The 54,519-nt window shown below is 72.1% G+C and carries 56 protein-coding genes and 1 riboswitch (1 of these 57 running past the window's edge); of the genes, 28 read left to right on the top strand and 28 right to left on the bottom strand.

All coding sequences use genetic code 11. The annotated features are described in order from the left end of the window. Positions 1 to 197: 197 nt before the first annotated feature. On the top strand, positions 198 to 1,028 hold the full coding sequence (locus L1280_RS11625) for an isoprenyl transferase (protein ID WP_253582460.1): 831 nt from the start codon (positions 198 to 200) through the stop codon (positions 1,026 to 1,028). Positions 1,029 to 1,058: 30 nt separating this feature from the next. Here L1280_RS11625 and L1280_RS11630 read toward each other — a convergent pair whose 3' ends face one another. Continuing rightward, the gene (locus tag L1280_RS11630; RefSeq protein ID WP_253582461.1) at positions 1,059 to 2,024 is read right to left on the bottom strand and encodes a hypothetical protein; all 966 of its coding nucleotides are present in this window, start codon (positions 2,022 to 2,024) and stop codon (positions 1,059 to 1,061) included. Between the two features lie 103 nt (positions 2,025 to 2,127). Between L1280_RS11630 and L1280_RS11635 the strand changes: the two genes are divergently transcribed. Then, a complete protein-coding gene (locus L1280_RS11635) occupies positions 2,128 to 3,762 on the top strand; it encodes an HRDC domain-containing protein (RefSeq protein ID WP_253582462.1) in 1,635 nt (544 codons plus the stop codon). A gap of 31 nt (positions 3,763 to 3,793) precedes the next feature. Beyond that, a complete protein-coding gene (locus tag L1280_RS11640) occupies positions 3,794 to 4,081 on the top strand; it encodes an antibiotic biosynthesis monooxygenase (protein WP_253582463.1) in 288 nt (95 codons plus the stop codon). A gap of 131 nt (positions 4,082 to 4,212) precedes the next feature. Here the strand turns inward: L1280_RS11640 and L1280_RS11645 are convergent, their stop codons facing one another. From L1280_RS11645 to xseB, 6 genes are all read right to left on the bottom strand, one after another. After that, positions 4,213 to 4,551: a ferredoxin gene (locus L1280_RS11645; protein WP_253582464.1), complete on the bottom strand. Its 339-nt coding sequence runs from the start codon at positions 4,549 to 4,551 to the stop codon at positions 4,213 to 4,215. Next, on the bottom strand, positions 4,551 to 5,351 hold the full coding sequence (locus tag L1280_RS11650) for an ABC transporter ATP-binding protein (protein WP_253582465.1): 801 nt from the start codon (positions 5,349 to 5,351) through the stop codon (positions 4,551 to 4,553). The genes L1280_RS11645 and L1280_RS11650 overlap by 1 nt, the downstream gene beginning before the upstream one ends. Continuing rightward, entirely contained in the window at positions 5,344 to 6,372 is a 1,029-nt protein-coding gene (locus L1280_RS11655) for an iron ABC transporter permease (RefSeq protein WP_253582466.1), read from the bottom strand. The genes L1280_RS11650 and L1280_RS11655 overlap by 8 nt, the downstream gene beginning before the upstream one ends. Before the next feature lie 18 nt (positions 6,373 to 6,390). Then, positions 6,391 to 7,254: an ABC transporter substrate-binding protein gene (locus L1280_RS11660; RefSeq protein WP_253582467.1), complete on the bottom strand. Its 864-nt coding sequence runs from the start codon at positions 7,252 to 7,254 to the stop codon at positions 6,391 to 6,393. Positions 7,255 to 7,450: 196 nt separating this feature from the next. After that, a riboswitch (cobalamin riboswitch) is annotated at positions 7,451 to 7,520 on the bottom strand. 52 nt (positions 7,521 to 7,572) lie between these two features. Then, entirely contained in the window at positions 7,573 to 8,208 is a 636-nt protein-coding gene (locus L1280_RS11665; RefSeq protein WP_253582468.1) for a 1-acyl-sn-glycerol-3-phosphate acyltransferase, read from the bottom strand. 36 nt (positions 8,209 to 8,244) lie between these two features. Next, positions 8,245 to 8,502 (bottom strand): exodeoxyribonuclease VII small subunit, encoded by a 258-nt coding sequence (gene xseB / locus L1280_RS11670; RefSeq protein WP_253582469.1) that lies wholly within the window; start codon positions 8,500 to 8,502, stop codon positions 8,245 to 8,247. Between the two features lie 31 nt (positions 8,503 to 8,533). Here xseB and L1280_RS11675 point away from each other — a divergent pair, with 31 nt between their 5' ends. Beyond that, positions 8,534 to 9,211, top strand: a complete 678-nt coding sequence (locus L1280_RS11675; RefSeq protein ID WP_253582470.1) for a flavin reductase family protein — start codon at positions 8,534 to 8,536, stop codon at positions 9,209 to 9,211. 163 nt (positions 9,212 to 9,374) lie between these two features. Here L1280_RS11675 and L1280_RS11680 read toward each other — a convergent pair whose 3' ends face one another. Next, on the bottom strand, positions 9,375 to 10,454 hold the full coding sequence (locus L1280_RS11680) for a diguanylate cyclase (RefSeq protein ID WP_253582471.1): 1,080 nt from the start codon (positions 10,452 to 10,454) through the stop codon (positions 9,375 to 9,377). Positions 10,455 to 10,536: 82 nt separating this feature from the next. Between L1280_RS11680 and L1280_RS11685 the strand changes: the two genes are divergently transcribed. Genes L1280_RS11685 through L1280_RS15845 form a run of 3 tightly spaced genes read left to right on the top strand, consistent with a single transcriptional unit; the run spans position 10,537 to position 11,788 of the window. Then, a complete protein-coding gene (locus tag L1280_RS11685) occupies positions 10,537 to 11,073 on the top strand; it encodes a GNAT family N-acetyltransferase (protein WP_253582472.1) in 537 nt (178 codons plus the stop codon). Positions 11,074 to 11,100: 27 nt separating this feature from the next. Then, positions 11,101 to 11,637: a Uma2 family endonuclease gene (locus L1280_RS11690; RefSeq protein ID WP_253582473.1), complete on the top strand. Its 537-nt coding sequence runs from the start codon at positions 11,101 to 11,103 to the stop codon at positions 11,635 to 11,637. Then, positions 11,537 to 11,788, top strand: coding sequence for a putative immunity protein (locus L1280_RS15845; RefSeq protein ID WP_371922912.1), 252 nt, complete (start codon positions 11,537 to 11,539; stop codon positions 11,786 to 11,788). Before L1280_RS11690 ends, L1280_RS15845 begins: the two co-directional genes overlap by 101 nt. Positions 11,789 to 11,942: 154 nt before the next feature. Here the strand turns inward: L1280_RS15845 and L1280_RS11695 are convergent, their stop codons facing one another. From L1280_RS11695 to L1280_RS11705, 3 genes are all read right to left on the bottom strand, one after another. Further along, the gene (locus L1280_RS11695; RefSeq protein WP_152871437.1) at positions 11,943 to 12,299 is read right to left on the bottom strand and encodes a DUF2089 domain-containing protein; all 357 of its coding nucleotides are present in this window, start codon (positions 12,297 to 12,299) and stop codon (positions 11,943 to 11,945) included. Positions 12,300 to 12,365: 66 nt separating this feature from the next. Beyond that, positions 12,366 to 13,025: a hypothetical protein gene (locus L1280_RS11700; RefSeq protein ID WP_253582474.1), complete on the bottom strand. Its 660-nt coding sequence runs from the start codon at positions 13,023 to 13,025 to the stop codon at positions 12,366 to 12,368. Further along, positions 13,022 to 13,897, bottom strand: coding sequence for a hypothetical protein (locus L1280_RS11705; RefSeq protein ID WP_253582475.1), 876 nt, complete (start codon positions 13,895 to 13,897; stop codon positions 13,022 to 13,024). Before L1280_RS11705 ends, L1280_RS11700 begins: the two co-directional genes overlap by 4 nt. 241 nt (positions 13,898 to 14,138) lie before the next feature. Between L1280_RS11705 and L1280_RS11710 the strand changes: the two genes are divergently transcribed. The 6 genes from L1280_RS11710 (at position 14,139) to L1280_RS11735 (ending at position 19,073) form a co-directional block, all read left to right on the top strand. Continuing rightward, positions 14,139 to 15,539 carry a ribonuclease R family protein gene (locus L1280_RS11710; RefSeq protein ID WP_253582476.1) on the top strand — a complete coding sequence of 467 codons (1,401 nt, stop codon included), beginning with the start codon at positions 14,139 to 14,141 and terminating at the stop codon, positions 15,537 to 15,539. Between the two features lie 124 nt (positions 15,540 to 15,663). Next, positions 15,664 to 15,924: a hypothetical protein gene (locus L1280_RS11715; protein ID WP_253582477.1), complete on the top strand. Its 261-nt coding sequence runs from the start codon at positions 15,664 to 15,666 to the stop codon at positions 15,922 to 15,924. A gap of 13 nt (positions 15,925 to 15,937) precedes the next feature. Continuing rightward, entirely contained in the window at positions 15,938 to 16,279 is a 342-nt protein-coding gene (locus L1280_RS11720; protein WP_253582478.1) for a hypothetical protein, read from the top strand. A 53-nt stretch (positions 16,280 to 16,332) separates the two neighbouring features. Then, positions 16,333 to 16,809 (top strand): hypothetical protein, encoded by a 477-nt coding sequence (locus L1280_RS11725; protein ID WP_253582479.1) that lies wholly within the window; start codon positions 16,333 to 16,335, stop codon positions 16,807 to 16,809. A gap of 63 nt (positions 16,810 to 16,872) precedes the next feature. Beyond that, the gene (locus L1280_RS11730; RefSeq protein ID WP_253582480.1) at positions 16,873 to 17,931 is read left to right on the top strand and encodes an agmatine/peptidylarginine deiminase; all 1,059 of its coding nucleotides are present in this window, start codon (positions 16,873 to 16,875) and stop codon (positions 17,929 to 17,931) included. Further along, a complete protein-coding gene (locus L1280_RS11735) occupies positions 17,916 to 19,073 on the top strand; it encodes a GNAT family N-acetyltransferase (protein ID WP_253582481.1) in 1,158 nt (385 codons plus the stop codon). Before L1280_RS11730 ends, L1280_RS11735 begins: the two co-directional genes overlap by 16 nt. Here the strand turns inward: L1280_RS11735 and L1280_RS11740 are convergent. Continuing rightward, on the bottom strand, positions 19,070 to 19,723 hold the full coding sequence (locus tag L1280_RS11740; protein WP_253582482.1) for a DsbA family protein: 654 nt from the start codon (positions 19,721 to 19,723) through the stop codon (positions 19,070 to 19,072). The two genes, L1280_RS11735 and L1280_RS11740, sit on opposite strands and share 4 nt — an antisense overlap. A 113-nt stretch (positions 19,724 to 19,836) precedes the next feature. Here L1280_RS11740 and aguB point away from each other — a divergent pair, with 113 nt between their 5' ends. Both aguB and L1280_RS11750 read left to right on the top strand, forming a co-directional pair. Beyond that, a complete protein-coding gene (aguB, locus tag L1280_RS11745) occupies positions 19,837 to 20,730 on the top strand; it encodes an N-carbamoylputrescine amidase (protein ID WP_253582483.1) in 894 nt (297 codons plus the stop codon). A 23-nt stretch (positions 20,731 to 20,753) separates the two neighbouring features. Next, on the top strand, positions 20,754 to 21,410 hold the full coding sequence (locus L1280_RS11750) for a trans-aconitate 2-methyltransferase (protein ID WP_253582484.1): 657 nt from the start codon (positions 20,754 to 20,756) through the stop codon (positions 21,408 to 21,410). Here L1280_RS11750 and truA read toward each other — a convergent pair. Next, positions 21,368 to 22,189 carry a tRNA pseudouridine(38-40) synthase TruA gene (gene truA, locus L1280_RS11755; protein ID WP_253582485.1) on the bottom strand — a complete coding sequence of 274 codons (822 nt, stop codon included), beginning with the start codon at positions 22,187 to 22,189 and terminating at the stop codon, positions 21,368 to 21,370. The two genes, L1280_RS11750 and truA, sit on opposite strands and share 43 nt — an antisense overlap. Before the next feature lie 68 nt (positions 22,190 to 22,257). Between truA and L1280_RS11760 the strand changes: the two genes are divergently transcribed. Both L1280_RS11760 and L1280_RS11765 read left to right on the top strand, forming a co-directional pair. Continuing rightward, positions 22,258 to 23,160 carry a peptidoglycan DD-metalloendopeptidase family protein gene (locus tag L1280_RS11760; RefSeq protein WP_253582486.1) on the top strand — a complete coding sequence of 301 codons (903 nt, stop codon included), beginning with the start codon at positions 22,258 to 22,260 and terminating at the stop codon, positions 23,158 to 23,160. Further along, entirely contained in the window at positions 23,157 to 23,420 is a 264-nt protein-coding gene (locus L1280_RS11765; protein WP_253582487.1) for a hypothetical protein, read from the top strand. The genes L1280_RS11760 and L1280_RS11765 overlap by 4 nt, the downstream gene beginning before the upstream one ends. Here the strand turns inward: L1280_RS11765 and surE are convergent. After that, the gene (surE, locus tag L1280_RS11770) at positions 23,402 to 24,187 is read right to left on the bottom strand and encodes a 5'/3'-nucleotidase SurE (RefSeq protein ID WP_253582488.1); all 786 of its coding nucleotides are present in this window, start codon (positions 24,185 to 24,187) and stop codon (positions 23,402 to 23,404) included. The two genes, L1280_RS11765 and surE, sit on opposite strands and share 19 nt — an antisense overlap. Positions 24,188 to 24,417: 230 nt before the next feature. On the opposite strand from surE, the gene L1280_RS11775 reads away from it, so the two are divergent. Next, positions 24,418 to 24,849: a response regulator gene (locus L1280_RS11775; RefSeq protein WP_253582489.1), complete on the top strand. Its 432-nt coding sequence runs from the start codon at positions 24,418 to 24,420 to the stop codon at positions 24,847 to 24,849. Positions 24,850 to 25,050: 201 nt separating this feature from the next. Continuing rightward, positions 25,051 to 25,581, top strand: a complete 531-nt coding sequence (locus L1280_RS11780) for a Na+/H+ antiporter subunit E (RefSeq protein WP_253582490.1) — start codon at positions 25,051 to 25,053, stop codon at positions 25,579 to 25,581. A 17-nt stretch (positions 25,582 to 25,598) separates the two neighbouring features. On the opposite strand, the gene L1280_RS11785 is transcribed toward L1280_RS11780, so the two are convergent. From L1280_RS11785 to L1280_RS11805, 5 genes are all read right to left on the bottom strand, one after another. Beyond that, positions 25,599 to 26,282 carry a YqhA family protein gene (locus L1280_RS11785; RefSeq protein WP_253582491.1) on the bottom strand — a complete coding sequence of 228 codons (684 nt, stop codon included), beginning with the start codon at positions 26,280 to 26,282 and terminating at the stop codon, positions 25,599 to 25,601. 132 nt (positions 26,283 to 26,414) lie between these two features. Beyond that, positions 26,415 to 28,235, bottom strand: a complete 1,821-nt coding sequence (gene glmS / locus L1280_RS11790; RefSeq protein WP_253582492.1) for a glutamine--fructose-6-phosphate transaminase (isomerizing) — start codon at positions 28,233 to 28,235, stop codon at positions 26,415 to 26,417. Positions 28,236 to 28,582: 347 nt separating this feature from the next. Further along, positions 28,583 to 29,923, bottom strand: a complete 1,341-nt coding sequence (locus L1280_RS11795) for a deoxyribodipyrimidine photo-lyase (RefSeq protein ID WP_253582493.1) — start codon at positions 29,921 to 29,923, stop codon at positions 28,583 to 28,585. Between the two features lie 68 nt (positions 29,924 to 29,991). Then, positions 29,992 to 31,194: a PLP-dependent aspartate aminotransferase family protein gene (locus tag L1280_RS11800; protein ID WP_253582494.1), complete on the bottom strand. Its 1,203-nt coding sequence runs from the start codon at positions 31,192 to 31,194 to the stop codon at positions 29,992 to 29,994. Between the two features lie 47 nt (positions 31,195 to 31,241). Next, positions 31,242 to 31,901, bottom strand: a complete 660-nt coding sequence (locus L1280_RS11805; protein ID WP_253582495.1) for a TRIC cation channel family protein — start codon at positions 31,899 to 31,901, stop codon at positions 31,242 to 31,244. Positions 31,902 to 31,937: 36 nt separating this feature from the next. On the opposite strand from L1280_RS11805, the gene L1280_RS11810 reads away from it, so the two are divergent. Both L1280_RS11810 and rpmF read left to right on the top strand, forming a co-directional pair. Next, positions 31,938 to 32,159 carry a hypothetical protein gene (locus tag L1280_RS11810; RefSeq protein WP_253582496.1) on the top strand — a complete coding sequence of 74 codons (222 nt, stop codon included), beginning with the start codon at positions 31,938 to 31,940 and terminating at the stop codon, positions 32,157 to 32,159. A gap of 135 nt (positions 32,160 to 32,294) precedes the next feature. Continuing rightward, positions 32,295 to 32,477: a 50S ribosomal protein L32 gene (rpmF, locus tag L1280_RS11815; protein ID WP_253582497.1), complete on the top strand. Its 183-nt coding sequence runs from the start codon at positions 32,295 to 32,297 to the stop codon at positions 32,475 to 32,477. A gap of 98 nt (positions 32,478 to 32,575) precedes the next feature. Here rpmF and ubiE read toward each other — a convergent pair whose 3' ends face one another. Next, positions 32,576 to 33,298, bottom strand: a complete 723-nt coding sequence (gene ubiE, locus L1280_RS11820; RefSeq protein WP_253582498.1) for a bifunctional demethylmenaquinone methyltransferase/2-methoxy-6-polyprenyl-1,4-benzoquinol methylase UbiE — start codon at positions 33,296 to 33,298, stop codon at positions 32,576 to 32,578. 50 nt (positions 33,299 to 33,348) lie between these two features. Further along, on the bottom strand, positions 33,349 to 34,536 hold the full coding sequence (locus L1280_RS11825) for a glycine C-acetyltransferase (protein ID WP_253582499.1): 1,188 nt from the start codon (positions 34,534 to 34,536) through the stop codon (positions 33,349 to 33,351). A 108-nt stretch (positions 34,537 to 34,644) separates the two neighbouring features. On the opposite strand from L1280_RS11825, the gene L1280_RS11830 reads away from it, so the two are divergent. The 6 genes from L1280_RS11830 to pta all read left to right on the top strand — a co-directional run bounded on the left by L1280_RS11830 (position 34,645) and on the right by pta (position 42,867). Continuing rightward, positions 34,645 to 35,388, top strand: a complete 744-nt coding sequence (locus tag L1280_RS11830; protein ID WP_253582500.1) for a roadblock/LC7 domain-containing protein — start codon at positions 34,645 to 34,647, stop codon at positions 35,386 to 35,388. After that, positions 35,385 to 36,959, top strand: coding sequence for a hypothetical protein (locus tag L1280_RS11835; RefSeq protein WP_253582501.1), 1,575 nt, complete (start codon positions 35,385 to 35,387; stop codon positions 36,957 to 36,959). The genes L1280_RS11830 and L1280_RS11835 overlap by 4 nt, the downstream gene beginning before the upstream one ends. Beyond that, the gene (locus L1280_RS11840; RefSeq protein WP_253582502.1) at positions 36,956 to 38,950 is read left to right on the top strand and encodes a hypothetical protein; all 1,995 of its coding nucleotides are present in this window, start codon (positions 36,956 to 36,958) and stop codon (positions 38,948 to 38,950) included. The genes L1280_RS11835 and L1280_RS11840 overlap by 4 nt, the downstream gene beginning before the upstream one ends. A 32-nt stretch (positions 38,951 to 38,982) precedes the next feature. Then, positions 38,983 to 39,426, top strand: a complete 444-nt coding sequence (tsaE, locus tag L1280_RS11845; protein ID WP_253582503.1) for a tRNA (adenosine(37)-N6)-threonylcarbamoyltransferase complex ATPase subunit type 1 TsaE — start codon at positions 38,983 to 38,985, stop codon at positions 39,424 to 39,426. Between the two features lie 78 nt (positions 39,427 to 39,504). Continuing rightward, positions 39,505 to 40,692 carry an acetate kinase gene (locus L1280_RS11850; RefSeq protein ID WP_253582504.1) on the top strand — a complete coding sequence of 396 codons (1,188 nt, stop codon included), beginning with the start codon at positions 39,505 to 39,507 and terminating at the stop codon, positions 40,690 to 40,692. A gap of 57 nt (positions 40,693 to 40,749) precedes the next feature. After that, positions 40,750 to 42,867, top strand: coding sequence for a phosphate acetyltransferase (gene pta / locus L1280_RS11855; RefSeq protein ID WP_253582505.1), 2,118 nt, complete (start codon positions 40,750 to 40,752; stop codon positions 42,865 to 42,867). Between the two features lie 46 nt (positions 42,868 to 42,913). On the opposite strand, the gene L1280_RS11860 is transcribed toward pta, so the two are convergent. From L1280_RS11860 to L1280_RS11890, 7 genes are all read right to left on the bottom strand, one after another. After that, positions 42,914 to 44,014, bottom strand: a complete 1,101-nt coding sequence (locus L1280_RS11860) for an LptF/LptG family permease (RefSeq protein ID WP_253582506.1) — start codon at positions 44,012 to 44,014, stop codon at positions 42,914 to 42,916. After that, entirely contained in the window at positions 44,011 to 45,114 is a 1,104-nt protein-coding gene (locus L1280_RS11865; RefSeq protein WP_253582507.1) for an LptF/LptG family permease, read from the bottom strand. Before L1280_RS11865 ends, L1280_RS11860 begins: the two co-directional genes overlap by 4 nt. 303 nt (positions 45,115 to 45,417) lie before the next feature. After that, a complete protein-coding gene (gene ddrC / locus L1280_RS11870; RefSeq protein ID WP_253582508.1) occupies positions 45,418 to 46,116 on the bottom strand; it encodes a DNA damage response protein DdrC in 699 nt (232 codons plus the stop codon). 50 nt (positions 46,117 to 46,166) lie between these two features. Further along, on the bottom strand, positions 46,167 to 49,208 hold the full coding sequence (locus tag L1280_RS11875; RefSeq protein WP_253582509.1) for a hypothetical protein: 3,042 nt from the start codon (positions 49,206 to 49,208) through the stop codon (positions 46,167 to 46,169). A 67-nt stretch (positions 49,209 to 49,275) separates the two neighbouring features. Next, positions 49,276 to 49,857 (bottom strand): hypothetical protein, encoded by a 582-nt coding sequence (locus tag L1280_RS11880; protein ID WP_253582510.1) that lies wholly within the window; start codon positions 49,855 to 49,857, stop codon positions 49,276 to 49,278. Next, entirely contained in the window at positions 49,854 to 50,741 is an 888-nt protein-coding gene (locus L1280_RS11885) for a hypothetical protein (RefSeq protein WP_253582511.1), read from the bottom strand. The genes L1280_RS11880 and L1280_RS11885 overlap by 4 nt, the downstream gene beginning before the upstream one ends. A gap of 113 nt (positions 50,742 to 50,854) precedes the next feature. Continuing rightward, positions 50,855 to 51,730 (bottom strand): hypothetical protein, encoded by an 876-nt coding sequence (locus L1280_RS11890; RefSeq protein WP_253582512.1) that lies wholly within the window; start codon positions 51,728 to 51,730, stop codon positions 50,855 to 50,857. Positions 51,731 to 52,349: 619 nt separating this feature from the next. On the opposite strand from L1280_RS11890, the gene L1280_RS11895 reads away from it, so the two are divergent. Next, on the top strand, positions 52,350 to 54,519 hold the 5' portion of the coding sequence (locus L1280_RS11895) for a hypothetical protein (RefSeq protein WP_253582513.1). 32 nt of this gene lie beyond the right edge of the window; the window shows 2,170 of its 2,202 coding nt (coding positions 1-2,170); it begins with the start codon at positions 52,350 to 52,352; the stop codon falls past the right edge of the window.

The raw sequence follows: 54,519 nt of genomic DNA on the forward strand, positions 1-54,519 counted from the left end.
GCGATGACTCCCAGGAATCATCCGAGCGGACTTGTCAAGCTGCCAAGCAGAGCGAGAAGCACAAAGTACGGGATGGGGCGGCGACGGAAGACCCTATGGCGCTTTCCCGGATGTTCTGGAATCAGAGCCGTCCCGTATGACCTCCCCCTTTGGAGGGACCCCGCCCCCGGACCCCAGGCGCTAGACTGCCCCCCGACATGAGCCGCCCTGCCCTGCACACCGCGCTGCGCACCGTCCAGAAGGTCAGGGACACCGGGCGGGGGGCGCTGCTGTGGGGCTACGAGCAGCGGCTGGCCCGCGAGGTCCGCCAACACGGCAAGCTGCCCCGGCACCTGGGCCTGATTCTGGACGGCAACCGCCGCTACGCCCGCGCCGCTGGGATGCAGCGCGAACTGGGGCACTCCTTCGGGGCGGACAAGGCGCACGAGGTCCTCCAGTGGTGCCTGGAACTGGGCATCCCGGCGGCGACGATCTGGGTGCTCTCCACCGACAACACCAGCCGTGACCCCGGCGAACTCGCGCACATCCTGGGGTTGCTGGAGCGCGAGGCCCGGAACCTCGCCACCGATCCCCGCATCCACGCCAACCGGGTGCGGGTGCGGGCCATCGGGCAGCACGACGCTTTTCCGCCGCACGTGCTGGACGCCCTGCGCGAACTGGAGGCCAAGACCGCCGGGTACGACGGCATGACCCTGAACATCGCCGTGGGCTACGGGGGCCGCGAGGAGATCGTGGACGCGGTCAAGTGCCACCTCTCGCGCCGGGCTGCGGAGGGGGCCACGCTGCCGGAGGTCATCGCGGAGTTGCAGCCCGACCACATCAGCGCCCACCTGTACACGGCGGGCACGCCCGACCCCGACTTCATCATCCGCACCAGCGGCGAGATTCGGCTCAGCGGGTTCATGCTGTGGCAAAGCGTCTACTCGGAGTTCTATTTCTGCGACGTGTATTGGCCGGGCTTCCGGCGGGTGGATTTCCTGCGGGCGCTGCGGGACTTCCAGGGGCGGGAGCGGCGCTTCGGGCGCTAGGGGACCGGACAGGAGGGGGAGCCTCGCCCCTCAGCGGGCACGCACCGTCGCCTCGGTGGTCACGCGGAAGGTGACCCGCATGGTCTCGCCGTCCGGGCCGGTCGTCGTGACGCGCATCCGCAGGGTCTGGCTCTGGGTGCCGCCCGCGGTCAGGCCGTCGGCGCGGAACAGGGTGCTCGTCGTGCTGCGACTGCCCTGGGACAGCAGTTCGGCGCGGAACTCCGGGCTGTCCGCCCCACCCCCGAACTGAACGCTCCAGGGGGCGAAAGTGCTGCTGGTCTCGAAGACGTGCTGGCGGGCCGCGTTCAAACCCCGGTAGGTCGTGGTGGTGCGGGCGGTCATCGGCGAGGCCTGCACCGCCGGGAAGTCGGCTGCCTCCGGGCCGAGCAGGCCCCCGAACAGGCCCGTCAGCAGCGCCTGCATATCCACCGTGGCTGTGGCCGTGCGGCTCTGGCCGGGCACGAGGGGAAAGCCGTAGAGGTTGTTGGCGGGGTCGTTGGTGGCGAACTGCCGCTGGAACTGCTCGCTGTTCAGTCCGGCGAACACCTGCTGGAGGGTCGGGTCATCCACCTCGAAGCGCACCCCCGTGCGGGTGCCGTTCGGACGCACGGTCTGGAAGACGCGCAGGGCCACCTCTCTCCCGTCGGGCAGGGGAATCAACGCGGTGTCCCGCAGGGTGACCGAGCCGTCCGCGCCGCGCGACTGCACGCGGGTGCTGGATTCCCCGGTCGTCCGCTGGGTCCCAGCCGCGCCGAGGCCCCCCCGCACCGCCGCCTCCAGCTCGGCGGCGTCCTCACCCTGGACTTCCACACTCTCGATCTCGGTGCGCGAGACGGTCTCGGTGATCAGGTAGACCGTGGTCCCCACCGGCGCTGTGAGTCGCAGGACCGGGGCGGTGGCCGCCGTGCGGGGCGCGGCGGGGGGCGGCCCCTCCTGACCCCCGGCGAGGGCGGGGGCGGGCAACAGCAGCAGGGCCGTCAGGAGCAGTCGTCGCATGCCCCACCGTACGGCACCCGGCGGCCGGACATCTCCCCACGGGCCTTGACCTCCCCTCCATCCGGGGGTCGCGCTTCCGGCGCGGTGCGGCACAATGGGCAGCATGACTGCTGATTTCCCCTCTCCTCCCGCCCGCCCCGACGCCCGGCTGGTGGCCCTGCACGCCGAGCGCGGCGACCCCCACGCGCGGCTGGCCGGGGCGCTGGCCGACCTGGAGGGCGCCGGGTGGGGCCTGACCCTGGCGGGCGAAGCGGCGCTGGCCCGGCAACTCGGGGCGCTGCTGGGGCCGGGCACCGTGCGGGTGGACGAGCGCCTGGGCGTGAGCCGCGCAGCGCTCGCCAACTTCGGCCTGGCCGCTGCCGGACTGGACGCCGACTGGAGCGGGGCGCGGGCCGTGTGGTTGGCCGAACCCGACGAACGGCTGCTGCGCCGCGCCGAGCGGGCAGGCGTGCCCGTGATCGTGGACGCGACCCTGGCCCCCGGCGGCGGCTGGTTCGCGCAGGGCGCGACCTATGTGGTCTACCGCCACGGGGTGACGCTGACCGGCTTCGGGGACACCGACCTCGCCCTGCTGTTCGGGCAGGGCGAGGCGCCCACGCCCGCCGCGCCCGCCCCCTCGGACACCGCCGTGGCCCTCGCGCTGCGCGACGTGGCGACCCTGCCGCTGCGCCTGGCGCGGGTGGCCCGCACAGTGGCGGCCCTGGCCGAGCGGCTGGGAGGCGGCGCCCTGCCCTTTGGCCCCACGGCGCTGCTGCTGCCGCCCGAGAGTGCTCCCGACACCCCCTGGCCCCCCGGCGGCGTGCTGGCCGCGACCCGCAGTGTGGACGGCGGGGTGGTCTTCACGCCGGGCCTTCAGGATGCCGAGACGGCCCTGATCCTGCTGCGCGGCGAGGCGCCCGTGGTGCGGGAGGAGGGACGGACCGAGGACCGCCGCCCCGAGCGCGAGGACGAGTCGCGCTTCCGCCGGAACCGTGACCGATTCGGCCGCGACCGGGGTGACCGTTCGGGCAGGCCGACCGACGGGACGGGGGCCGAGGCTTCGCGCCTGGGCCGCCTGCCCGCGCCCGACCGTCCCGAGCCGGACACGGCCCGCCCCGCTCAGCCACAGCCGGACAGCCCGCCCACCCGCGTGACCTTCGAGGCGCCCACCCCCGACGCTCCGGTGCCCCAGGCCCCCACGACCGCCGAACCCGAGGAAGAAGTCTGGACCCCCGAGATCGTCTTCAGTGGCAGCGATTACGCTGAGCCCGCTCCCCTGCCCATCCCGGTCAGTGACGGCCCCGACGAGCCCGAACTGGAGGTTCAGCCGCCCCTGGCCGCGCCGGAAGCCGAGCAGCCCTCCGAGGAGGCCGTGCCTGCCGAAGAGACTCCTGCCGACGAAGCGGCCGACGACGAATCCGCCAGTGCGCCGGAGCCCACGCCCCAGCCAGACCCCGTCCCTGCTACGCCCGACCTTGCCCCCGACCTGCCCGTCGCGGCTGAGGCAGGCGCGGCTCCCGACCCCGCCGCCGACCTCACCGACGAGCAGGCGGCCATCTACGCCCGGCTGCGTGAGTGGCGCAACGCGGAGGCCAAGCGTCAGGAGGTCAGCCGCTTCATCATCGCCAGCAACGCGACCCTGGCCGAGATCGCCCGCCGGGTGCCCTACACGATGGACGACCTGAAGGCCGTGCGCGGCATGGGACCGGAGCGCCTGCGCAAGTACGGCGAGAAGCTGCTGGAAGTGGTGCGGGGCTAAGCTTGCGGCTGTCTGAAGAAAGAGACACGTCATGATCCATATCTGGGCGACTGTCGAGATCAGCGACCTTGAGAAGTTCATCGGCGTGTTCGCCACGGCGGGGGCCAGGGCACGCCGGAAGCATGGCAGCCGCCGCAGCCGCGTCTTTACCGTGCCCGGCCACCCGAGTCAGGTCCGGGTCCTGTTCGAGTGGGAGAGCCGCGAAGCCTTCGAAGGCTTCCTGAACGACCCGGAGGTCCGCGCCACGATGCAGTCCAGCGGCACGGTGGGACGGCCGGACTTCCTGATCCTCGACGCGCTGGCCGACTTGCCGGGGTAACGGGAGAGACTCGGAGAACCGCACGCCGCCTGAACAGGGTCCAGCGTTCCATCCACATCAAGCATCGCCCCCGGCCTATGAAGCCGGGGGCGGTTGCTGGAAACGGGAAGCTCCTGGTCAGAGGCGGCGGCCTACTCCGGCCCGTATTTCCGCTCCGTCGGCAACGCCGCCCCGTCCTGCACGGCCTGGGCGATGCGCATGGCCAGCGGGAAATCCACCGCCGCGTACCAGCCTTCCTCCAGACGGCCCTCCGAAGCGCGGTAGACGCAGAGGGCAGGGCCGAACGAGCAGGCGCCCAGGCAGCCGCTCTCGGTGAGGCGCACGGTGCCGCCCGTCTTGTAATAGGCGAGCGCCTGCCGCTCCAGGTGGTTCCAGAGCGCCTTGTGCAGCAGCACGGAGCCTCTGGCCTGGCAGTTCTGGCCCTGACAGACCAGCAGGTGGCCGTTGGTCTTGAAGTACTTGGCGGGCATCAGTCCTCCGGAAGGATAAGGGGACGGTCCCCGTCGTGCAGCACGCGCACGCGCAGCCCGTAGGCGGCATGCAGGTGCGCGGGCGTGAGCACCTCGGCGGGGGTGCCCTGCGCGAGCACCCGGCCCTGGGCCAGCAGCACAAGGCGGTCGGCGCGGGCGGCGAGGTTGAGGTCGTGCAGCACGGCCACCACCCCCAGGCCCCCGGCGGCCTCGCAGCGGGCGTGCCGGATGATCTCCAGGCCGTAAGCGAGGTCGAGGTGGTTGGTCGGCTCGTCCAGCAGCAGGAAGCGGGGCTGCGCGGCCAGGGCACGGGCGAGGCTCACCCGCTGGCGTTCGCCGCCCGAGAGTTCGCCCACCCGCCGCTCGGTGAAGCGGGCCGTGTCGGTGCGGTCCAGGGCGCGGTCCACCGCCGCCTCGTCCTCGGCGGTCCAGGGACGGCGCGGCAGCAGGCCCCAGGTCCACTCCCCCGCGCCCCGCCCCAGCGCCACTACGTCGCGCACCCGCGCCGCTTCCGGAAGGCCCTCACCCTGGGCGAGATAGGCCAGCGTCCGTGCCCGCTCGGTTCGCGTCCACTGCGGGAGGGAGCGGCCCAGCAACCGCACCTCGCCCGCTTCCGGCGACGTGAGGCCCAGCAGCGCCCGCAGCAGCGTGCTTTTTCCGGCCCCGTTCGGCCCGATGACCGCGCTGAACTCCCCCTCCCGGAAGGCGACGGTGACGCCCTGCACGGCGGGAAAGCTCCCGGCGCGGACGTGGAGGTCGCGGGCCTCCAGCGTTCCTATGCCGACCACGGAACTAGTCATGGCCCCCCCGCCGCAGCAGCCACAGGAAGAACGGTCCCCCCAGCAGCGTCGTCACCACGCCCACCTGCGAGAGCGGCGTGGTGCGGGCCAGCAGGTCGGCCAGCACGAGCAGGGTCCCCCCCGCAAGCGCGGAGACGGGCAGCAGCACCCGGTGCCCCGCCCCCCACGCCAGCCGGACCACATGCGGCACGACCAACCCCACAAACCCGATGATGCCCACGTAGGCGACGGCGGCAGCGGTCGCCACGCTCGCGGCCAGCACGACAAGCAGCCGCAGCCGCTCGACCGGCACCCCCAGGCTGCGGGCCGTCAGGTCCCCGAGTTGCAGGGTGTCCAGCGCCCGGCCCAGCAGCATCAGCAGGCCGCCCCCCGCCAGCGCGTAGGGCAGCACGGTCAGCACGTCGCCCCAGCCGCTGAAGCCCAGGTCGCCCAGGGTATAGGCGAGCACCTGCCGTGCCCGGTCCTCGCCGCGCAGGATCAGGAAGGTGGACACTGCGCTCAGGATGCTGCCCACCACCACCCCGGCCAGAATCAGGCGGGTGGGGGGCAGTCGGCGGCCCTCACGGGCCAGGGTCAGGGTCAGGCTGACCGCCGCGAGGGCCGTCAGCAGCGCGGCCACCGGCACCAGCGGGCGCGGCCACCCCGCGACGATGGCGACCGTGGCCCCCAGCCCCGCCCCGCTCGCCACGCCCAGCAGGTAGGGGTCGGCCAGCGGGTTACGGAAGACGCCCTGAAAGGCCCCCCCGCACACCGCCAGACACGCGCCCACCAGCACGCCCATCGCCACGCGCGGCAGCCGCAGTTGCCACACGATCACGTCCTCCGGGGACAGTACCGCGCCGGTCCAGAGGCTCGCCACCCCGCGCCCCAGGGCACCCAGCACCTCGCCGGGGGGAATGGTCACGCTCCCCAGGCCCACCGCCAGCACGACGGCGGCGAGGAGGGCCGCTACCAGCGCGGCGGTGCGCCCCACCCGCCACAGGCGCGGCGTGGTCACGGCAGCCGCCCGCTCAAGGCTCATAGCTCATAGTCCACAGCCTCACCGGAACAGTTCCGGGTGCACCAGCCGCGCCAGCCCCCGCAGCGCCTGCCCCATGCGGGGACCGGGGCGGCTGAGGATGGTGTTCAGGTCCTTGGGGATGTCCAGCACTCGGCCCGCCTTGACCGCCTTCAGGCCGCTCCAGCCCGGCCGGGCCGCCGCCGCCTGCCGGGTCAGGCCCAGCATCAGCTCGGGGTTGGCCTTCACGATCAGCTCGGGGTCCACCTTGGGGAAGTCGCCCAGCGAGGCCGGGATGATGTTGCGGGCTCCCGCCTTGGTGAGCAGCACGCCCATAAAAGAGTTCGGCCCGATGGAGTACGGGGTGGGGTCAATCTCGAAGTAAGCCGTGGGCTTGCGCACCGCGTTCTTGGTCAGAATCTCGACCTTGGCGATGTCACGGCGAATGTTCAGCACCACGTTCTTGGCCTGCGCCTCGCGGTTCACGATCCGGCCGAGGGTCAACGTCTTGGAGAAGACCTCGTCGTACTTCTCCATGTCGAGCGCGATGGTGGGGATGCCCGCCTGGGTCAGCGGCCCGTCGAGCTTGCTGTATTTGCTCACCAGCACGAGGTCGGGCTTCAGGGCCACCATTGCCTCCACGTCGGGGGCGAAGAGGTCGCCCACCTTGGGCAGCCGCGCGACCTGCTGGGGGTAGTCGCTGTACTTGTCCACCCCGACGAGCTTGCCGCACGCGCCGATCGCGCACACGGTTTCGGAGTGACTCGGCACCATGCTGATGATGCGCTTGGGCTCCGAGCGAAGGGTCACCTTGCGCCCGAGGTCGTCGGTGAGGGTGAGGGGGTAGGTCGTCGCCGCTGCGGTGGGCAGCAGGGCGAGCAGGGACACGGTCAGGAGAGTCTTCATGGGTGGGGCTCCTTCTGGGCTCTCCTCCGCGTGTGGGGGCCGGAAACGACGAAACCGCCCCGGTGGGGGCGGAGTGGGGGTCTCGGCACGTCCAGGGGCAGCGACCCAGTGGGTCCGCAGCGCCAGGGCGGTTCCTCCAGTCCGCGAGAGGTCAGGCCAACCGGCTCGCCCGCTGGGGGCAGACCGGGACGGGGCCGGTGTTCGGACTTCCCCCCACGGCGGGGGGTTACCGTTGCGCGACAGTGCCGGACTTCCACCGGCTTTCCCTGCCTCCGTCGGGGGGCACTATAGGGCAAAGCGGGCGGGGGAAAAGGAACTTTAGAGCGCCCCCTCGTCCACCCGGCTGGGCAGCGGCTCCCCGGCGAGTTCCGCGAGGCGGTCGCCCACCTCGGCGGTCAGGGCCTTGATGCCCCCGGTGGGCGGCAGGGGGGGGCCGAAGCGCACGAGCCAGCGCTTGCCCTCGCGCCGCAGGCCGACGGGCAGGATCGGGGCCTTCCCCTTGAGGGCCAGCAGCGCGACCCCGCCGTGCAGTTCGCCGCCGCCGCGCGTGCCCTCCGGAAAGATGCCCAGGGTGCCGCCCGCTTGCAGGATGCGCAGGCTGGTCCGCACCGCCCCGAGGTCGTTCGTGCTGCGGTCCACTGGAAAAGACCCCCCGGCGCGGATGATGTGGCCGATGACCGGCACGAACAGCTCCTTTTTCGCCATGAATTGCAGGAAGCGGCCCGGCGGCAGGCTCGCCGCGATGATGAAGGGGTCGAGCGCCGTGCGGTGGTTTGCCGCCACGATCAGCGGGGTGCCGGGGGACGGTACGTGCCCCTGGCCCTGCACCTCCACCCGCTCGCCCCGCAGGCGCAGCGGCAGGCCCATCACGAAGACGACGGCCCGGTACACCAGGGGACTTACGCGGGGGGCCGCTCCGGCGGCGTCGGGGGGGGCGCGGCGGGCGTCACTCATGAGAGGAGGATACCCGGCTGGACCGGGGAAAGGACATCAAAAGGGGTCGTCGTCAGGCTCGGGGGTTGGCTCCGCCTCGTCCTCTTCGTCCGGCCCCGCCCCGTCCTCGCCCCAGTCGCCCGCGAGGGCCGCCTGCACCGCCGCGATGCGCTCGCGGCAGGCGGCGTAGGCGGCACGGGCCTCTTCGAGCAGCGGCAGCACCCGGTCGAGGTCGGCCTCGCCGGTTTCGAGTTCGGCGGCGATGCGCGAGAGCCGCGCGTAGGCCTCGCGGTAGGTGAGGGGGTCGCCTGGCACGCGGGCAGGATAGCGCCGCTAGGCTGGCCCCATGACCCCCGAGGCCCCAACGCCCGAGACCCGGCACTTCGACTTCGCCGCCCTGTCCGCCCCCGAGCGCTACAAGCTGCTCACCGCCGTCGTGGTGCCCCGGCCCATCGCCTGGGTGAGCACCCTGGGGCCGGGCGGCGAGGTCAATCTCGCACCCTATTCCTTTTTCGGCCTGATGGGGTCGGACCCCGGCGTGGTGGCCTTTGCCCCCGGCGACCGCCCGGACGGAACGCCCAAGGACACCGCGCTCAACATCGGCTCCGGCGGCGAGTTCACCGTGAATCTGGTGGGGGCGGTGCTGGCCGAAGTGATGAACGAGACGGCGACCGACTTTCCGCACGGAATGGGCGAGGCGCGGGCGGTGGGGCTGGACCTCGCACCCGGCGTGCGGGTGGCCGTGCCGCGCGTGGCCGCGAGTCCAGCCGCGCTGGAATGCCGCGAGGTCCAGACGGTGACGGTGGGCCGCACCCGCATCGTGCTGGGGGAGGTGCTGGGGCTGCACCTGCACGCGGACGCACTGGCCGACCCCGAGCGGCTGTACGTGGACACGGCGGCGCTGGACCTGATCGGGCGGATGGGCGGACGCGGTACCTACACCCGCACGCGCGACACCTTCCAGATCGACCGGATGACCTATGCCCAGTGGCGGGCGGGGCGGGGCAAGGGGGGGCAAGGCTGAGACGGATTCCGGCCCAGCCGTGACACACCCTGTTCACCCCGAGCGGACTGGCAAAGCTGCGGGGCGGAGCGAGCAGGAACACAACGGTGGCCGGACAAGGAGTTCTCCGGTCGGCGCTTTCCCGGTTCGAGAACCGATGGGACGGCAACCGTATGAGTCCGCATCATCCCGCCAGCCGCACCCGTGCCCGGCCCTCGTCCTTGGCGCGGTACATCGCCCCGTCGGCGCGGCGCAGCACGTCCCCGGCGACCTCGCTGGGCCAGGCCTGGGCGACGCCGCAGCTCACGGTGACCCGACCGACCTCCGGCACCTCCTGCCCCGCGACCGCCTCCGAGAGCCGCCGGGCCAGCTCCGCCGCCTGCGCCTGCGTCCGCCCCGGCAGCACCACGAGGAACTCCTCGCCGCCCCAGCGCCCCAGCCGGTCCCCCGCGCCGAGGGCCTTGCGGGCCGCCACCGCGACCGCTTGCAAGACCCGGTCGCCCATCACGTGGCCGTGGGCATCGTTGATCGCCTTGAAGTGGTCGAGGTCGAAGAGAATCACGCTCCAGGGGTCCTCGGCCCCGCCGCGTTCGGCCTCGGCGAGCCAGGCGTCGAGCTGGCGGCGGTTGGGCAGTCCGGTCAGGCCGTCTACATGCGCGAAACGGGCCTGCCGCTCGGCGTGGACGATGGCCCGCAGGTACCGCCGCAGCAGCCGCCCCTGCACGGTCAGGAAGGCGATCAGGGTCAGGTGCGACAGGTACAGTTGCAGCAGCGCATTGGCCCACAGGACGCGGCGCTCGGCGGGAATTCCCGGCGTCAGCCCGTACGCCACCCCGATCCCCAGCAGCGCCGCGAACCAGGCCAGCGAAACCGTGAGCGCCGCGCGGGGCCGCAGCACCAGCGCCGCCACGAAGTAATTCAGCGAGAGCCAGTACACGTACCCGCCCAGGCCGTAGGCCGTCTGCTCGACCAGCAGCGCACTCCACAGCTTGACCAGTCCGCCCAGGCCCTCGAGCACCAGCTCGATCAGGCCGATCCGGGTGAAGTGGTCCGGTCGCCGCCACAGCCACACGGTGAGGGCCACGTTCTTGAGGGCCAGCCCCCCCAGCCCCAGCCGGTCAGACACCGGGAAGTTCCAGCCCGGCGACAGCAGCAGCGTGACCACCGACGTGACCATCACCCCGACGAGCACGACCAGCAGCGAGCCGTACCGGAACCGGAATTCCGGACTGCTCGCCAGGGACCCCGGCGCCCTCCATGTCACGGCGGGCAGGCTACCCGCCCGGCGGGGGCCGCCGCCAGCCCCTGGGGGTACCCCCACCCGGCGGGGTCGTCTAGGCTGCGGCATGACCCCGCCCCTCTCCTACCGCCTGCGGACGGCCACCACCACTGACGCGCCCGCCCTGGCACGGGTCCACGTCACGAGCTGGCGCGAGACCTACGCTGGGCTGCTGCCGGACGACTTCCTGCCCCGGATGACCGATGAAGCCATGCGCGAGCGGCGGGAGGCGAACTGGCAGAGGACCATCGCGGAGGGGCAAGAACTCGTCCTCGTGGGGGAACGGGAGGGGGAGGTGCTCGCTTTCGCCTCGGCCGGGCCGCCGCGCGACCATCCGGGCGTGGACGCGGAGCTCTATACCCTCTACGCGCTGAAGGGCGTGCAGGGGTTGGGCCTGGGGCGGGCGCTGCTGGTGGAGGTGGCCCGGCAGCTCTGCGAACAGGGGCACCGCTCGCTGGCCCTGTGGGTGCTGGACGTGAACCCCACGCGGGCGTGGTACGCGCGGCAGGGCGGGCGCGAGGACGGCGTGAAAAGGGTTCCCCTCCCCGGCGGCGAACTGCGCGAGGTCCGGCTGGTGTGGGACGACCTCGCGGGACTGCGGTAGGCCCATGAGCGGCCCCGCCCCCAGGCCATGAGCGTGGAGGAATACCTGCGCCTGGAGGAAAAGAGCGCCCAGAGGCACGAGTACGTGGGCGGCTTCGTGTACCCGCTGCACGCGCACGCCGGGGCCAGCGAGGCCCATGTGCTGTTCTGGATGAACATCGCAGCGACTCTGTATCCCGGCGCCATGCGGGCCGGATGCCGCCTGTACCAGAGCGACATGAAGCTGCGGGTGGAGGACACCACTTCCTTCTTCTCCCCGGACGTCATGCTGGTGTGCGATCAGCACGACACGGACCGTCAAGCCAAGACCTCGCCCTGCCTGCTCGTGGAGGTCCTCTCCCCCAGCCCCGCCTCGCACGACCGCGTCGGGAAATACGGCATGTATACAGCCATTCCCAGCCTGAAGAGCCACCTGCTCGTGTCGCAGGAGGGGCGCTACGTCGTGGAGTATCAGCGTCGGGAGGGTGGCTGGCAGATGCGCGAACACCGGGAAGGGGGCGAGGTCGGCGTACCCTGCCTGGACTGCACGCTCACCCTGGACGAGATGTACCGGGCTGTGCTCTGAGCGGAATCCCCCCACCGACCCAGCCCACCGCGCCCCCGCCCTGGCTGCCACCGATGAGGCCGAGCGCGTCCTGCCGCTGTTCGAGGTCGCCTGCCCGGACGACTCCCGACCTCGTGAGGCAATTGAGGCGGCGCGGGCGTGGGCACGGTGAGCTCTCCCCGTGCCAGCGGCGCGGGAGCCGCCTTCGCCGCACACGCGGCGGCGCGAAAAGTGCACCGGGAGGCCGCGAAAGCCGCTCGCCGCCACCGCCCACGTGCCCACCCACGCCCCGCACGCGGCGTCCTACGCGCGAAGGGCGGTGGAGCTTAACGCCGCAGCTTCCGTGCCGCCTCGTCGGGGGTGATCTCACCGCGTTCCAGGCTCAGCAGCACCTCGCTCTGGGGGTCGGCGGGTTCGGGTTCGTAGCCGATGGCGCGGAGCAGGGTGTCGAAGCGGGCGCGAACGGTCGGGTAGCTCAGGCCCAAGACCCGCTCGACTTCCTTGAGGTTGCCGCGCACGCGGATATACAGCCGCAGGAACTCCAGATTTTCCGGGGACAGGGTGGCGAACTCGTTGAGGTCGAAGACGCCGCGCACGGTCACGCCGCTGGTGGGAAAACGCAGTTCGGTGACGAGTGGGGCTTCCGTCTCGTCGGGAAAGGGCAGGGGCAGGGGTCTGGACATGGGGTCAGGGTACGGGGCGCGGGCGGAGGCGGGGGCCAGTTCGGCTTCCCCGCCTCCCCCCCGGCCTCATTTCAGGGTGATGGTGACGCTGTTGCCCTCGCTGTCCTCGGCGCTGATCAGGTTGCCGGGCGGGGGGCCGGACTCCAGCAGGAGTTGCAGGGCTTCGAGCGTGAAGCCGGCCCGCTCCAGCGCCTCGATGCCGTGGCGGGGAATCAGTTTGCCCAGGTGGGGCGCGAGGCTGACCGGGAGGTTGGCGTTGTAGCTGTCGCCCTCGCTGGACTCCACCTCGATCCGCAGGATGCGCGGCGCGGCGGAAGGGGACTGGCGGTGCGCCGGGCCGTGACCGTGGGTCGCGTCCACGACCTCGCCCACCCGCTCCAGCACGGAACCCACGCTGTCCATGATGCCCTCCATGTTCACGGGAATGTTCACCGGGCCGGGACCGCGGCGTCCGCGCCCGTCCCACACCCAGTTGCCGGAAAACTGCGGCGGGCGGGGCGGCTGCGGCGGCTGCGGCAGGTCCTTGACCCCGCGCAGCAGCAGCAGGTGTTCGGCCACCTGCCCGCTGTCGAGTTCGCCGCGCGAGAGCAGCGAGGCGATCAGTTCGCGGTCGGCGTCGGTCATCGCCAGCCGGGGGCTGAGGGCGGCGAGCAGTGGGGCGGCGTCCTCCAGCGTGAGCTTGCCCGCCCGCACGAGGTCGAGAATCCGGCGGACTTTCTCTCTCATGCCGTCACCACCTTGACCTGCCCCGCCGTCGCCCGGCAGGAGAGGTGGGCCTCGCCCGCGCCGAGCCGCCCGGTGTGCTGCGTGGTCATGAAGCTGCCCCGGCGCTCAGTCGGGAAATCGGCCTTGAAGCTGCCCACGGTCACGTCGGCCTCCACGGTCACGCTGCTGCCCGGCAGCAGGCGCAGGGTGGCTCCTCCCCCGTTGACTTCCACCCGGTGCTCGCCCCCCGTCAGGCATCCGGCCCATTTCAGGTGGCCGCCGTTGACGGTGGCATTCAGGGTGCGAGCACCCTCCAGCGAGAGGTTGCCGCCGTTCACGCTGACCTGGGTGGGGCCGCTCAGTTCGGCCGCCGTGAGGTTGCCGCCGCTGACCTCCGCCCGCAGGCTGGCCGCGCGGCCCGCCCGGAGGTTCCCGCCGCTGACCTGCGCGACCAGTTCGCCGCCGAGGTCGGGCAGGGTCACATTGCCGCCGCTGACCCGCGCCCGCACATGCCGGGGGGAAAAGGGCAAACTCAGCACCGCGCTGACCGAACTCCAGCCCAGGTGCTCCTGCCCCGGCCGCCGCGCCACCCGCCAGCCGTCGGGCCGGGCTTCCAGCAGCAGCTTGCCGTCCTCGCTGGCGTGCAGTTGCGGACTGACCACCCCCGAGTCGAGCACGACCCGGAGCGTAAAGCCGCTCACGTCCAGTTGTAGGTCGGGCGGCGTGTCCTCGCCAGATGCCGTGTAATGCGCGGCCATGTCCTCCGGCACGTCCTCGACCGCCATGCCTTCCGGTTCCCCCAGCAGCTCCTGCCCTTCCTCGGGGGTGAGTTTGCCCTCGGCCACCAGACGCTCCACCTGTGCGCGAAACCCTTCGTTCGCCTGCTCATTCATGCGCTCCTCCTTTGACGAAATAGAAACATCTGTATCCATGATTGTCAAGACTGGATTTCTAGGTTAGGTATGGAGGCGAAGATGTTGATCCGGAAATGTCCCGATGGAGACAACCTTTTCGGGTCCAGTTCCTGTTCCCAGGCTCCATCTGTCTGCACTGAGTCCAAACCTCAACTTCAGGATTTAGAAATCTCGGCTTTTCAATCCGCTCCCAAGGCCGCCGCCCCGTATCCTCATCCCCATGACCAGCCCTTCGCCTGCCCTGCCGGATCTCACGCCTGCCCAGCGGACGGAGGTGGAGTTGCTCGCGCGGGGCAAGGCGGAAAAGAGCCGGACCCTGCGCGACCTCGGGCAGCCGGAGACGCCGGAAGCCGCCCACGCCCTGCTGCTGCGGCTGGGGCTGTGGGATGAGGCGCGGACGCCTTACGCCGACCGCCTGGGGGCCGCGCTGCAAGACGTGGCGCTGCCCGTGCCCGACTTCGCCCCGGAACCCCGGCTGGACCTGACGCACCTTCCCGCCTTCGCCATCGACGACGAGGGCAACCGCGACCCCGACGACGCGGTGGGCCTCGAAGCCCTCGGCGGGGGCCTGACCCGGCTGTGGGTCCACGTGGCGGACGTGGCTGCGCTGGTCCCGCCAGACAGCCCGCTCGACCAGGAAGCGCGGGCGCGGGGCGCGACCCTCTACCTCCCCGACCGCACAGTGGGGATGCTGCCGGACGGGATGGTCGAACGGGCGGGGCTGGGGTTGCACGAAACCTCGCCCGCCCTGTCCATCGCGCTGGATCTGGACGCGGACGGGAATGCCGACGCGGTGGACGTGCACCTGACCACCGTGCGGGTCACCCGGCTGACCTACACCCAGGCCCAGGAACGGCTGGAAGCGGGCGAGGAACCCTTCGTCTCGCTGGCCCGCCTCGCCCGCGCGAGCCGCGAGCTGCGTGAGGGGGAGGGGGCACTCTCCATCGACCTGCCGGAGGTGCGGGTCAAGGCCGACGAACACGGCGCGGCCGTCCTGCCCCTGCCCAAGCCGGAGATGCGCTTCGTGGTGCAGGAGTGCATGACGCTGGCGGGGTGGGGGGCGGCCATTTATGCCGACGACCACGGTATCCCGCTGCCTTTCGCCACCCAGGACGCCCCCACGCGGGAGGTGCGCGGCGACACCCTGCCCGCCCAGTGGGCGCGGCGCAAGACGCTGGCCCGCACCCGCTTTCAGCCCGCGCCGGGGCCGCACCACGGGATGGGCCTCGACCTCTACGCGCAGGCGACCAGCCCGATGCGGCGCTACCTCGACCTGGTGGTGCACCAGCAACTGCGGGCGCACCTTAACGGGGGCGAGGCCCTGGGCGGCAAGGCGGTCGCGGAGCGGGTCGCGCAGGCGGGCATGAACGCCGACGCCACCCGGCAGGCCGAGCGCCTCAGCCGCAGGCACCACACCCTGCGCTTTGTCGCCGCGCAGCCGGAGCGCGAGTGGGACGCCGTGGTGGTCGACCGCCGGGGACCGCAGGCCACCCTGCTGATTCCGGAGCTGGCCTTCGACGTGCCCGTCAGCACGCCCGCCGCCCCCGGCACGGCTCTGAAAGTGCGGCTGGGGGACGTGAATTTGCCCACGCTGAGCGTGCGGGCGCGGATCGTTGGGTAGGCCCCGGACGCGCCCGATCCCCGCTCCTGGTGGGATTTGACCCAGTTCAGAGAACAGCGTCTGCACGGCCGAATCCGCTTCATCTTTCATTCATCTGCCCGGCAGGGTGTCTACACTCAGGCCCATGAACGGCGTTCGCACCGACATCGTGTCCCTCCGGATGAGCCACTGCCGAGCCGAACACGCTGCCGCTGGAGCCCAGTACCACCTCGCGGTGCTGCACTACCGCGAGTGTCTGGAGGCCGCCGAGCGCCGGGAAGACTGCCGCGCGGTGGAGTTTTTCGCCCTCAAGCTCGCCGAGTGCTACGACGCGATGGGCCTGCCCGACAAGGCCCGGCACTTCCGGGCGCTCGCCTGCACGGACGGCGGGCCGCTGCTGGGCTGAGGCTGAGCGAGTCGTGCGCCGCCTCCTGTCTGCCCTCCTCCTGACCCTCGTGGGAACGGCGAGTGCTGCCACCCTCCAACTTCAGCCGGGGCAAACCGGACGGCTGGGCGAGTTCACCCTGACTGTGCTGCGGGTGCAGGACAGCCGTTGCCGCCCGGACGTGCAGTGCATCCAGGCGGGCGAACTGAGGGCGTCGGTGCTGGTGCGCCGGGGGGGCCGCCTCGCCCTGCTGCACATGACGCTGCCGGAGCCGCGGGTCACGTCGGCCATTGACGGCTGGTATCTGCCCGTGCGGCTGCAAGAGGCGACGTTCGAGCGGCTGCCGCGCCTGACCTTCACCGATAGTCAGCCCTGACACGCCGCTGATGTGCGCCTCACTAACGCCTGTCCCCGCCCTATCCTGAGCATGTGAACAAACTCCTGATATGCGGCGGCCTGCTGGCCCTGGCTTGCGGCGTGGCGCAGGCGGCGCCGAGCACCTATTACGGCGTGCGGCTCTCGGTGGATACGCCGCTGGACTTCGGCGTGGGCGTGCAGGCCACCTACGACGCCGAGCGGTACGCGCTGCGGGCGGGCGTGGATGTCCGCAGCCTGGTGGGCTACACCCTGGGCTTCGGGGCAGACGCGAGTGTGCTCTTTCCGCTGGTGGGCACGCCGAACACCGCGAGCCGGGTGCAGGCCGGGGCTGGACTGGGCCTCGAGCGGCACAATGGCATCCTGACGGTGGTGCGGCCCCATCTGCTCATCAACGGAGAAGTGCGCGTGGCCCGCTCGGTCACGGCCTTCGCGGAGGGCAGCCTGGGGTACACCTTCCTGCTGCCCGGCGAGGGCGAGGGCCTGAACCTCTTTTCGCCCGGCCTGCGGGTGGGGCTGAACTTCCGCTGAAGCCAGGGTCGCCCAGGCCCCCGTCACCCTGCGGCCCAGGCCGGGTCTGTTTTAATACCGGCCATGCAGCACTTCTCTCCCGCAGACCCCACCCCGCGCGAGCGGGGCTTTGTCATGCCCGCCGAGTGGGCCGAACACGCCGCGACGTGGATGAGCTGGCCCGCCGACGACGACCTCTGGTTCGGGCACCTCGCCGGGGTGCGGGGCGATTACGCCGAGTTGGTGCGGACGGTGGCCCGCTTCGAGCCTGTGCACCTGCTGGTCCGCGACGAGGAAAGCGAAACGGACGCGCGGGCGCGGCTGGTGGGAGCAGATGTCACCTACCACCGGGTGCCGCTGGACGACTCGTGGATTCGGGACAACGGCCCGATCTTCGTGCGCGACGGGCAGGGCCGCGTGTCGCTGGTAAACTGGCGTTTCAACGCCTGGGGCGGCAAGTTCGAGTGGGAAAACGACGACCGCATCCCCGAGCACGTGGCCGCGCACCTGAACCTCCCCCACTGGGACCGCCCGGAGGTGCTGGAAGGCGGCGGCATCGAGGTCAACGGCGCGGGCGTGGGCCTGACCACCCGCTCCTGCCTGCTCACCGACACGCGCAATCCCGACCTGACGGAAGCCGAGTACGCGGCGCTCCTGCGCGAGACGCTGGGCATCGAGAAGCTGCTGTGGCTCGACGGGGGCCTCGAAAACGACCACACCGACGGCCACATCGACACCATCACCCGCTTCGTGGACGAGCGGACCATCGTCACGAGCGTGGCAGAGGACGAGACGGATCCCAACCACGCGGTGATGGCGAAGAATCTGGCCGAGTTGCGGGGGATGACCGACCTCAGCGGCGAACCCTTCCGCATCGTGGAACTGCCCCTGCCCGCCACCCGGCTGGAGGGGGCCGAGGGGAGGCTGCCGCCCACCTACGCGAACTTCTACATCGGCAACGGCTTCGTGGCCGTGCCGCTGTACGGCGACCCCAACGACGAGCGGGCGCTGGAGGTGCTGCGGCCCCTCTTTCCGGACCGGGAGGTGATCGGGTTGATGAGCCGCGCGATTATTGAGGGCGGCGGCTCCTTCCACTGCCTGACCCAGCAGCAGCCCGCCGGAACGCTGTGGAACGGGGAGTGATCGTGCTGGGGGATGGGTACGAGGCCCGCCCCGTCTCCTACGAGATTTACCGCGACGCCTGCGCCCGGCTGGAAGGCCGCATCTTCGGCGGCGGCTGGGGGTACACTTTCGGGCCGTCCGTCAAGGCCCCCGTGCCGCTGGGCGAGACGTTCCAGTGGGGCCTTTACCACGGGGACGAGCTGATCGGCTGGCATCACGCGCACCAGCGCGACGAGCGCACCATCTACATGGCCGATACGGGGCTGCTGCCCGAGCATCAGGGGCGCGGCCTCTACACTCGGCTGCTGCCGCATGTGCTGGACGTGTACCGGGACGCCGGCTACACCCTCGTCACCAGCCACCACCGGGCGACCAACAACCGCGTGCTCGTGCCCAAGCTGCGGGCCGGGTTCTTCGTGCAGGGCCTGAATCTGTACGAGGGCGGGCTGAACGTGGCCCTCACGCTGAGTCTGGACGAGGCCTACCGGGACGCGATGCACGTTCGCAGCGGCCTCCGGCAGGCGAGCGGGGAGGCGGCGCGGCGGCTGGGCCTGGGGGAGCTGCCGGAGCAAGATTCGCCCACGCCCCCCCACCTCCCCCTCCCCGCCCAGGCGGGCGACGGGGTGAACCTGGGGGGCGGCTACACCCTCCACCCCGTGCCGGAGACGGTCTTCCGCGCGGTCTACGCCGAGCTGGAGGCCGCCGCCTACGCGACCGTCAGCTTCGACTGGCAAAGCCCCGCGCCCCTGCCGCCGCTGGCCGTGCCCCGTTATGCCTGGCTGGTCGGCTATGCAGGCGAGGTCGTGGGCTGGCAGATGTCACGGCAGTGGGACACCCGCACCGCCTACATGGTGAACACGGCGCTGTTGCCAGGGCACCGGGGCCGGGGCGTGTACTCGCGGCTTCTGCCCACCGTGCTGGAGTTCCTGCGGGGAGAGGGCTACGCCCTCGTCCGCAGCCACCACCACGCCACCAACAATGCCGTGCTCATTCCCAAGCTGCGGGCGGGCTTCTGTCTTCAGGGAATGCAGGTGGATGAACACGGGGTCACCGCCGTGCTCGTCCACCCGTTCGACCCCGCGTACCGCGCCTATATGGATGTCCGCAGCGGGCTGGCCCGGCCGCAGGGCGAGGTCGCGCGGCGGCTGGGCCTGGGCGATTAGGCCTTGTTCGCCGGACGGTTCTTTGCCCGCTTGATGGTGGCGATTCCGGCGCCCGCATTCAGCACCTCGCCGTAGAGCGCCCACCACTGGCGGGCCGTGTCCGGGTCGCGGGTGAGGTTCTCGAAGCGGTAGTAGGCGGCGCTCCCGTCCGGCAGGACGAAGGTGGGCGTGCCGAACACGCCGATCTCCGCCGCGTCCGCGAGGTCCGCGCGGAGGCTGGCCCGCAGGCCCGCCTCGTCCTGACGGTCGGCCTCCCAGCGGTCCAGGTCCAGACCCGCGTCCCGCGCCGCCTGGACGAAGGTGGCCTCCTCCAGCGGCTGTTTCCCCTCGTGGTGGGCGCGGTACAGGGCGAGGGTGTAGGCCCACGCCTGCTCCTCGCCCTGGCGGGCGGCGGCCTGCGCGGACAGGAAGGCGGGGAGGCTGGCCTGCTGAAAGCGGTCACCCTCGCCCAGCGGCTGGTCGGTCAGCCACCACACGGGCGCGGCCTGACCGGCGTTCTCGGGGTGATTGCCCTGGGTCAGCGAGAAGTGGCGCAGCTTGAACGTCTCGCCCTCCCCGCGCAGCACGGCGGCCAGCTCCACGCCGCGCCAGGCGTACGGGCACAGGAAATCGAAGAAAACCTCGGTGGTGCCGGAGGGGGAAGCGGTCATGCGGGCACGCTAACACGCCTTTCCAGAGTCTCCGTGAAGCCGCCGAACCCGCTGTCCTTTAGCCTGCACTGCCCTTCACCCTGCCCCGCGCCCCGGCCGGGTACCCTGGGGCCATGACCCGCACCCCCGAGACCGTCAAGCTCGCCGTCGTGCAGATGCACATGACCAGCCAGCTTGAAGACAACCTCGCCCGCGCCGAGGCCCATGTGCGTGACGCCGCCCGGCAGGGGGCCAACGTCGTGCTGCTGCCCGAGCTGTTCGAGAACCTCTACTTCTGTCAGGTCGAACGCGAGGACTACTTCGGGCTGGCGCATCCGCTGGACGATCATCCTTTCGTGGGGCGCTTCCAGAATCTGGCGCAGGAACTCGGCGTGGTCCTGCCGCTCTCGTACTTCGAGCAGGCGGGGCAGGCGCACTACAACTCGCTGGTGTGCATCGACGCGGACGGGGCCATTCTCGGCAACTACCGCAAGACCCATATCCCCGACGGCCCCGGCTACGAGGAGAAGTACTACTTCGCCACCGGGGACACCGGCTTCCGGGTGTGGCCGACCAGGTTCGGGCGCGTGGGCGTGGGCATCTGCTGGGACCAGTGGTACCCCGAGACCGCCCGGGCGATGATGCTGATGGGCGCGGACTTCCTGCTCTACCCCACCGCCATCGGCAGTGAGCCCGCCGAGGTCGAGACGCCCAACAACTACCAGATGTGGCAGCGGGCGATGGTCGGGCACGCGGTGAGCAACTCGACCTACGTGGGGTCCTCCAACCGCATCGGCACCGAGCGGGTCGGGGACCTGGAACAGACCTACTACGGGCACTCCTTCATTTCCGACTACACCGGCGAGATCGTGGCCGAGTTCGGGGAGACGGAGGAAGGGCCGCTGCTGCACACCCTCGACCTCGTGGAAGCGAGGAAGTTCCGCGCCGGAATGGGCTTTTTCCGCGACCGCCGCCCGGAGCTGTACGGGGTGCTGATGACGACCGACGGGGTGACCAAGCGGGGCTGAGCGCCGCGCCCTACCCTGGGCAGATGCCCGACCGTCCCCATTCCCGCGAGTGGTATGCCCGCCTGGCCCGTGAGCTGGGCGGCTACCGCCATCCCTGGACCCGCGAGCTGGACGGTCCCGACCCCGAACTGACCTTCGACGCGCTGCTGCAAGGGCGGCTGGGGCCGGAGGTCCGGGTGCTGGAGGCGGGCTGCGGCCACGGCCCCGACGCGGCCCGCTTTGGGGGCGAGGTCGCCCGCTGGGTGGCCTACGACCGGGTGCCGGAGCTGCTCGCGCAGGCCCGCGTGCATGCTCCCCACGCCGACTTCCACCTCTGGGACGGCAAGGGCGCGGTGCCGGAGGCCCTGCGCGGCCCCTTCGACCTGATCGTGTCGCGCCGGGGGCCGACGGGCGTGATTCTGCGGCTGCCCGAACTCGCCGCGCCGGGTGCCCGGTTCCTGTACGTGGGGCCAAAGCTGGAGGTGCCCCAGGGGCCGGAGCGCCTGCGGGCGGTGGGCTGGAACCTGCTGGGCGAGTGGCGCGTGTCCGTGCAGGCCTGGGCACCGACCCCGGAGGACTGGGCGACCCGCTGCACGTGGATGCAGGAAGAAGCGCGGCTGGGGGAATGGAACCAGCGGGCCACCCCACGCGGCCTGAGCTACCGCGAGGAGCGGTATGTGGTGCTGACCGGGGTGCCGTAACTCGCCCCGGTGAAGGTCAGCCCCTGCGCGGGCACGTTCGCCCCTGCCCGCCTCCGCTCGCGCCCGGCGAGGATGGCGGGCACGTCCCCCGCCGCCAGCTTGCCCTGACCCACCAGGAGCAGCGTGCCCACCAGCCCCCGCACCATGTGCCGCAGGAAGCTCTCGCCCGCGACGTGGACCTCCCAGACCTGGCCGCCGTACACGGCCGGGCCGGGCCGCACCGCGAGCGCCCGCAACTCGCGCACCGTCTGACGGTCTTCCTGGGTGGCGAAGGCGGCGAAGTCGTGGGTGCCGATCAGGGGCCGGGCGGCGGCATTCATGGCGGGCACGTCCAGCGGCCCCGGCACGTGCAGGGCGCGTCCCGCCCACAGCGGATGGCGCTGGGGCGCGTGCAGCAGCCGGTAGGTGTAGCGCCGCTCGGTGCAGGAGAAGCGGGCGTGGAAGCCGGGCGGGGCCTCGCCCGCCTCCAGCACCGCCACGCTCTCCGGGAGGTGGGCGTTGAGGGCACGGGCCAGCCGCTCTGTGGGTATCCGGAAGGCTTCCGGCACGTCGATGTGCGCGGGCATCGCCTCCGCGTGGACTCCCGCATCGGTGCGGCCGGCAGCCACCGGGCGGGCGGCTTCCCCCGCTCCCAGTCGGGCGAAGGCGGCGTGGAGGGTGTCCTGCACGCTGGGGGCATGGGGCTGCGACTGCCACCCGGCGAAGCCCGAGCCGTTCCAGGCGAGCAGCAGGCGCAGCCGCCGGAAACCGGGGGGCGGGGCGTAGGGGGGGCCTGACATATTTGCAAGGTAACGCGCGACAGGTTGGTTCACATCCGCAGTTCAATCCCGCCATTACACTAAGTGACGTGAATCCCACTCTCATCCGGCGCTCCCGTCGTCCGGTGGTGCGGGGCCTGCTGGCCGCCGCTGCCCTCCTCTTGCCCGGCCTCCTTCCTGGGGGCACGGCGGAGGCGGCGGGGAGCTACCGGGTCAAGCCGGGAGACAACCTCACGGTGATCGCGGGGCGGGCGGGCGTGAGCATCGCCGCCCTGAAGTCGGCCAACCCGGCCCTCCGCAACGCCAACTACGTGCGGGCCGGGCAGGTGCTCAGGATTCCCGACCGGGTGCTGGCGGGGCGCACCCACCGGGTCAGGGGCGGCGAGAACCTCACCGTGATCGCGCGGCGCTACGGAGTCAGCCTCGCGCAGTTGCTGGGGGCCAATCCGGCCTACCGGGGGGGCAAGGTGCTGCGGGCGGGTGCCACCGTCCGGATTCCCCCCCGCACGGTGGCTTCGGGCCTGCGGGCGACTCCGGCCAGAACGGGCGGCGCGGTGGTGCGGGCAGCGTCAGTGCGGGTGAGCGCGGCGCCCGCCTCCTCGCGCGGGTGGCTGTGGCCGGTGGCGGGGTACGCGGGCATCAGCAGCGACTTCGGCCAGCGCATCATGGACGGCGAGCGCGAGATGCACTACGGGGTGGATATCCTCGCGCCGCACGGCTCGCCGGTCCGCGCCGCCCGCTCGGGCCGGGTGATCGAGTCGCGGGCCGACTTCAAGCGCGGCTGGGGCTGGACGGTGGTGCTGGAACATCCGGACGGCTGGATCACCCGCTACGCGCACCTCAGCGCCAACCTCGTGCGGGCGGGCGAGACGGTCGCGCAGGGGCAGGTGATCGGGCGGGTGGGCAACACCGGCCGCAGCACGGGCACGCACCTGCACTTCGGCACCTACCTGCGCTGGAATCCCAAGGACCCGCTGAGCCTGTACGAGTGAGCGCCCCGCACCGGGTCCACTACGCCGAGGCGAAGGGAGAGGCCGCCGGACGTGCCCTCGCCGCGTGGCTGGACACGCTGCCGGGACAGCCGGGCTTTCTCGGCGCGGAACTGCTCACCAGCCCGCAGCAGCCCGGCCTCGCCCTCGTCGCCAGCCGCTGGGCGGGCGAGGTGCCGCCGCTGGCGGTGCCGGACGGCGTGCGGGCCTGGGAGTTCGAGGTGCAGCGCAGTCTGGGACCGGATCACACCTCCGGCACGTAACCGCCCACCTCGTCCAGCAGGTCCCGCGCCGTCAGATCGAGCCGGACGGGCGTCACGCTGACGTATCCGGCCGCCACCGCCCCGTAGTCGGTCGCGGGGTCGTCGGCGTCGGGGGCCGTGCTCTGTCCCGCGACCCAGTGGTACTCGCGGCCCTCGGGGTCCTGCCGGGTCACGATGGAGTCCTCCCAGCGGTGTTCGCCCACGCGGGTGACCCGCACGCCGCGCGGGGTCCCCGCCGGAAAGTTGACGTTGAGCAGCACGCGCGGCGGCAGCCCCCTGGAGAGCACCTCGTGGGCCAGCCGCGCCGCGTAGGCCGCTCCCGCCGCGAAGCCGTACTCGCCGTCCGCATTCGCCCGCGCACTGAAGGCGATGGACGGCAGCCCCAGCGCCAGCCCCTCGATGGCCGCTGCGACCGTGCCCGAGTGGGTCAGGTCGTCTCCCAGGTTCGGCCCCACGTTGATCCCGCTGACCACCAGATCGGGCCTTCCGAGCAGGTGCACGCCCAGCACCACGCAGTCGGCGGGGGTGCCGTCCACCCGGTAGGCCGGAATCTCCCCGAAGCCCGCCGACGCCGTGTGCTTGAAGCGCAGCGGGCGCCGGATGGTGATGCCGTGCCCCACCGCCGACTGCTCCACGTCGGGCGCGACGACCACCACGTCGCCCACCTCGGCCAGTGCCAGGCCCAGCGCCTTGATGCCGGGCGAGAAGATGCCGTCGTCATTGGCAACGAGAATGCGGGGCCGGGAGGACGGGGACAGCTTGGTCATGGGCCGCAGGCTAGCGCGGGGTCGGGCGCAGGGGGCGGCGCCCCGCACCTGAAGCCGTCTTTAGCGCTTTCCCTGCCAGCCCTTGAGACCGTTCAAGCTTTTTTAGGAAGCAGGAGGCAGAGATCCGCCCACGTTCCCCCGTCTGGACCGTTAACATGAGTCTCAGCTATGCGTCTCCTAAAGCCCACCTCCCTGACCCGGCCCACCTGTGCTCAGGGGAGGCTGCGGCCGTGAGCCGTCCCCTGCGCCTGCTGCTCGTCGACGACAGCCTGATGGACCGCCACCTCGCCGAGGAGGTGTTCGCGGAATACGCCCACCTGTGCGAGGTCACGACGGTGGGGAGCGGGCAGGAGGCGCTGACCTACCTGCGCACTCCCGGCTCCACGCTGCCGGACGTGGTCCTGCTTGACGTGAACATGCCGGGCATGTCGGGCTTCGAGGTGCTGGAGGCCATGAAGGCCGACCCCCGGCTGGTGCAGATTCCGGTGGTGATGCTGACCACCTCCAACCACGACCACGACATCACCCGCGCGTACACCCTGCACGCGAGTTCCTACCTGATCAAGTCGCTGAGTTTTCAGGACTTCATGGCCCAGGTCGAGGGCTTTTTGGAGTTCTGGACCCGCGCCCGGCTGACAAGCTGGCCCGACGCGGTGTCCTGACAGCGGTGGCCGGACCAGTGGAGGGGATGGCCCTCCACTGGTCCGGCCCGAGTGAAGCGAGCATCCGTCATGGAGAGCGGTCGCAGAGGAGGTGAAGGGACGCTGGTCGCCCCTTCAACGCGACGGAGCACCGCGATCGGGCGCCCGGTGCGGAGCGGAGGCGGGACCGGGCACCCCGTATGCTGACCGCATGTCTGCCGCGTGTCCCCTCTGCCCGCCCGACCCGGCCGCCTCCTCCCCCGGCGGGAGCGGCGGGCCGTGAGGGGGGCGGGGTTCAACCTGCTGCTGGGGCTGGTCTGGGCGCTCTTTCTGGGCGAGGTCAGCCTGCGGTCGCTGGCGCTGGGGTGGGCCATCGGCTTCCTGGTCCTGTTGCTGTTTCGCCGGGCGCTGGGCACGACGGGCTACGTGCGCGGGGTCGAGGGCACGGTCGGGCTGATCCTGGCCTTTTTGGCCGAGCTGGTGCGGGCCAACCTCCACATGGCGCTGATGGCCCTGCACCCCCGCCCCCGCCTCAACCCGATGATCGTGGAGGTGCCCCTGCGCCTCACGGGCGACCTGCCGCTCACCCTGCTGGCGTCGCTGACGGGCCTGCTGCCCGGCACGGTCGCGCTGGCCTTCTCGCCCGACCGGGGCTCGCTGTACGTCCACGCGCTGGGCATGGACAGCGCCCAGGCCGCCCGCCAGAGCGTGAGGCAGATGGAGCGGCACCTGCTGCGGGTGGTGGGCGGCTAACCCTCCCCCGGTTTCCCCTACTCGCCGCCGCCCCCGGCGGGCACCTTGCCCTCGGCCTTGGCCTCGGTGGCCCGCTCGGCGATCGCCACGTCCTCCTCGTCGATGTGGCGCTGCTCGCTGTCGCGCTCGAACAGGTCGCGCCGGGCCTTGAGCTTGGAGCCGGGCTGCTGCAGGTCGCTGCCGCTGCCCTTGTGCACCCGCTGGAAAAAGACCAGCGCTCCGCCCGCCAGCGCGAGCGAGCCCGCGAAGTACAGCGTCTCCACCGGCTCCTCCCAGCGAATGAAGTGTTCGAGGAAGGTCACGCCCAGAATCACGATGACCACCGACACGACCTTCTGTTCAAGGTCACTGAGGCTCTCGACCCCCAGCGCCGAGGTCAGGTTGAGCGGCTTGATAAAGAGCGAGTACAGCCCCACCCCGATCAGGTAGAACACCACCGCCTTGAGCATGGTGCCCACAACCTCCAGAAACTCGACCGCCAGCGTACCCGACTGGCTGGCGACGCCGCGCGTGAACATCTCGCGCCAGGTCTCGTAGATCGTGTTCAGGGCCAGCAGGGTGCCCTGGAGAAAGAGGCTGAAGGCCACGAGCAGCACGGCGATCACGGCGATCAGCACCACGAAGCGGGTGCGGCCGATCAGTTCGCTGAACCACTCGCGCTTGGAAGGGTTCTCGGTAGGCAGGGGGCGGGTCCGGGTCACCCGTTCATCTTGCGGGGTCCGGGGGCGCCGTCCTGAAGCCGCGCCAGAAGACAGCCTTCATGGAGGCCCGGGACAGAACGGAAGGGGGGCAGAGCCGCGTGGACTCTGCCCCCCTGATTCCGACCGACGGCGTTACTCGACCGTCACACTCTTGGCGAGGTTGCGCGGCTTGTCCACGTCCTTGCCCAGGTAGCTGGCCGTGAAGTAGCTCAGCAGTTGCAGGGCGACCGCGTTCACCACCGGGCTGACCATCTCGTGGGCGCGGGGCACGTACAGCACATCGTCGGCGTGCTGGGCGTTCTCGGTGTCCCCGTCGCTCAGGAGCGCGATCACCTTGCCGGAGCGGGCGCGGACCTCCTGCACGTTGGAGATGGTCTTTTCGAGGAGGAAGCTCTCGGTCGCCACCACCACGACAGGCAGGTTCGCGTCGATCAGGGCGATGGGGCCGTGCTTCATCTCGCCCGCCGCGTAAGCCTCGGCGTGGATATAGCTGATCTCCTTGAGCTTCAGCGCCCCCTCGAAGGCGGTCGGCGCGTTCACGCCGCGTCCCAGGAACAGGTAGTCGCGGGCCTGCGCGTACTTCTCGGCCACCCGCTTGATCTCAGCGACGCGGGCGGGGTTCAGGGCTTCTTCCACCAGGCGCGGCAGTTCGCGGGTCGCGTGCAGCAGGTCCTGCGCCTGCGCATCGGTCAGGGTGCCGCGGGCGCGGCCCAGCCACAGCGCGAGCATCACGAACGCGCCCACCATGGAGGTGTAGGCCTTGGTGCTCGCCACCCCGATCTCCGGCCCGGCGTGGATATACAGCGTGTCGTCCAGTTCACGGGTCATGCTGCTGCCCTTGGCGTTGATCACGCCGAGGGTTTTGGCCCCGCCCTTCTTGGCCTCGCGCAGGGCTTCCAGCGTGTCGATGGTCTCGCCCGACTGGCTCACCACGATGGCGAGGGTGTTCTCGCTCACCAGCGGATTGCGGTAGCGGTACTCGGAAGCCACGTCCACCTCGACCGGAATGCGGGCGAGCTGCTCGATCAGGTACTCACCGACCAGCCCGGCGTAGTACGCGGTGCCGCAGGCGATGATCGAGATGCGCTTGAACGAGGACGGATCGAGGCCGATGTCGAGGTTCACCTCGCCCGTGTCGTCGTGCAGGCGGCCGATCAGGGTGTTCGTCAGTGCGGTGGGTTGCTCGTAGATCTCCTTGAGCATGTAGGTGTCGAAGCCGCCCTTCTCGGCCGCCTCGGCGTCCCAGTCGATGCGGTCGATGGGGCGCTCCTGGGGGTTCCCGGCCAGGTCGGTGACCCGGTAACCGTCGTCGTGCAGCACCACCATGTCGCCGTCGTGCAGGAAGACCATGTTGCGGGTGTAGGGCAGCAGCGCGGGCACGTCCGACGCGAGGAACATCTCGCCCTCGCCCACACCCATCACCAGCGGGCTCACAGTGCGGGCCGCGACGATCTCGCGGTGGTCCACGTGGGTGACCACGATGCCGTAGGCGCCGCGCACCTGCGAGAGCGCCGTCCGCACGGCCGCTTCGAGGTCGCCCGCGTAGGCTTCCTCGATCAGGTGGGCGAGCACCTCCGAATCCGTCTCCGACTTGAAGGTGTGGCCGCGCTCAATCAGCCCGGCCTTGAGGGAGAGGTAGTTCTCGATGATCCCGTTGTGGATGATCACGATGCGCCCGTCCTCGGTGGCGTGGGGGTGCGCGTTCGTGTCGTTGGGCAGGCCGTGGGTGGCCCAGCGGGTGTGCCCGATGCCCAGGGTGCCGGGCAGGGGCGAGTGCTCCAGCTCTCCGCTGAGGTTGGCGAGCTTCCCGGCCTTTTTCTTCACCTCAATCTGGCCGCCGTCCGCGACCGCCACGCCCGCGCTGTCGTAGCCGCGGTATTCCAGCTTGGCGAGGCCGGAGATGAGGACGTCCTGCGCCTGCCTGCTGCCGATGTATCCGACGATTCCGCACATGGGAACTCCTCGACCTGCGCCCGGCACTCAGGCCAGGGCAGGCGGTGTCTGGGTTGGATTGAATCGCACCGCGCGGCCTTATCCCTGCGTCGCCGCAGAAGCTTATCGCCGCGCTTCACCGCCTGAGCGGCCGGGTAGGCCCGTGCCGGGGCCTGGAGGCATCCGCAGAACGCTTCGCTGACCTCCACCTCGTCTTCTGCCCCCGGAAAAAGGAGCAGACCTTGCGCTGCCCTGTTGCTGTTTGCCCTCAGTCAGGGGAACCGGACACCAGCGGTTCGGGCCGAGCATAGCACCCGGCCCTGACGCGGGAGTGAAATGTGTACGAGCCTCACTGGAGGCTCCGCGTCTCAGCTCCAGCGCCGGGCGTAGGCCTCGGCGTCGAACTTGCGGTTCAGCCCACTTGCCGCGAGGTAGCGCACCGTGCCGAAGATCGGGCGGCGTGCCCAGGGGCGGTCATGCAGGCCGAAAATCCAGCCCACGCTGGCGTAGGAGTTCGCGTCGCGGCCGTCGAGCTGGTAGCGGTTGTTCAGCCACAGGGTCGTGGCATAGGCCTCCTGCGGGGTCGCGCTCCACTCCAGAATCTTCTTGCCCCAGTACATCCGCATGGCGTTGTGCATCCGGCCGGTGCGGACCATCTCGGTGTGGGCAGCGTTCCAGTAGCGGTCGTGGGTCTGCGCCGCGTCCAACTGCTCGCGGGTGTAGAGGTGCGGGCGGGGATCGGCAGCGTGGGCCTCCAGGTTCTCCCGCGCCCACCTCGGCAGCCCCTCGTAGCGGTCGTAGTCGGGATTGAACTCGCAGAAATTGAAGCTGAGTTCGCGCCGCACGATCATCTCTTCCAGAAAGGTGTCGAGGCCGGGGCCGCCGTCCGAATGTTCCCGCGCGGCAAGAGCCGCCGTCAGGGGCGAGAGGTGCCCGTAGTGCAGGTAGGCGCTCAGGCGGCTGCCCCCGTCCACGTTGGGGTCGCGCCGCCCGGAGTCGTAGCCCGGCAGCAACCGGGTGACGAAGTGTTCCAGCCGGGCGAGTGCCCTCACCTCGCCGCCCTCCTCCTCGCCGGGGGGCACGCTGTTGTCCACGCCGAGCGCCCGCACGGTCAGCGCGGGGTCGGACACGTCCAGACCGGGATCCCAATCGGGGTGACCCTGGGCGCCCTCCTGCACCTCCACCGGCACCAGAAAGCGCTCCAGCACGCGGTGCAGCTTGGGCCGCAGGGTCCGCGCCCCCACCTCCTGCCGGGAGGAGACGAGCCGAACGGGCACCACCGCGTCGGATTCAATCTGCACGAAGGGCATCTCCAGCCGCTCCGCCAGGCTCGCCCGCCACTGGCGGCCGGGGCGCAGGTACCCCCGGTCGGTCACGACGAGGCTGGCCCCCCGTGCGGCCTGCCAGACCTCCTGGGGTGGGTCACCGATTCGGATGGCGAGGGGAATCCCCCGTGCCGACAGCCCGGCCCGCAGGTTGCGCAGCCCCTCCAGCAGGTACTGGAAGTGGCGGGCGTTCGCCTCGGGGTAGGCGGGGTTCAGGGCGAAGACGGCGGCGAGGGGCACGCCGAGGCGCCGGGCTTCCAGGGCGGCGTATTCCAGGGCGTGGTTGCCCACCGTCCGCACGCTGGACTGCACCCACAGCAGCACGAAGCCGCCCCGCCCCGGCTCTCCCGGCCGCAACCACTCCACCCGCTCAGGCTGAATCATGGCCGGGTTCTACCCTGTCCCAAGCCGCCGGGACGGTAGGCGATGCTGCCGAGCGCCCCTCCCGGCCCTCAGTCCCCCGCGCCCACGGGCACGCGCTCCAGCGCTCCGAGCACGTCCGTGATCAGGTCGGCCTCGTCCTCGATGCCTACTGAGAGGCGCACCAGCCCCTTGGTCACGCCCTGGCGGGCCAGCGTTTCCTCGCCCAGAAGCTGGTGGGTGGTGCTCGCGGGATGGCACGAGAGGCTCTCCACATCCCCGAGGCTGACGGCCTGGGTAAAGAGGCGCAGGTTGTTCAGGAAGGCGAAGGCTGCCTCCTGCGTCCCGAGGTCCAGGCTGAGCAGGCCCCCGAAGGCCCGCATCTGCCGCGCCGCGACCGCGTGGCCGGGGTGGGTGGGGAGGCCGGGGTAGTGCAGGGCTTTCAAGGCGGGGTGGCCCTCCAGCGCCCGTGCGAGCGCCATCGCGCCCTGGCAGTGGGCTTCCATCCGCAGCGGCAGGGTCTTGAGGCCGCGCAGCAGCAGATACGCCTCGAAGGGACCGAGCACCGAGCCGACGTGCCGCAGCCCGTGCAGCCGCAGCTCGGTCACGAGGTCCGCCGACCCCACGACCACGCCCGCCACCACGTCCCCGTGCCCGCCGAGGTACTTGGTGGCCGAGTGCATCACGAGGTCGGCGCCGTGCTCCAGCGGGCGCGTCAGGTACGGCGTGGCGAAGGTGTTGTCCACCACGACGAGCGCCCCCGCCGCGTGCGCGACCGCCGAGGCCGCCGCGAGGTCCACGATTCCCACGGTGGGGTTGGAGGGCGTTTCCAGCCAGACCAGCCGGGTGCGCTCCGTCACCACACCGCGCAGCGCCTCCACGTCCGCCGCCTCGTGGACGGTCACCCCGAAGCGGCCCAGGATGTCGCGCAGCAGCCCTTCCGTGCCGCCGTACAGCGGGCCGACGAAAGCCACCTCGTCCACCGTGCGCAGCAGGGTCAGCGCGATGGCACTCGCCGCGCCCATGCCGCTGCCAAAGGCGACGGCGGCCTCCGCCCCTTCCAGACTGGCGACCTTCTCCTCGAAGGCCGTCACGGTGGGGTTGGAGAGCCGGGAGTAGAAGTAACCCGTTTCCTCGCCCGCGAAGAGCCGCCCCCCGCGCTCGGCCGTGCCGTAGCCGAAGGTGGAGGTCGCGTAGATGGGCACCGCGTGGGCGCCCGTCACCGGGTCGAGGCCGTGCCCCGCGTGGACGGCGCGGGTACGGAAGCCAGCGGGCCGGTCTGCTTGTGTAGACATGGTGGGGGACAGTGTAGGGCATGGGAAGGGGCAGTCAGCCGTCGGGCTCACCCCTCCGGCAGCCGCCGCACCGGCAGCCGCGCCCAGCCCCGGCGCGAGAGCCAGCGCAGCAGCAGCACGGTTCCAGCACCGCCGAGCTGGGCTTGAAAGGGCGTGAAGTGCGGGTACAACAGGTACACGGTGAGGGCTCCAGCGGCGGCGGCCGTGGCATAGAGCTGGTCGCGGCGGTACATCACCTCGGGGACCTCGTTGGCGATCAGGTCGCGGATGATCCCCCCGCCCACCCCGCTGAGCGCCCCCGCGAAAATCACGCCCAGTGGCCCCAGCCCGGCGGCGATGGCCCCCACCGCCCCCGACGCGGCGAAGAGGCTCAACCCCACCGAGTCGAACACGCTGAGGGCCTTTTCGAAGCGGGCCAGCCGTTCCCCGAACGCGAAGGCGATCACCGCCCCGGCAATCGCCACCCACAGGTAGGTCTCGTCGCGCAGAAAGAGGGGGAGGGCCTGCCCGGTCAGGGTGTCGCGAATCGCGCCGCCGCCCACCGCCGTCACGCAGCCCAGCACCAGCACCCCGAACAGGTCGAATCTCTTGCGGACCGCCAGCAGCGCTCCCGACAGGCTGAAGGCCAGAATGCCCGTCAGGTCAAGCACCCGCAGCCCCGTTTCCAGGGTGGCGGGGGAGATCGGGGGCAGGGCCAGCTCTTGCACGTCCCCACCGTACATGGCCCCGGTACACTGCGGCGCGTGAGCCGCGCCACTGCGTTCGGATCAGGCCTGGGCTTTCTGGCTCTGGCCTGGCTGTTCTGGCGGGAGTACCGGGAACCCGGCCTGCACGCCTTCTGGACCGAGGAAGACGAGCAGGCCTGGCCGGTGCTGGGGTGGCTGCGTTGGCTGGTCGGCCTGTTGTTGTGCGGCGGTGCGGGCCTCGCGGCAGCAGCCTTGTTCGTCATGAGCCTGTGGCCGTAGCCCTGGCCGCGCAGGGGGTGAGCAGGAGCCGCCCTATGCTATACTCTCCGCTGTTGTCTCGTCCCCGGCCCCAGCGGGCAGGCGGGAACCGAGCGCCCCGGCGGGAGACGCCGTGCGGCCCCAGGAGAAAAGAACATGGCGAAGCACCCCGTTCCCAAGAAGAAGACCAGCAAGAGCAAGCGCGACATGCGCCGCAGCCACCACGCCCTTGTCGCCCCCAACCTCGTCGAGTGCCCCCAGTGCCACGCCAAGAAGCTCCAGCACCACATCTGCCCGAGCTGCGGCACCTACGCGGGCCGTCAGGTGCTGGCGGTCTGAGGATCAGCAGGTGAAAGAGACTCCCCTTGCGGGAGTCTTTTTTCGTGGCGTGTAGGGGTAGATTTCTGCCTCTCTATATGCCACACGCCACGGGCCTTTTACCCCTTGTCCCCCACGTGAATCGCCGCAATGCCAAAGGTCAGCAGGCGAAAGCGGGTGCGGAAGCCCGTCGCGTGCATCAGCCCCGCGAGGCGCTCGGGGTCGGGAAAGGCGAGGACGCTCTCGGGGAGGTAGGTGTAGGCGCCCGCGTTGCCGCTCACCCAGGCCCCCACGCGCGGGAGAATCTGCCGGAAGTAGAAGCGGAACAGTGATCCGAAGAGGCCTGGACGCGGCGGCGGAAACTCCAGAATGACCAGCCGTCCGCCCGGCGTCAGCACCCGCCACAGCTCGGAGAGGCCCCGCGCATAGTCGGCGAAGTTCCGGAAGCCAAAGGCGCAGGTCACGGCGTCAAAGGCGCCGTCGGGGTAGGGCAGGTTCAGCGCGTCGCCCTCCTCCAGCCGCACCTCCAGGTGCCGTCCCCTCGCCTTCTCGCGGGCGATCTCCAGCATCTGGGGCACGAAGTCGCTGCCCACGACCTCGGCCTGCGGAGCACGGGCCTTCAGCTCCAGCGCGAAATCTCCGGTCCCGGTCGCCACGTCGAGAATCCGCCGGGGGTTCAGGGTCAGGGCTTCCCGCGCGGCCTCCCGCCGCCACGCGCGGTCCACGCCGAGGCTCAGCACCCGGTTGAGAAGGTCGTAGCGGGGCGCGATGGAGGCGAACATCGCCTGCACCTCGCGCCCCCGGTCCTGCTTGTCGCCCACGGGCGGGCGGGAACTCGTCATGGGGGGATGATAGGGGGAGCCAGGGCGGCGGGTGGCCCGGCCCCGCCCAGTCAGCCGATCACGCCCAGCGCCCGGCCCACCCGCTCATAGGCCGCGAGCGCGTGCTCCAGATCATCCCGCGTATGCTCGGCGGTCACGATGTTGCGGATGCGGGCCTGACCGCGCGGCACGGTCGGGAAGCCCAGGCCGACCGCGAAGACGCCCTCGTCCAGCAGCCGTCGGCTGGCCTCGAAGGCGGCCTCCGGCTCCCCGAACAGCACGGGCGTGATGGGGGTCTGGCTGCCCATCGTGTCGAAGCCCAGCCGGGCGAGTTCGGCCTTGAAGAAGCGGGTGTTGTCCCACAGCCGCTCCATGAAGGCAGGCTCGCGCTGCACGAGCTCCAGCGCCGCCGAGAGGGCGCCGACGACGGCGGGCGGATGCGCGGTCGAGAAGAGGTAGGGCCGCGCCCGGTTGATCAGCAGTTGCCGCAGGTCGGCGTGCCCCGCCGCGTAGCCGCCCACCACGCCCCAGGCCTTGCTCAGCGTGCCGACCTGAATCACGTCGTCCGCGTGCTCGTAGCCGAAGTGGTGAACGGTCCCGCGCCCAGCTTCCCCCAGTACGCCCGAGCCGTGCGCGTCGTCCACGTAGGTGACGGCCCCGTGTTTGCGGGCCACCTCGATCAGGCGGTCGAGGGGCGCGATATCGCCGTCCATGCTGAACACGCCGTCGGTCACGACCATCTTCAGGCCATCGGTCGGATTCTCCGCGAGCACCCGGTCAAGGTCGTCGGGGTCGCTGTGCCGGTAAATCTTCTTGGTGGCCTTGGTCAGCCGCAGGCCGTCGATGATGCTGGCGTGGTTCAGCTCGTCGCTGACGACGAGGTCGCCGGGTTGGAGCAGGGTGCCCAGCACGCCCTGGTTGGTGGTGAAGCCGCTCTGGAGCACCAGTGCACTCCCGGTGTGCTTGAACTCGGCCAGTTGGCGCTCGAAGTCCTCGTGGATGGTCAGCGTTCCGGCGATGGTCCGCACCGCTCCGGCCCCCGCGCCCCATTCGCGCAGGTACTGCTCCGCACGGGCCTTGATCTCGGGGTGATCGGCAAAGCCGAGGTAGTTGTTCGACGCCAGGTTGACCACATCCCGCCCGTCTACGCGGGTGCGGGCGCGGTTGGCGGTCTCGAGGACGCGCGGGGAGATCAGCAGGCCCTGCTCGCGCAGGCCCGCGAGTTCGCGGCTGAGGCGGTCCTGAAGGGTGAGGGTCATGGAGGGCAGTCTAGAGGGGCCTGGGCACGGGCGACCGTGAGCCGGGGGCGCGGGCACGAAGAAGAAAAGTGTAAGCCCCCCCCGCCTACACTCGCCGCAGGTTTATCCATGACGAATGCCGTGTACACCCTCATCGTGCGCGCCCTGTCCGGCATCGTGTCCGACCGGGCCGCCGACACCATGCTGCGGGCCTCCCTGCGCGAAAGCGGCCTCAGCCCCGACACCGTGACGGCGGCGCAGATGCAGGCCGTACTGCGTGGCCCCCTCCTCGCGCGGCTCTCCGGGCTGCTGCCCCCCGAACGCGCCCGCGCCGAGCTTCAGGCGCTCGCCGCCGAGGTGCAGGCCCGCTACCCCAAGGCCCCCACCCTCTTCCTGCCGCCCGCCGCCGCCTGGGACGAGAACAGCCCCGAGCAGGCCTGGACCGCGCCCGCCTGGGAGGATCCCGTGGACACCACCCTCAGCGCCGACGACTTCGAATTCGACGACCCCGAGTACGCCACGCCGGTGGGCGGGCGCACCTATGCGCTGGACACGCCGGGGGGGCAGGAGGCCCTGATTCAGGACCTCGGGCGGCTTCAGGGGGTGCAGGGGGTGCTGGTCTGCCGGGCCAACGGCGAGGTGCTGCGCGAGCGGGCGCTGCGCGGGGGCGGTGGGCTGGGCGGCGTGGTTGCCGCCACCGCGATGCTGTTTCAGGCCCGCTCACTGCGGCTGATGTCGGCCGACATGGGCGACCGCACCGTCTGCATGCGCCCGCTGGGGGGCTACTGCGTGGCGGTCGTCGCCGGGGCCGGGGTCAATATCGGGCGCCTGCTCGCCGAACTCGGTCAGGTCGAGGCCGGGGCCGCGGCATGAGGCGGGCCGTGCTGCTGACGGCCCTGCTGGGCGCGGCCCTGTCCAATGTGGGAGGGGCTGCCGCCCAGGACCTCGCCGCCTACCGCGAGCTGACCCGCAGCCTCGACGCGGCGGCTTCCGCCCGACCGCAAAGCGGGGAGCGTGCCCTGGCGCAGCTCGACCGCGCCGAGGCCGCCCTGGACCGCCTGGCCCCCACCCTGGGCAACCGCCCGCTGGTCGAGGGGCTGCAGGGGGCACTGGGGCAGGCCCGCGCCGCGCTGGCCCGCACCCCCGCCGACCTTCAGGCCCAGGTGCTGCTCGCACGGGGGCTGGCGCGGGGAGCGCTGTACACCCAGACGCTGAACGGCCTGGGGGCAGGCACGTCCCCCACCGCCAATCAGGTGCGGCTGCTCGCCCAGGAATTCGGCCTGAGCGCCGGGGCGACCCAGGCCCTGCGGACCGACGCCGCAGCGGGCCGGGCCGAGCGGGTCGCGTGGCGGCTGCAACGGGCGGCGGCCGCCAAGGTCCGCGCCGCCCTGGGCGAGGCCCAGCCCGAGCGCACCACTGCCTCCTACCTCGCGCTGGCGCAGGCGGCAGGCTGGTTCACTGCCGTGCAGGAGGCCGGGGCCGGAAGCCTGCGGGCCGAGCAGTTCACGGGGGCGCTGACCCAGCTCACCGCCGGGGACCGGGCGGGCCTGACGGCTTCGCTGGCGGCCCTCCGCCAGGGCAGCACCGAACTGACGCGGGCGCTGGCGACGGCCCCAGCGGTGACCGAATCTGCGACCACTCCAAGCACCGAGCCGGGCGACCCGGCCCCGACTCCGGCACCGGCCCCGGTGGAGCCCACCGCTCCGGCGCAGGCCCCCACGCCCGCGGCGCCTGCCTCCTCCAGCGTGGACGCCGTGGACCGCGCCTACGCCGCCCTAGGACGTGCCCTGAGCGCCAGCGGGCACGGCGACCCGGTCACGGCCCGCGAGGAACTCGCCCGCGCCCGCACGGCGCTGGAAGAGGCCCCCACGACCCTGCGCACCGCGCCTGACTTCGAGGCCTACCTCGGGGACCTCGGCGCGGCGCAGGAGCGGCGCGGACTGCGGCCCGACAGCGTGCAGGCCCTGATCTCGGGGCTGGCCGGGCTGGAACGCGGCTCGCTTCCGGCGGTGGACGCGGCCTCGCTCGCAGGGACGGGCACCTTCGGCGGGGGCCTGCGGGCGGGATTGCTGCTGCTGCTCGCGCTGCTGGCGCCCGTGCCGCTGTACCTGCTGAACCTCGCCTTCGGGGGGCGCAACCCCTTCTGGCGGGCGATCACGGCCGCGCTGGCACTGCTGCTGCTGCCCACCTTTGTGGAGGGGGTGCTGGGGGCCGTGGGCTGGCTGGGCGACCTGATCGGGGTGGCCGCGCTGCGGGCGGCTCCGGCGCTCTCGCCGTGGTCGTCGCCCTTCGGGCTGCCGCTGCGGGCGCTGCTCACGGCCGCCGCGCTGGGGCTGGCGATCTACGGCTTCCGGGGCCTGTGCGTGCAGTTCGGCCTGCTGGGCAACCGCCGTGAGGCCACGCTCGCGCCCGCGACCACCGTGGAATGGGAGGAAGCCCTGTGAGCCCCGACACCGCCGCCCGTCAGGAACCCCTGCACCGCCTTCCCGTGCGGCTGCTGGGCGACCTCGTCTCGCCCCGCGCCCTGGAACGCATCCTGGCCGACGGGGCGCAGGCGCGGGGCAAGACGCCGGAGACGCTGGTGCCGGGTGACCTCGAGGACATCCTCAAGCGCGAGGTCTTCAAGCGCCTGCAACTCTCGGTGCCCGCCGCCCTCGCCAAGCGCCGCGTTTCGGAGGTGATCGGGGCGCTGATGGAAGCCGCCCCCAGCGCCCCCGCCGCGACCTCGGGCGAGGACCTGGGCGCGCTGGAGGAAGGCGCCCGGCGCTTTACCCTCTACTTCGACTGGCCGGAAACCCAGCGCCTGCGCGGCATCCTGGGGGTGGCCCGGCAGCAGCAGGCGGCGGGGGCCGACCTCGGGCCGCTGGTGCGCGAGGGGCAGGACCTGATCGCGCTGATGGAGCGCCGCCTGGAAGAAGGGCTGGTCGCGCAGGCGCAAGACCTCGCCGAACTCAGGGCCGCCTTCGGCCGCGTGCAGGGCATGGGCGGCAAGGACGTGCGCCGCCTGGAGAGCCTGATCGCCCAGGTCGAGGAAGCCCAGAAGGGCGGCGTCCTCCAGCCCGCCGAGGTCGAGCGGGCGCGGTCGATCACCTTCAACCTGCGGCGCCTGCTCGAGTCGTCGGTGGTGCAGCCCCTGCCGTCCGGCGAGGTGCCTGCACCTGTGGACCCCGAGGCGCAGGCCCGCGTGCTCGCGCTGGAGCAGGAGCACGCCTCGCGGCAGCTCGCGGACCTCGCCCGCGACTCCGAGGCGCTGCGCCGCGCCCGCCCCGAGCTGGAGGCCCGCTTGCAGGCCCTGCGTGCCCAGGGGGCGGCGGGCACCCTCAGCGCGGAGGCACTGGACACCTGGCGGCGCGAGCTGGAGGAGGCCCGGGAGGCCGAACTCGCCCAGCAACGCTCGGACCTCGTGGCGCTGGAGGGGGGCCTCGCCGCCCTGCCCCCCAGCCCGGCGCGGGAAGAAGCGCGGGTAGCGCTGGGCGTGGCCCGCCTGACCCTGGACGGGGGCGGCCTCGCCACCGACGAACTGCGCGACCTCCACGCCACCCTCGACGCCCTCCAGGCGGCGCCTGAAGTGGCAGCCCGGCGGCTGGAACTCCAGCGCGACCTCGCGGAGCTGGAACGCGCCGCCCGCGACGTGCCCGGTGCCGCCGACGAACTGGCCCCCGGCCTGGCCGCGGCCCGCGACGCGCTGAAACGGGGCGAGACGCCCGACGTGGCCGCCCTCTGGAGCGCCCTGGAACGCCGCATGGCCCAGGCCGCCCAGCAGCGCGAGGACTTCGACGCCCGCGCCGACCACGTGATCCGCGAGTACGACACGGTGCGGCACCTGGCGGGCGAGACCACTCAGAAATTGGGCCGCCTGGCCGACACCCTGCGTGCCCAGCGCCGCCTGGGGCGGATGTCGGCCCTGGCCCGCGAGCGCTACGCCCAGACCCTGACAGATGCCGAGGCCCTGCTCGCCGAGGCCCACGCCGAGTACGAGGCCGCCCAGCAGGTCACCGCCAGTTTCGGCGCGGACGCCCTGAGCGGGCTGCTGGACGTGTTCGACTTCGGCGGCGGGGAGCCGGAAGCGCCCCTGGCCGCGCCGGACCCTGCCCCAGCCGCCCCCGCTGTTCCGGCCTTCACCCTCCCGGCGGGCCTGCTGGGGGGCACCCCGACCGCCGAGACGGCCGAGCCGACCGGGGCCGAGCTGCCCTACGACGCCTGGCGGGTGCGGGGCGGGCAGCTCGTAGAAGGCCCGGCCGACGCGGCCGCGCAGGGCGTCGCGGCCCTGCTCGCGCAGGCCGACGACCTTGGCGGGCTGACCCTGCGCCTGACCGACGACCGCGCGGCGTGGGCGGCCCGGCTGGAGGGCGCGGGCGTGTGGCGGCTGGCCCGTGGTCCCAACGCCGGGGCCATCGACGACCGGGTGGGCGGCTGGCTGGCCGGGTCGGACTGAGGGCAGGGGCCTCCCTCCCCTATCCTGCCCCCATGACCGACCTGCCCCTCTCCCCCGGCGAATCGCGGCTCCTGCGCGGCGCGGCCGAGCAGCAGGCGCTGGGAGCGGCCTTTGCTCACGCGCTGCCGCCCGGCTCGCTCCTCTTTCTGGAGGGCGAGTTGGGGGCAGGCAAGACCACGCTCACGCAGGGGCTGGTGGGGGCCTACGGCTTTTCTGAGGGCGTCACCAGCCCCACCTACGCGCTGATGCACGCCTATCCCACCCCCGCCGGGCGCGTCCTGCATGTGGACGCCTACCGGGTGCGGGACGTGGCCGAGCTGTACGAGATGGACCTCGAAGACCTGGTCGCGGGCAGCCGCCTCAGCGTGGTCGAGTGGGGCGAGAGGCTGTACGCGGACTACCCGGCAGTGCCCGTGCTGCGGCTGGAGCATGTGGAGGGGGAGGCGGAGGTTCGGCGGGTGACTCGGGTGCGGTGAGTGCCACTTGCGGGGGGTGCCCCACCCTCAAGGAAGTCGGGACGCCCTCCCCTGCCGGTCTGGGCCAGAATGCCCCCCATGTGGACCCTCGTCGTCAACTGCGGGTCGAGCAGCCTGAAGTTCGCGCTGCTTGATCCCAGCACCACAGACGTACCCCTCGCGGGCCTTGCCGAGCGGCTGGGCACCGACGCCGCCTCGGTGCGGGTGGACCGCGCCGGGGAGCGGGTCACGGTGCCCCTGCCCGGTGGAGGCTACCCGGAAGCTTTCGGGGTGGTGCTGGCCGAACTCGACGCGTTGGGCCTGCGTGAACAGGTCGGCGCGGTGGGGCACCGGGTCGTGCACGGGGGCGAGCGCTTCAGCGCTCCGGCCCTGATCACGCCGGAGGTGCTGGACGCGGTGCGGGCCTGCGTGCCCCTCGCGCCGCTGCACAACCCGGCCAACATCGCCGGGATCGAGGCGGCGCAGGCGGCCTTCGGGGACGTGCCGCACGTGGCAGTCTTCGACACCGCCTTTCACCAGACCATGCCGGAGGTCGCCTACCGCTACGCCGTGCCGGAAGCGTGGTACCGCCAGCACGGCGTGCGGCGCTACGGCTTCCACGGCACGAGTCACGCCTACGTCGCGGGCGAGGCCGCGCGGATGCTGGGGCGGCCCCTGGAAGACCTGAACCTCGTCACCGCGCACCTGGGCAACGGGGCGAGCGTGTGCGCGGTGGCGGGCGGGCGCAGCGCAGACTCCAGCATGGGCCTGACCCCGCTGGAGGGCCTCGTCATGGGCACCCGCAGCGGCGACGTGGACCCCGGCCTGCACGACTTCATCGCGCGGCAGGCGGGCCTGAGTCTCACCCAGGTCACGGCGGCGCTGAACAAGGAGAGCGGGTTGCTGGGCCTTTCGGGGCTGAGCAACGACATGCGCGAGCTGGAGGAAGCCGCCGGGCGGGGACACGCCGGGGCACGCCTCGCGGTGGAGGTCTTCGTGTACCGCCTCGCCAAGACGATTGCGGGGCTGGCCGTCGCGCTGGGGCGGCTCGACGGCCTGGTCTTCACGGGCGGTATCGGGGAGAACAGCGCCGCCGTGCGCTCGGCCACCCTGGAGCGGCTGGGGCTGCTGGGCTTCCGGCTGGACGCGGAGGCGAACGCGCGGAACGTGCGCGGGCAGGGCGGCCTCATCACCACGCCGGGGACCCTGCCCGCCCTCGTCGTGAACACGAACGAGGAACGGATGATCGCGCGGGAAACGGCGCAGCTCGTCGCGCGGGGCCTGTAGCGTAGAAGACGCGCTGCCCAAGCCTCCACCCTCCCCCACCCCTCCGAAGGAGCCCCCATGCACACCCTCTTCGTCGCCCCCACCCGCAACGGCGTGGGCCTGAGCAGCACCGCCCTGGGCCTCGCCCGCGCCCTGGAACGGCAGGGCCTGCGGGTCGCCTTTCTCAAGCCCATCGCGCAGACGCACGAGACGACCACCGACGACTCGGTGCACTTCGCCCACACGCTCGCGCACCTCCAGCCTCCCACCCCCATCGCGCTCGCGCACGCCGAGGAGCAGCTCAGCCAGGGGGCGGAAGAGGACCTGATGGAGGAGGTCGTCGCCCTCTCCCGGCAGGCCGCCGGGGGACCGGGGGGGGCCGACGTGCTGATCGCGGAGGGGCTGGCGCTGAACGAGCGCAACACCTACGCCGGGGCGCTCAACGCCAGCCTCGCCCGCAACCTGGAGGCCGACGTGGTGCTTGTCTCCAGCCTCGCCGGGGTCACGGCGGGAGCACTCGCGGACGAGCTGGAGATCGCGGCGCAGGCCTACCGCCGCTCGGACGGCTCGGGCCTCGCGGGGTACGTGCTGAACTTCGCGCCGGTGGGCCTGGACTTCGGCGGACTCCTGGCCGAGTTGCGGGCGCGGAGCCGGGTGCTGTCGGGCGGCGAACTGCCCCTCCTGGGCGTGATCGCGCAGTCCCCCGCCCTCAGCGCCCCGCGCACCCTGGACGTGGCCCGGCACCTCGGGGCCGAGGTTCTCAATGAGGGTGAGGCCGGGCAGCGCCGGGTCACGAGCACGGTGGTCACCGCCCGCACGGTGCCCAAGATGGCCGACGCGGGCCTGTTCGCCTCCGGGGCGCTGGTGGTCACGCCGGGCGACCGCGAGGACGTGGTCATGGCGGCGGCCCTCTCGCACCTCAGTGGGGTGCCGCTCGCAGGGCTGCTGTACACCTCGGGCAGCAGCCCCGAACCTTCCATCGAGCGGCTGTGCCGCGCCGCGCTGACGAGTTCGCTGCCCGTGCTGCGGGTGGAGACGAACTCCTTCCACACCGCCTCGGCCCTCTCGCGGCTGGACCCCCGCGTGCCGCACGACGACCTCGAACGGATGGAGCGCACGCTGGACTTCATCGCCGACCGCCTCGACACCGTGCCGCTGCGGTCGCGCCTGAAGACGCCGCAGGCCGAGGGCGACCGCCGGATGCCCCCCAGTGCCTTCCGCTACGAACTGATTCAGAAGGCGCGGGCCGCCAACAAGCGCATCGTCCTGCCCGAGGGCGACGAGCCGCGCACCGTGCGGGCCGCCATCCGCTGCGTGGAAAAGGGCATCGCCCGCCCCGTGCTGCTCGCCAATCCCGACCGGGTGCGGCAGGTCGCGGAGGGGCAGGGCCTCACCCTTCCCGAGGGGCTGGAGGTGCTCGACCCCGAGAGCGTGCGGCGGCAGTACGTGGAACCGATGGTCGAGCTGCGCCGCAGCAAGGGCCTGACCGCACCCCAGGCCGAGGCCCAACTGGAAGACACCGTCGTGCTGGGGACGATGATGCTGGCGCTCGACGAGGTGGACGGGCTGGTCTCCGGCGCGGTCCACACCACCGCCAACACGGTGCGCCCCGCCCTGCAACTCATCAAGACGGCGCCTGGCGCCTCGCTGGTGTCGTCCATCTTCTTCATGCTGATGCCCGAGCAGGTTCTGGTGTACGGGGACGCGGCCATCAACCCCAACCCGAACGCCGAGGAACTCGCGGACATCGCCATTCAGTCCGCCGACAGTGCGCGGGCCTTCGGGATTCCGCCACGCGTCGCCATGCTGAGCTATTCGACCGGCGAGAGCGGCACGGGCGAGGACGTGGAGAAGGTCAAGGAGGCCACCCGCCTCGTGCGCGAGCGCCGCCCCGACCTCCCGGTGGATGGGCCACTCCAGTACGACGCCGCTTCTGTCCTCAGCGTGGGCCGCCAGAAGGCCCCGAACAGCCCGGTCGCGGGCCGGGCCACCGTCTTTATCTTCCCCGACCTCAACACCGGGAACACGACCTACAAGGCCGTGCAGCGCTCGGCGGGCGTGGTCGCCGTCGGGCCGATGCTGCAGGGCCTGCGCAAGCCCGTCAACGACCTCTCACGGGGGGCGCTGGTGGACGACATCGTCTACACCATCGCGCTGACGGCGATTCAGGCGACGCAGGTGAGGACCGGGGCGTAGGTCATGGGGGGTGGAGCGTGGGAGGGGTCCCTTCTGCGTTCTGCCCCTATCTCCGGCTCGCCCGCCACAGCAGCACTGCCCCCGCCAGCACCGCGATCACGTCCGGCGCGGCGGCGGCGAGCAGCGGCGGCACCGCGCCGTTCTCGCCCATCACCTTGAACACGCTCCAGGTGGCGTAATAGGCAAAGGTCAGCAGCAGCGCCCACACCAGCCCCAGGTTCAGGCCGCTGCGGAAGGTGTACACGGCGAGGCTGACCGCGAAAAAGGCCAGCGCGAGGGCCGCCAGCGGCTCGCTGAACTTGCGATAGAGCGCCGTGAAGTCGGCGGGGGCGGGCACGTTCTGGGCGCGGTAGGCCCCGGTCCGGGCCAGCAGGTCGGGCAGCGGAAGGTAAAAGGGCGGGAGCGCCGCGCCGGACCCGTCGAAGCTCGCCTGCACGTCCTGCACGGGCAGGGTGCCCTGGGCGAAGGAGAGGACGGTCACGGGCCGCCCGTTCTCGAAAGTGACGCGGCGGCCTTCGGTCAATTCCAGCACGTTGCTGCCGGGACGCAGGCGGCCCTCACGGGCGGTGATGACCTCGCGGGGAGGCAGTCCGGCCTGCATGGTCACGATGCGGAGGTCGCGCAGCTCGCCGCCCGGCAGGGCCTGGCCGACGCTGATCGCCCGGTTCAGTGCGTCGCGCAGCACCAGCCCCGGTTGGCCGGGGTCTCCCAGGCCGATCACGCGGGGGTTGTCCAGCACGATCTCGCGCTGCACGCTCTGCGCCTGCACGCGGGCGCGGGTGACCACCAGTTCGTTGATCGCAAAGGCCCCCAGCGTCACCGCCGCCGCCAGCGTCAGCACCGGCCGGAAGAGGCGCGAGGCCGGGACCCCGCTCGCCAGCGCCGCCTTGATCTCCGAGTCGGCGGCGAGGCGCGAGAGGCCCAGCAGGGTGGCGAACATCAGCGCGATGGGGAGGCCCAGGGCGACCGCTTCGGGGATATTCAGCGCCACCAGCCGCGCGACGAGCAGGCCGCTGGCCCCCTTGGCGAGCAGCGGCGCGATCACGTCCTTGAGCAGCAGCAGCAGCAACAGCAGGATGATCGCCAGCAGCGCTCCCACGAGGGGCGGCAGGATTTCCTCGACCACGTACCGCTCGAAGCGCTTCACCGCAGCCTCCAGGCCAGCACGCCCGCCACCAGCAGGAAAAACAGGTTGGGCAGCCACGCCGCGAACGTGGGCGGCAGCGCCCCCACCCGCGCGAGTTGCGGCGCGGTGGCCCACAGCGCGTAGAAGAGGGCCACGAAGACCACCACCGCCGCAAAGGCCGCCGCCCGGTTGCGCAGCAGCAGCCCCAGCGCCCCCGCCGCGAGCGCGAAAATCACCGCCGTGAGAGGATCGGCCACCCGCGCGGCGAGCTGGTGCGCGTCCACCCGGCGCTCTTCCGGGGTGCCCTCGCCGCTCGCCAGCCGCGCCCGCAGCTCGGGCGTGCTGACCTGCTGGGCGGGGGGGGCCGGGGGCCGGGGCTGGTCGGTCTGCCGGAAGACCAGGGGACCGGGCGCGGGCTGCGGGTCCTGGCCGGGGCGGGTGATCCACGCACCCGTGACCGTCCACGTCTGCGCGGCCGTGTCCCAGGTGCCGCCCGTGGCCGTGACCGTCTCGTCGCCGCGCTGCACCAGCACCCCGTCGAGCGCGGCGACCGGGCCGCCCGCCTCGTTGCGGACGCGCCCGGCGTAGAAGAGGCCGTCTTCTGAGGCATAGGTGTAGTTGTCCTGGGTGGGCGTGGGCTGCGGGCCACCGTAGATCGTGTACCACGCGGCGTCGAAGCGGGCCAATCCCGCCGGGGCCACGTACCCCGCGTTCCAGTAGGCCAGCGCGGCCACCAGCGCGAAGGGCAGCGCCAGCGGCCACACCAGCGAGAGGGGCCGCAGGCCCCCCGCCGCGGCCGCCTTGAGTTCGCTGTCCCCCTGCATCCGCCCGAAGGCCAGCAGCACCGCGAAGGGCACCGAGAGCACCAGCGCCTCGTTCAGCGTGTTGGGCGCCAGCGCCCCGAAGACCCCCAGCGCCTGCCCCGGCGTGGCCCCGTAGGTCAGGAAGGCCCCCACGCTGGTGCTGAGGATGTCGGTCAGCCGCAGGATCAGAAACAGCGCCACCCCCGCCGCGTACCAGCGCAGCACCTCCGAGAGCACCGCGCGGTTCAGGGTCCGGGGCGGGCCTCCCCCCCGCCGGGCCGCGCCCACCCTCCGCGTGCCGGGGACAGGCCGGGTCATGCCGCTTCCTTCCGGGGGGCGCACGGGGCGGGAGTCACACGGTTTCCGTCCAATCCCTTCTCCCCTCGGGAAGGCGCCGATAGAAGGACTCCTTTCCCGGCAACCGTTCTGTTCCTGCTCGCTCTCCTGCGGAGCTGTACCCGTCCGCTCGGGTTGAACAGTTCTTCCAACTGTCCAACCGGAATCCGTATCAGTCGCAGGGACGGCACGCGCGGCATTCTAGACCAGCCCTCCCGGCCCATCTGCCCCACCCGCATGAGAACACGCGCCCCGTGGGAGGGACGCGTGCGGAAGAGAACGGGGTCAGCTCGCGCGGGGCGAGGGCGAGTCGCGCCACAGGTCGCGCTCGCGGCGGGCCACCCCCTCGTGGACGCGCAGGATCGCCTCGTTGCCGTGGGCGCCCGCCTCGGCGATGGCGCGGGCGGTGGCGGTGTCGAGGTAGGCGAGGCGCAGCAGCTCGTCGCTGCGCAGGCCGTCGCGGGTCTGCCGCACCCCGCGCTCGCGCCGGATGGTGGCCGAATCGGTGCCCAGCACGCTGCGGTTGCTGATGGAGCCGAGTTGGCCGTACACCCGGCCCTCGCCGCCGTGGCGGGCGACCGTGCTCATCAGCTCGCGGCGGGCGTCGGTGCTCTCCAGCCGGGCGGCCAGCCAGCGCCGGGCCTCGGGGTTGGCGTTGCGCTCGGCGATCTCGGCGGCCAGGCGCACGTCGCCGGTCATCGCGCGGGCCAGCAGCGTCTGTGCCCGCTTGCGCCAGCGCCGCGCCGCAGGGGTGTCCAGGGTGAAGGCGAGCCGGGCGAACTCGCCCGCGTCCAGGGTGGGCTCCGGCCCGGCGCCGAAGTCGCGCTCGGGGCTTTGAAGGTCGTGCCCGGCGGCGAAGGTCGCCCAGTCGGCAGGCATCGGGACGCCCAAGGCCGTCAGGGCGGTGGCGGCATGCAGCAGGCCGTCCGCGCTGGCGGGCAGCCGATGCGTGCCGAATTCCAGGGTGTGAGGAACGGTCTTCATGCGAATATCTTAGCACATTTTATGTCTCAGACATAATCTATTGGGGTGGCTCAGGGGGGCGTGACCACGACGAGCTTGAGGGTGGTGCTGCGGCTGGCGCCCTCGCCGCTCACGGTGACCACGATGTCGTAGGTGCCGGGCGCCGTTCCGGCGGGCACGGCGAGGGCGGCTTCGGCGCGGCCCTGGGTCAGTGCGGGCGTCAGCACCTGTCCGAAGGCCTCGACCCGCAGCCCGCGGGCGCCCTGGGTCTGCACCTGCACCTGCACGCGCGTTCCGGCGGCGGCGGTGCCGGGCGAGAGGCGGCCGAACACCGCCAGCGCTCCCGCCGTGTAGGTGGTGACGGCCTCGCGCGGGGGCAGGGCGGCTCCCAGGACCAGGGCCGGGGGCCGCTCGCCGGGCTGGAGGGTAACCGACTGCGCGGACTGGGTGGGCGTGAAGCCCTCCGGGAGCCGCGCGGGGTCGAGGGCCACGCTGTAGCGCCCGGCAGGCAGGCCCCCCAGCCGCGCGGTGCCGCGGGCGTCCGCCTGCGACTGGCGTGACACCGGGCCGCTCAGCACCACGCCGAGGTAGGGCAGCGGGTCCTCGCCGGGGTCCGCGGCGCCGTTGCGGTTGACGTCGTGAAAGACCAACGCCTCGAGCGCCGTGACGGGCGCAAAGGCGACGTCGCGCTCGGCGCGGCCGTTCTCGGTCACCTTGACCCCGGCCGTCTCCAGCGCCTCGACGGTCGCGGGGAGTCCGGCGGGGAAACTCAAGGCATGCTCGCCCACGGGCGCCCGGACCCGGTAGTGGCCCTGCGCGTCGGACACACTCCTCGCGCCCCCGATCTCGACCGTCACCCCGGCGAGCGGGGGTTCGTCCGGGTCACGGGTGCCGCTGAGATTGAGGTCGCGGTAGAGCGTGCCCTGTACCTCGCCGCCGATGCGCCCGCCGAACAGGTTCATCACGGCCTGCGGGGTGGCCAAGGCCCGGCTGAAGTCGTAGCTCACGCCCAGGCGCACCGTGTGGGTCAGGTGGCCCGACCCCAGGCCCTGCGGCGCTTGCAGGCGGTACCCCGCGCTGAGGTTCAGGCCGCCTACCCCCACGTCGCGCAGGCCCAGGGATATGCCCAGCAGGTCGGCGGTCGCCAGGCTCTGCGGCTGCACCGTCCAGGTGCGGCCGTAGTCCAGGGCGGTGCTCAGGCGCGGCGACCACGCCCGCTCCCAGCGCAGGCCCAGGCCGTGGGTCGTCACCGGGTCGGCCCCGCCCTCTGCCCGGCGCTCGAAGACGTAGCGCACGGCAAAGTCGTCCGCTCCTGGGCGGTAGTCGACCTGCACCGCTGCGGAGAGGCGCTCGCCCGGCGCCCCCCCCGGCCCGGGGTCGCGCTGCCAGCCCAGTTGCCCGGTGGCCTTCAGGGGGCCACGGATCAGCGCCGCGCCCACCGCCGCCTGCTGGGCCAGGGCACCCGGCGCGTCGTCGTCGGAACCCACCGTGTAGAGGCCCGAGGCCCGCACCGACGCGCCCCCCACCTGGAAGGTGGGCGAGACGATTCCGGCAGACACGCTCCACTCCAGCTCGGAGTCGGGGAGGGTCCCGCCCTCCACCCGCCCGGACAGGCTGGCCCCCAACCCGCCGGGACCGCTGTAGAGCAGCACCCCCGAACCGCTCCAGACCACCCCGCCGGGCTGAAGCTGCACGGCCGCCGCCGCCCGCACCCCGAAGGGTTCCAGCCGGGTCAGCCCCCCGGTGATTCCGAAGACGTGCACGCCGCTGAGGCTGCCGCTGTAGCTCTGGGTCAGGTCGAAACCCTCGCCCTGGTAGCTGAGCTGCTGGGTCCAGATCAGGCTGCCCTGGTAGGGGCCACTCCCGCTCTGGCCCACGCCCGCGACCCCCAGCGACAGCCCCAGGCCGGGAGCCAGCAGCCGGGCGTAGCGCACCCCGATCAGGTCGGTGCGCCGCTCGTCCTCACCGCGGCTCACCAGCGAGGTCCCGGCGTCCAGTTCCAGGTCGCCGCCCGCGACCTGGGTGCTGGCCCGCACCCCGGCACCCAGCACGCGGCCGTCGGGCAGCCGGGCGTACTGCACCCGGGGGCTGACCCGCCACGCGCCCCACAGCACGGTGCCGTCCAGCCGTCCCCCGCCTGCGCCCAGCGACAGGTTGGCGACCCAGCGCTCGGCGCCCAGTTGGATGCCGAAGGCGGTGCCCTGCGGCAGCGGCGACCCGCGGTCCCCCGCGAGGCCGGAGACGCCCACCGTGCCGCGCACGTAGTCGGACAGCGCCCCGCCCAGGGTGGGCTGGAGGGCGTAGCGCACCGTCCAGTCGGTGCCCTGGGGCGACCAGGTGACCCCGGCCTCGGCGGAGGTACGCACCCGGAAGAGCAGGCTGGGTCCCTCCAATGCGGCGGCCTGCTGGCCCGCCGCCGTGCGGTACACCGCGTCGGTGCGGGTGGTCGCCCGCGCCTGCGGGTCACGGGCCGACGCCGCCTCCACGAACAGCACGTAGCGGTAGCCTTCCGAGACCTGCTCCGCGTCCAGCGAAACCGTCACGGTCGTCGCCTCGCCGGGGGCCAGCCGGACCTCTGGCACGCTGAGCTGCGGGCGGCCGTCCACGTTGGTGACCCGCAGCCGGACGGTGTCGGGTTCGTTGCCGAGGTTGCGCACCTCCACGGGCACGCTCAGGCGCTCGCCGGGGGTGGCGTCGGCCTGGAGCGGGCTGCGCAGCGCCACCCGCGCCTGGGACAACACCCGGACGGTCGCCTGGGCGCGGGCCACCTCGCGCTCGCCCTGCAAGACCCGCAGCACCAGCGGGGGCGAGTCGCCCACCGGGGCCAGCGTGGGCACCCGGAACGTCACCGGCACCAGGGTGCGTCCGCGCAGGGTCAGGGTGCGCCGCCGGGTCACCGGCTCCCAGTCCGGGGAACTGCCGACCTCGAAGACGTACTCGCCCTGGCCCTCCGCGGCAAACGTCAGGGTGACGTAGGTGTCCGGCGCCGCCTCGCGGGGGCCGGGGGCCTGGACCGTCGGCGGCCCCGACTGGGCCAGCGCCAGCGGGGTCAGCGCTGGCAGGGACGGGGAAGCCAGCAGCGACCAGGCCAGGAGCAGCAGGGAGCGGGACATAGGGGGGCCTCACCTTCGGGGGAAGCGCTCGCAGCTCGGGGGCTGCGCCGAGAAAAACACCGGGAGGTCAGGGCAGCGCCAGGGCGGTAAAGGTCATGTCGAACAGGTAGCCGCCGCCCGCTTCCGCACCGGTCAGGTCCAGCGCGAACTCGATGTTCAGGGGCAGCCACCCGGCCGACGGCCCGGTGCCGCTCAGGACCACCTGGGGACCGGGGGTGACCTGCACCCAGGGGCCGCCGTTGACCCGGAAGTGCAGCCCCGGCAAGGGCAGCGTGCGGCCCTCCACGCCCGGCTGTGCCCGGACTTCCAGTTGCACCGTCCAGGGCCGGGCTGAGCTGGAAAACACGCCAAAGGCCTGCGCCGGAGCGAGGTAGCGGGCCGGGAACTGCGCGGGCGGGTAGTTGGTCGGCCCCAGGTCAAACGCCACCTCCGTGACGGCGGGCCGCCGCAGCACAATCAGGTCGGGAATCAGCGGGCGCAGCAGGGCGTCCGTCTGGGCCGGGGCCGGACTCGGCAGGGGCAGCGCCGGAAACGGCAGGTCCCCCCCCTGCGCGGCCGCGCCCCCCAGCAGCAGCGCGGCGGCCAGCCAGGCGGCGGGACCGGCGCCTCTGCCGCTCCTCCTGCCCGGCGCCCGCACACAGGGCGTCATGGTCGGCCTCCTCCGGACTCCCCGGCGCTGCCCGCACCGGGGAGGGGCGGCGGGGTGGCGGAAGCGGGCGCGGCCGCCTTGAGATCAAAGGGCAGGGTCACCACATGCTCGGCGAGAACGTCCTTATTTTTCTGCCCGTTGTTCAGGATCACCAGGGCGGTGTACTGCCCCTTGGGCACCGGTCCGGCCCACGCGGAGCGCAGCAGCAGGCTGCGGCCCGGCAGGGCCACCGCGATCTCCAGCGGCAGGGTCGCGACCAGGGTGCCCGCGGCGTCGCGCAGCTCGACCCGGCCCTGCACCGCCACCGCCGAGTTGCCGGAGTTGGTGTACTGCACGGCCAGCTCATAGGCCCCGGTGTCGGTCTGGGGCACGTTCTCGAAGATCCCGGTGATGCTCCCGGCGGTCGTCATGGGCTGCACATGCACGTACATGGTGTGCCCCACCCGCAGCCGGAAGCTGGCGAGCGTCTTGCCCGGCACCGCCGCCGGTTCCTGGCCCTCGAACATCAGCACGGCCCAGTGGGTGCCGGGCGCGGCGTCGGCGGGCACCTGGATGGTGTAGCGCACCTGCTTGGTCTCCTGCCCGCCCAGGTCCAGCTCGCTCGGCGACACGGTGGTCCAGGGACCGCTGCTTTCCTTGACGCTCCCGACCGGCAGGAACTGGCTTTCGCCCACCTCGCTGATGTTCATGTCCATCAGGTAGACGGCGACCTTCAGCCGCACGGCGGTCTGGTTGGGGTTGTAGATGTTGAGCACCTGCGTGACCGTCTGGCCGGGCGTGACCGTGTAGTGCCGCGTAATCGGGTCCACACCAATCGTGCCCTGGGCCGAAGCCAGGGCCGTCAGCGCCAGCAGGCAGGCGAGCAGTCGGGCGAGCATGCGCATGGGAACAGGCCTCCTGGAGCGGGGGGAGAGGGCGGGCACGCGGGACCCGGTGGGGGGGCGGCCAGGGTCAAGGGGGCAACGCGGGGAGTGACCGCGTTGCCCCCCGCCGGGGCTCAGTTGCCGGTGGTGAAGCCGCTGGTGTTGGAGGTCAGGGTGTAGGTCAGCGTGGCCACGTTGTCGCCCGCGCGGTCCCCGTCGACCACGATGGCCACGACCACCAGGTCATCGAGCCAGCTCGTGTTGGCGCGGCAGGTCGCCGGACGCGCGGCCGCCTTGTCGGTCGCGGCGGTGCCCTGGCTGGCGGCGGCGGCCCGCGCCCCGGTGGTGCCCACCGTCATGCGGCGGGGAATCAGCTCGCGGGACGCGCCGGGGGGCAGGTCGTACAGGCCGGTGCCGCCTGCATCGCCCCAGAAGTCACAGGGGTTGTCCTGGATGTACATGAGCTGGTTGCCCTGCTTGCCAGCCCCGGGGTTGTCGCGCTGAACGCTGAGCTTGAAGCCGCCCACGTTCGAGAACTTCTGAATGATGAAGCTCCGGTAGCAGACGAAGTAATCCTTGCTGCCTGCGACCAGCTCACCGTTGGTTCCGGTCTTCACGGGTGGATACTGGGTGACCCGTTCGCCCGCGCTGATGTTGATCTTGCCGAACTCCCCCGCGACCGGCGTGTAGAAGGTTTTCAGCGGCAGCACCTGGGTCTGGTTCCAGAAGTCGTTGCCGAGATTCGTTCTTTCGTCGGAGCCCAGGCCGTAAGCGCAGTACCAAGTCCCGTCCTGCTTGTCAATCTGGCTGATGTCGAAGACGAGCTGACTGGCGTCGAGGTGCAGCGCCGTGGCTTCCGGCAGCTTCAGGTTCACCGTCTGGGTGACCGAAGCGGTCGTGCTGCCGATTTTCTTCTGGTCCGGTCCCGAGCCGGTGGTGGGGTTGATGGTCTGCGCTCCGGCAACGCTCGCGAGCAACATCAGGGTGGCGGGCATCCAGTAGGTACGCATGATGAGTCTCCCTTGGTCGTACATCGGTCGTGCAGCGGACGGTGAACGGGGACAGGCTGCTGAGCGGTGCCGTGCGGTGGGCCAACCCTCCTCCTGAGCGCGAATGCGTGAAGCACGCTTTGCTGACTTCGCCGTGCACGCGCACTGTAATGAGGGTCGCGTTACAGCGCAGTGAAGGGCAGACACCGCGTGTCACGGACCCGCCCTGCCCCGTGGGTCAGGAACGAATGCGCCGTGCCAGCCGCGCTGCATGACGGCCTCCCCTCCTCAGGAGCGGCCCGGCCCGTTCCCGTCCCCTGGGAGGAACGCGGCACGAGCCGGGCCAGACACAACCGTGCATTGCGCGTCGGTGACGCCAAAGCTGACACTTCGTGAGACGGTGAGCCGCGCCCTTCACCTTTCAGACATGAAGCACCCATGACCCCTTCACGTCTGTTACGCCGGGGGGTACGCTGGAAGAAGCCGTTGAGGGGGTGGGAAGCAGGTCACAGTCACTTCCTGGCGTGTCGGGGATACGGGCTCCACACGGGTCTTCCCGGGCACGCCCACCCACCGGGCCCGAGCCGTGGATGACCACAGCTCAGGCCGGGTGCGCACCACACGACTTCGGGGGTGAAACGTGATGACGCCGCAGCGGGTGTTGACGGGGGACCGGGAGTCCTGGCGTCTGGAGGTTCTGGGGCACGTCGCCCTGTGGGACGGGACCGCCGCGCTGCCGCTGTTTCACAAGGGTCTGGCGCTGGTGACCTACCTGGTGCTCGAAGGCCGCGCCCACCACCGCGAGCATCTGGCGGGGCTGCTGTGGGAAACGCCGGACGCGCTGGGCAACCTGAGGGTCGAGTTGCTGCGGTTGCGGCAGCGGGGCGTGGGGCTGCCGCCGCGTCAGCCTCTGCTCGCCCTGCGTTGCCGCACCGACCTCGACGACTGGGCCGCGGTGCCCGACGACTTCGGCGGGGAGCACGAGGTGCTGGAATGGCTCTCGGCCTTGCGCGGCCTACCCCTGAGCGGCCTGGAGGACCTGGGGACTACGGCCTTTCGCGAGTGGCTCGACAGCCAGCGGGCCGCCCTGCTTGACCGCATCGAGACGCGGCTGGCGCGGGCGGCCTCACGGCTGGCGGGGCGGGGCGACTGGGCGAGTGTGCGGCTGATCACCGGGCGGGCAGGGGCGCTGGGGCTGAACCTCGGCTTACCTGAGCCTGCCCCGGCACCCCTGCCCCTGTGGTCCGCCCAGCAGGCGCAGTGGCAGGAGGTGCTGAGGCGGGCGCAGCAGCGGCCGCAAGTCGCGTTCGTGCGTGGGGAGGCCGGGACCCGGCGCCTGCTGCTCGCGGCGCTGGCCGAGGGCGGCGCTTGGCAGACGCTGAAAGTCCACGCCGACAATGGCGGCGCCCTGTGCCAGACAGCCCTGAAGCTGCAGCTGCGGCGCTTGCTGCCCGCGGGCGCCGCAGCGGCGGTGCCCCGGCGCCCGGAACCCGAGAGCCTGGTGGAAATCACTGAACTGCTGGGGGCCGCCGCAGCGCCGCTGCTGCTGATCTTGCACGATCCCCCAGCGCAAGACCGCTGGTGGACCGCGCTGGTGAGCGCCGCGCTCGACCTGCCCGGGCCGCTCGCCGTGGTGGTCACGGCCCCGCCCTCCGGCCCGGCGCTGGAGCAGGAGCACGCCCTGGGACCCCTGCTGCGGCGCGTCGCCGGACCCCGGCTCCACGTGATCTCACTGCCCCCCCTGGGCGTGGAGGAGGTCAGCGAACTGCTGCGCCCGCGCCTGCCGGAACGGACCCCAGCGCTGGACCGGGACGTGCTGGCCACGCGCCTGGCGCAGTGTTCGGAAGGTTCGCTGCCCTACTTGCAAGCCCTGCTGGAACGTGACCCCCCGGCACCCGACCTGCGGCTTCCCGCACAGGCGAGCGAGGTACTGCTCAGTGGTCTGGCCTCCCGCACGCCCTCCGAGCGCTGGGCGCTGGCGCACCTCGCGCAGATCTACGGACCGGTCACGCCCGAACTCGCCGCCGCGCTGCTGGGAGAAGCGGCGCAGGAGACGTTGGCCCTGGGGGTGCGCCTGGGCCTGCTCGTGCCGGTCGCGGCCAGCGAGCGGCTCTCGCTGCCGGATCTCGGCGCCCGGGTCCCCGACGGCGCGGCGACGCTGGGCTTCTCCCGCGAACTGCTCCGCTGCGCCCTGGCGGCCACCCTACCCGCTCCGGACCGGGACGCGCGGCGGCGCGACCTCGCCCGCTTCCTGCTGCCCACCGAGCCTTCACTGAGCCTGCTGTATGCCCGGCGGGTCGGGGACACGGCCCTGGAAGCGCAGGCGCGGGCCGCGCTGCCCGCCCAGACGCCGCTTTCCCACGCCCAGGGACCCGTTCCGCAGGCTGCGGCCGCGCCCGCCTGCCAGGAACATCCGCGCCGGGAGCACCGAACGCCCGGCGGGTACCGGGTGATCTCGGAGGGTGGTCTGGTGCGGGTGCTGCGGCGGGGTCATCCCGGTCCGGCGCCGTCCCTGGTGCTCACCTTTGCGGCGCAGTCCCCCCGCAGCGTGACGGTGCGGGCCGACGTGTTGCCCGGCGCCCCGCGCCCGGACCAGTGGCCGCCCCAGTTCGCTCTGGGCCTGCGAACGGGCGAGGGACCCCGGCGGGTCTACGCGGCCGGACCTGTCCCCACCCACGAGGCCGAGGGCGTCTCACACGTGTTCGCCGGGACCCTGCCGGTGGGCCGCTGGCTGTGCCTGTCGCTTGCCGAGCCCCTCACGGAGCTCAGCGTCCGTGCCGGGCACGTGGCCCTCACCCTCGCTGGCGCGG

The organism is Deinococcus sp. HSC-46F16, assembly GCF_024171495.1.
Lineage (GTDB): Bacteria > Deinococcota > Deinococci > Deinococcales > Deinococcaceae > Deinococcus.

Excerpts from the sequence above, each read along its gene's own strand:
- L1280_RS11625 (WP_253582460.1), top strand. The coding sequence starts at position 198 with ATGAGCCGCCCTGCCCTGCACACCGCGCTGCGCACCGTCCAGAAGGTC.
- L1280_RS11630 (WP_253582461.1), bottom strand. The coding sequence starts at position 2,024 with ATGCGACGACTGCTCCTGACGGCCCTGCTGCTGTTGCCCGCCCCCGCC.
- L1280_RS11635 (WP_253582462.1), top strand. The coding sequence starts at position 2,128 with ATGACTGCTGATTTCCCCTCTCCTCCCGCCCGCCCCGACGCCCGGCTG.
- L1280_RS11640 (WP_253582463.1), top strand. The coding sequence starts at position 3,794 with ATGATCCATATCTGGGCGACTGTCGAGATCAGCGACCTTGAGAAGTTC.
- L1280_RS11645 (WP_253582464.1), bottom strand. The coding sequence starts at position 4,551 with ATGCCCGCCAAGTACTTCAAGACCAACGGCCACCTGCTGGTCTGTCAG.
- L1280_RS11650 (WP_253582465.1), bottom strand. The coding sequence starts at position 5,351 with ATGACTAGTTCCGTGGTCGGCATAGGAACGCTGGAGGCCCGCGACCTC.
- L1280_RS11655 (WP_253582466.1), bottom strand. The coding sequence starts at position 6,372 with ATGAGCCTTGAGCGGGCGGCTGCCGTGACCACGCCGCGCCTGTGGCGG.
- L1280_RS11660 (WP_253582467.1), bottom strand. The coding sequence starts at position 7,254 with ATGAAGACTCTCCTGACCGTGTCCCTGCTCGCCCTGCTGCCCACCGCA.
- L1280_RS11665 (WP_253582468.1), bottom strand. The coding sequence starts at position 8,208 with ATGAGTGACGCCCGCCGCGCCCCCCCCGACGCCGCCGGAGCGGCCCCC.
- L1280_RS11675 (WP_253582470.1), top strand. The coding sequence starts at position 8,534 with ATGACCCCCGAGGCCCCAACGCCCGAGACCCGGCACTTCGACTTCGCC.
- L1280_RS11685 (WP_253582472.1), top strand. The coding sequence starts at position 10,537 with ATGACCCCGCCCCTCTCCTACCGCCTGCGGACGGCCACCACCACTGAC.
- L1280_RS11690 (WP_253582473.1), top strand. The coding sequence starts at position 11,101 with ATGAGCGTGGAGGAATACCTGCGCCTGGAGGAAAAGAGCGCCCAGAGG.
- L1280_RS11695 (WP_152871437.1), bottom strand. The coding sequence starts at position 12,299 with ATGTCCAGACCCCTGCCCCTGCCCTTTCCCGACGAGACGGAAGCCCCA.
- L1280_RS11700 (WP_253582474.1), bottom strand. The coding sequence starts at position 13,025 with ATGAGAGAGAAAGTCCGCCGGATTCTCGACCTCGTGCGGGCGGGCAAG.
- L1280_RS11705 (WP_253582475.1), bottom strand. The coding sequence starts at position 13,897 with ATGAATGAGCAGGCGAACGAAGGGTTTCGCGCACAGGTGGAGCGTCTG.
- L1280_RS11710 (WP_253582476.1), top strand. The coding sequence starts at position 14,139 with ATGACCAGCCCTTCGCCTGCCCTGCCGGATCTCACGCCTGCCCAGCGG.
- L1280_RS11715 (WP_253582477.1), top strand. The coding sequence starts at position 15,664 with ATGAACGGCGTTCGCACCGACATCGTGTCCCTCCGGATGAGCCACTGC.
- L1280_RS11730 (WP_253582480.1), top strand. The coding sequence starts at position 16,873 with ATGCAGCACTTCTCTCCCGCAGACCCCACCCCGCGCGAGCGGGGCTTT.
- L1280_RS11740 (WP_253582482.1), bottom strand. The coding sequence starts at position 19,723 with ATGACCGCTTCCCCCTCCGGCACCACCGAGGTTTTCTTCGATTTCCTG.
- aguB (WP_253582483.1), top strand. The coding sequence starts at position 19,837 with ATGACCCGCACCCCCGAGACCGTCAAGCTCGCCGTCGTGCAGATGCAC.
- L1280_RS11750 (WP_253582484.1), top strand. The coding sequence starts at position 20,754 with ATGCCCGACCGTCCCCATTCCCGCGAGTGGTATGCCCGCCTGGCCCGT.
- truA (WP_253582485.1), bottom strand. The coding sequence starts at position 22,189 with ATGTCAGGCCCCCCCTACGCCCCGCCCCCCGGTTTCCGGCGGCTGCGC.
- surE (WP_253582488.1), bottom strand. The coding sequence starts at position 24,187 with ATGACCAAGCTGTCCCCGTCCTCCCGGCCCCGCATTCTCGTTGCCAAT.
- glmS (WP_253582492.1), bottom strand. The coding sequence starts at position 28,235 with ATGTGCGGAATCGTCGGATACATCGGCAGCAGGCAGGCGCAGGACGTC.
- L1280_RS11795 (WP_253582493.1), bottom strand. The coding sequence starts at position 29,923 with ATGATTCAGCCTGAGCGGGTGGAGTGGTTGCGGCCGGGAGAGCCGGGG.
- L1280_RS11800 (WP_253582494.1), bottom strand. The coding sequence starts at position 31,194 with ATGTCTACACAAGCAGACCGGCCCGCTGGCTTCCGTACCCGCGCCGTC.
- rpmF (WP_253582497.1), top strand. The coding sequence starts at position 32,295 with ATGGCGAAGCACCCCGTTCCCAAGAAGAAGACCAGCAAGAGCAAGCGC.
- ubiE (WP_253582498.1), bottom strand. The coding sequence starts at position 33,298 with ATGACGAGTTCCCGCCCGCCCGTGGGCGACAAGCAGGACCGGGGGCGC.
- L1280_RS11825 (WP_253582499.1), bottom strand. The coding sequence starts at position 34,536 with ATGACCCTCACCCTTCAGGACCGCCTCAGCCGCGAACTCGCGGGCCTG.
- L1280_RS11830 (WP_253582500.1), top strand. The coding sequence starts at position 34,645 with ATGACGAATGCCGTGTACACCCTCATCGTGCGCGCCCTGTCCGGCATC.
- L1280_RS11835 (WP_253582501.1), top strand. The coding sequence starts at position 35,385 with ATGAGGCGGGCCGTGCTGCTGACGGCCCTGCTGGGCGCGGCCCTGTCC.
- tsaE (WP_253582503.1), top strand. The coding sequence starts at position 38,983 with ATGACCGACCTGCCCCTCTCCCCCGGCGAATCGCGGCTCCTGCGCGGC.
- L1280_RS11850 (WP_253582504.1), top strand. The coding sequence starts at position 39,505 with ATGTGGACCCTCGTCGTCAACTGCGGGTCGAGCAGCCTGAAGTTCGCG.
- pta (WP_253582505.1), top strand. The coding sequence starts at position 40,750 with ATGCACACCCTCTTCGTCGCCCCCACCCGCAACGGCGTGGGCCTGAGC.
- L1280_RS11865 (WP_253582507.1), bottom strand. The coding sequence starts at position 45,114 with ATGACCCGGCCTGTCCCCGGCACGCGGAGGGTGGGCGCGGCCCGGCGG.
- ddrC (WP_253582508.1), bottom strand. The coding sequence starts at position 46,116 with ATGAAGACCGTTCCTCACACCCTGGAATTCGGCACGCATCGGCTGCCC.
- L1280_RS11875 (WP_253582509.1), bottom strand. The coding sequence starts at position 49,208 with ATGTCCCGCTCCCTGCTGCTCCTGGCCTGGTCGCTGCTGGCTTCCCCG.
- L1280_RS11880 (WP_253582510.1), bottom strand. The coding sequence starts at position 49,857 with ATGACGCCCTGTGTGCGGGCGCCGGGCAGGAGGAGCGGCAGAGGCGCC.
- L1280_RS11885 (WP_253582511.1), bottom strand. The coding sequence starts at position 50,741 with ATGCGCATGCTCGCCCGACTGCTCGCCTGCCTGCTGGCGCTGACGGCC.
- L1280_RS11890 (WP_253582512.1), bottom strand. The coding sequence starts at position 51,730 with ATGCGTACCTACTGGATGCCCGCCACCCTGATGTTGCTCGCGAGCGTT.